This is a genomic window from Rhodanobacter sp. B05 (assembly GCF_002001085.1).
Taxonomy (GTDB): domain Bacteria; phylum Pseudomonadota; class Gammaproteobacteria; order Xanthomonadales; family Rhodanobacteraceae; genus Rhodanobacter.
In genome coordinates this window covers 1-56,716 of record NZ_MUNU01000015.1, presented here as the reverse complement: position 1 = coordinate 56,716, position 56,716 = coordinate 1, and the positions used below count along the sequence as shown (strand labels likewise).

General features: G+C 65.8%; 54 protein-coding genes and 1 tRNA gene (1 of these 55 cut by a window edge). 28 read left to right on the top strand and 27 right to left on the bottom strand.

The annotated features are described in order from the left end of the window. From secF to B0E47_RS09025, 9 genes are all read right to left on the bottom strand, one after another. Positions 1-339 carry the start of a protein translocase subunit SecF gene (gene secF / locus B0E47_RS09065; RefSeq protein WP_077513869.1) on the bottom strand. 624 nt of this gene lie to the left of the window's left edge, so the window shows 339 of its 963 coding nt (coding positions 1-339); it begins with the start codon at positions 337-339; its stop codon lies beyond the left edge, outside the window. Positions 340-348: 9 nt separating this feature from the next. Continuing rightward, positions 349-2,232 (bottom strand): protein translocase subunit SecD, encoded by a 1,884-nt coding sequence (secD, locus tag B0E47_RS09060; RefSeq protein ID WP_077513867.1) that lies wholly within the window; start codon positions 2,230-2,232, stop codon positions 349-351. A 112-nt stretch (positions 2,233-2,344) separates the two neighbouring features. Continuing rightward, a complete protein-coding gene (gene yajC / locus B0E47_RS09055) occupies positions 2,345-2,680 on the bottom strand; it encodes a preprotein translocase subunit YajC (protein ID WP_077513865.1) in 336 nt (111 codons plus the stop codon). A 210-nt stretch (positions 2,681-2,890) separates the two neighbouring features. After that, on the bottom strand, positions 2,891-4,045 hold the full coding sequence (tgt, locus tag B0E47_RS09050; RefSeq protein WP_077513864.1) for a tRNA guanosine(34) transglycosylase Tgt: 1,155 nt from the start codon (positions 4,043-4,045) through the stop codon (positions 2,891-2,893). A gap of 19 nt (positions 4,046-4,064) precedes the next feature. Next, a complete protein-coding gene (gene queA / locus B0E47_RS09045) occupies positions 4,065-5,099 on the bottom strand; it encodes a tRNA preQ1(34) S-adenosylmethionine ribosyltransferase-isomerase QueA (RefSeq protein ID WP_077513862.1) in 1,035 nt (344 codons plus the stop codon). Positions 5,100-5,165: 66 nt separating this feature from the next. Then, positions 5,166-5,768, bottom strand: a complete 603-nt coding sequence (locus B0E47_RS09040) for a response regulator transcription factor (protein ID WP_077513860.1) — start codon at positions 5,766-5,768, stop codon at positions 5,166-5,168. 55 nt (positions 5,769-5,823) lie between these two features. Further along, on the bottom strand, positions 5,824-7,032 hold the full coding sequence (locus tag B0E47_RS09035; RefSeq protein ID WP_077514230.1) for a sensor histidine kinase: 1,209 nt from the start codon (positions 7,030-7,032) through the stop codon (positions 5,824-5,826). Positions 7,033-7,074: 42 nt separating this feature from the next. Then, positions 7,075-7,857 carry an ABC transporter permease gene (locus B0E47_RS09030; RefSeq protein WP_077513858.1) on the bottom strand — a complete coding sequence of 261 codons (783 nt, stop codon included), beginning with the start codon at positions 7,855-7,857 and terminating at the stop codon, positions 7,075-7,077. 1 nt (position 7,858) lies between these two features. Continuing rightward, entirely contained in the window at positions 7,859-8,788 is a 930-nt protein-coding gene (locus tag B0E47_RS09025) for an ABC transporter ATP-binding protein (RefSeq protein ID WP_077513857.1), read from the bottom strand. 289 nt (positions 8,789-9,077) lie between these two features. Between B0E47_RS09025 and B0E47_RS09020 the strand changes: the two genes are divergently transcribed. The 3 genes from B0E47_RS09020 to upp all read left to right on the top strand — a co-directional run bounded on the left by B0E47_RS09020 (position 9,078) and on the right by upp (position 11,875). Then, positions 9,078-10,574, top strand: coding sequence for an aminotransferase class III-fold pyridoxal phosphate-dependent enzyme (locus B0E47_RS09020; protein ID WP_077513855.1), 1,497 nt, complete (start codon positions 9,078-9,080; stop codon positions 10,572-10,574). Positions 10,575-10,742: 168 nt separating this feature from the next. Then, complete coding sequence (locus B0E47_RS09015; protein ID WP_077513853.1) at positions 10,743-11,111, top strand: PsiF family protein; 369 nt, start codon at positions 10,743-10,745, stop codon at positions 11,109-11,111. A gap of 119 nt (positions 11,112-11,230) precedes the next feature. After that, a complete protein-coding gene (gene upp, locus B0E47_RS09010; protein ID WP_077513851.1) occupies positions 11,231-11,875 on the top strand; it encodes a uracil phosphoribosyltransferase in 645 nt (214 codons plus the stop codon). Between the two features lie 38 nt (positions 11,876-11,913). On the opposite strand, the gene pip is transcribed toward upp, so the two are convergent. Both pip and B0E47_RS09000 read right to left on the bottom strand, forming a co-directional pair. Continuing rightward, positions 11,914-12,873, bottom strand: a complete 960-nt coding sequence (gene pip / locus B0E47_RS09005; protein ID WP_077513849.1) for a prolyl aminopeptidase — start codon at positions 12,871-12,873, stop codon at positions 11,914-11,916. A gap of 61 nt (positions 12,874-12,934) precedes the next feature. Then, on the bottom strand, positions 12,935-14,326 hold the full coding sequence (locus B0E47_RS09000; RefSeq protein WP_077513847.1) for an FAD-binding oxidoreductase: 1,392 nt from the start codon (positions 14,324-14,326) through the stop codon (positions 12,935-12,937). A gap of 122 nt (positions 14,327-14,448) precedes the next feature. Here B0E47_RS09000 and serA point away from each other — a divergent pair, with 122 nt between their 5' ends. Next, entirely contained in the window at positions 14,449-15,681 is a 1,233-nt protein-coding gene (gene serA, locus B0E47_RS08995) for a phosphoglycerate dehydrogenase (protein ID WP_077513845.1), read from the top strand. Positions 15,682-15,735: 54 nt separating this feature from the next. Here serA and B0E47_RS08990 read toward each other — a convergent pair whose 3' ends face one another. From B0E47_RS08990 to map, 13 genes are all read right to left on the bottom strand, one after another. Then, entirely contained in the window at positions 15,736-16,455 is a 720-nt protein-coding gene (locus B0E47_RS08990) for a hypothetical protein (RefSeq protein ID WP_077513843.1), read from the bottom strand. 115 nt (positions 16,456-16,570) lie between these two features. Next, positions 16,571-16,647 (bottom strand) — tRNA-Pro (locus tag B0E47_RS08985). Positions 16,648-16,699: 52 nt separating this feature from the next. Next, positions 16,700-17,056 (bottom strand): MerR family transcriptional regulator, encoded by a 357-nt coding sequence (locus B0E47_RS08980; protein ID WP_077513841.1) that lies wholly within the window; start codon positions 17,054-17,056, stop codon positions 16,700-16,702. Further along, the gene (ihfA, locus tag B0E47_RS08975) at positions 17,037-17,336 is read right to left on the bottom strand and encodes an integration host factor subunit alpha (protein ID WP_007804491.1); all 300 of its coding nucleotides are present in this window, start codon (positions 17,334-17,336) and stop codon (positions 17,037-17,039) included. Before ihfA ends, B0E47_RS08980 begins: the two co-directional genes overlap by 20 nt. A 1-nt stretch (position 17,337) precedes the next feature. Continuing rightward, entirely contained in the window at positions 17,338-19,716 is a 2,379-nt protein-coding gene (pheT, locus tag B0E47_RS08970) for a phenylalanine--tRNA ligase subunit beta (RefSeq protein ID WP_077513839.1), read from the bottom strand. 96 nt (positions 19,717-19,812) lie between these two features. After that, on the bottom strand, positions 19,813-20,808 hold the full coding sequence (pheS, locus tag B0E47_RS08965) for a phenylalanine--tRNA ligase subunit alpha (RefSeq protein ID WP_077513837.1): 996 nt from the start codon (positions 20,806-20,808) through the stop codon (positions 19,813-19,815). 258 nt (positions 20,809-21,066) lie between these two features. Beyond that, positions 21,067-21,426 (bottom strand): 50S ribosomal protein L20, encoded by a 360-nt coding sequence (gene rplT / locus B0E47_RS08960; RefSeq protein ID WP_008437827.1) that lies wholly within the window; start codon positions 21,424-21,426, stop codon positions 21,067-21,069. 11 nt (positions 21,427-21,437) lie between these two features. Further along, complete coding sequence (gene rpmI, locus B0E47_RS08955) at positions 21,438-21,635, bottom strand: 50S ribosomal protein L35 (RefSeq protein WP_008213504.1); 198 nt, start codon at positions 21,633-21,635, stop codon at positions 21,438-21,440. A gap of 362 nt (positions 21,636-21,997) precedes the next feature. Then, positions 21,998-22,522 carry a translation initiation factor IF-3 gene (gene infC / locus B0E47_RS08950; RefSeq protein WP_077514229.1) on the bottom strand — a complete coding sequence of 175 codons (525 nt, stop codon included), beginning with the start codon at positions 22,520-22,522 and terminating at the stop codon, positions 21,998-22,000. A gap of 56 nt (positions 22,523-22,578) precedes the next feature. After that, positions 22,579-24,480 carry a threonine--tRNA ligase gene (thrS, locus tag B0E47_RS08945; RefSeq protein WP_077514228.1) on the bottom strand — a complete coding sequence of 634 codons (1,902 nt, stop codon included), beginning with the start codon at positions 24,478-24,480 and terminating at the stop codon, positions 22,579-22,581. 237 nt (positions 24,481-24,717) lie between these two features. Further along, complete coding sequence (locus B0E47_RS08940; protein ID WP_077514227.1) at positions 24,718-25,167, bottom strand: CopD family protein; 450 nt, start codon at positions 25,165-25,167, stop codon at positions 24,718-24,720. A 61-nt stretch (positions 25,168-25,228) separates the two neighbouring features. After that, positions 25,229-27,877 (bottom strand): [protein-PII] uridylyltransferase, encoded by a 2,649-nt coding sequence (gene glnD / locus B0E47_RS08935; protein WP_077513835.1) that lies wholly within the window; start codon positions 27,875-27,877, stop codon positions 25,229-25,231. A 119-nt stretch (positions 27,878-27,996) separates the two neighbouring features. Then, on the bottom strand, positions 27,997-28,761 hold the full coding sequence (gene map / locus B0E47_RS08930) for a type I methionyl aminopeptidase (protein ID WP_077513833.1): 765 nt from the start codon (positions 28,759-28,761) through the stop codon (positions 27,997-27,999). Positions 28,762-29,090: 329 nt separating this feature from the next. Between map and rpsB the strand changes: the two genes are divergently transcribed. The 17 genes from rpsB (at position 29,091) to dnaE (ending at position 48,386) form a co-directional block, all read left to right on the top strand. Next, positions 29,091-29,951, top strand: coding sequence for a 30S ribosomal protein S2 (gene rpsB / locus B0E47_RS08925; protein ID WP_077513831.1), 861 nt, complete (start codon positions 29,091-29,093; stop codon positions 29,949-29,951). A 100-nt stretch (positions 29,952-30,051) separates the two neighbouring features. Next, positions 30,052-30,933 carry a translation elongation factor Ts gene (gene tsf / locus B0E47_RS08920; protein ID WP_077513829.1) on the top strand — a complete coding sequence of 294 codons (882 nt, stop codon included), beginning with the start codon at positions 30,052-30,054 and terminating at the stop codon, positions 30,931-30,933. Between the two features lie 224 nt (positions 30,934-31,157). Then, complete coding sequence (pyrH, locus tag B0E47_RS08915; protein WP_077513827.1) at positions 31,158-31,874, top strand: UMP kinase; 717 nt, start codon at positions 31,158-31,160, stop codon at positions 31,872-31,874. Between the two features lie 77 nt (positions 31,875-31,951). Next, complete coding sequence (gene frr, locus B0E47_RS08910; protein WP_077513825.1) at positions 31,952-32,509, top strand: ribosome recycling factor; 558 nt, start codon at positions 31,952-31,954, stop codon at positions 32,507-32,509. A 17-nt stretch (positions 32,510-32,526) separates the two neighbouring features. Then, positions 32,527-33,267, top strand: coding sequence for a polyprenyl diphosphate synthase (gene uppS / locus B0E47_RS08905; protein ID WP_077513823.1), 741 nt, complete (start codon positions 32,527-32,529; stop codon positions 33,265-33,267). A gap of 9 nt (positions 33,268-33,276) precedes the next feature. Further along, a complete protein-coding gene (locus B0E47_RS08900; protein WP_077513821.1) occupies positions 33,277-34,095 on the top strand; it encodes a phosphatidate cytidylyltransferase in 819 nt (272 codons plus the stop codon). Positions 34,096-34,097: 2 nt separating this feature from the next. Next, the gene (locus B0E47_RS08895) at positions 34,098-35,273 is read left to right on the top strand and encodes a 1-deoxy-D-xylulose-5-phosphate reductoisomerase (protein WP_077513820.1); all 1,176 of its coding nucleotides are present in this window, start codon (positions 34,098-34,100) and stop codon (positions 35,271-35,273) included. Between the two features lie 36 nt (positions 35,274-35,309). Then, the gene (gene rseP / locus B0E47_RS08890) at positions 35,310-36,656 is read left to right on the top strand and encodes an RIP metalloprotease RseP (protein ID WP_077513818.1); all 1,347 of its coding nucleotides are present in this window, start codon (positions 35,310-35,312) and stop codon (positions 36,654-36,656) included. Positions 36,657-36,842: 186 nt separating this feature from the next. Beyond that, positions 36,843-39,257 (top strand): outer membrane protein assembly factor BamA, encoded by a 2,415-nt coding sequence (gene bamA / locus B0E47_RS08885; RefSeq protein ID WP_077513816.1) that lies wholly within the window; start codon positions 36,843-36,845, stop codon positions 39,255-39,257. 154 nt (positions 39,258-39,411) lie between these two features. Beyond that, the gene (gene lpxD / locus B0E47_RS08880; RefSeq protein ID WP_077513815.1) at positions 39,412-40,455 is read left to right on the top strand and encodes a UDP-3-O-(3-hydroxymyristoyl)glucosamine N-acyltransferase; all 1,044 of its coding nucleotides are present in this window, start codon (positions 39,412-39,414) and stop codon (positions 40,453-40,455) included. Beyond that, positions 40,448-40,921, top strand: coding sequence for a 3-hydroxyacyl-ACP dehydratase FabZ (fabZ, locus tag B0E47_RS08875; protein ID WP_077513813.1), 474 nt, complete (start codon positions 40,448-40,450; stop codon positions 40,919-40,921). Before lpxD ends, fabZ begins: the two co-directional genes overlap by 8 nt. After that, positions 40,918-41,706 carry an acyl-ACP--UDP-N-acetylglucosamine O-acyltransferase gene (gene lpxA, locus B0E47_RS08870; protein ID WP_077513811.1) on the top strand — a complete coding sequence of 263 codons (789 nt, stop codon included), beginning with the start codon at positions 40,918-40,920 and terminating at the stop codon, positions 41,704-41,706. The genes fabZ and lpxA overlap by 4 nt, the downstream gene beginning before the upstream one ends. Before the next feature lie 61 nt (positions 41,707-41,767). Then, positions 41,768-42,985 (top strand): lipid-A-disaccharide synthase, encoded by a 1,218-nt coding sequence (gene lpxB, locus B0E47_RS08865; protein ID WP_077513809.1) that lies wholly within the window; start codon positions 41,768-41,770, stop codon positions 42,983-42,985. Positions 42,986-43,082: 97 nt separating this feature from the next. Further along, a complete protein-coding gene (rnhB, locus tag B0E47_RS08860) occupies positions 43,083-43,661 on the top strand; it encodes a ribonuclease HII (RefSeq protein ID WP_343124531.1) in 579 nt (192 codons plus the stop codon). Positions 43,662-43,801: 140 nt separating this feature from the next. Continuing rightward, positions 43,802-43,990 (top strand): hypothetical protein, encoded by a 189-nt coding sequence (locus B0E47_RS08855; protein ID WP_077513808.1) that lies wholly within the window; start codon positions 43,802-43,804, stop codon positions 43,988-43,990. A gap of 187 nt (positions 43,991-44,177) precedes the next feature. Continuing rightward, on the top strand, positions 44,178-44,699 hold the full coding sequence (locus B0E47_RS08850) for a TlpA disulfide reductase family protein (RefSeq protein WP_254422874.1): 522 nt from the start codon (positions 44,178-44,180) through the stop codon (positions 44,697-44,699). Positions 44,700-44,810: 111 nt separating this feature from the next. Continuing rightward, positions 44,811-48,386 carry a DNA polymerase III subunit alpha gene (dnaE, locus tag B0E47_RS08845; RefSeq protein WP_077513806.1) on the top strand — a complete coding sequence of 1,192 codons (3,576 nt, stop codon included), beginning with the start codon at positions 44,811-44,813 and terminating at the stop codon, positions 48,384-48,386. Positions 48,387-48,482: 96 nt separating this feature from the next. On the opposite strand, the gene B0E47_RS08840 is transcribed toward dnaE, so the two are convergent. Then, positions 48,483-48,860 (bottom strand): YajD family HNH nuclease, encoded by a 378-nt coding sequence (locus B0E47_RS08840; RefSeq protein ID WP_077514225.1) that lies wholly within the window; start codon positions 48,858-48,860, stop codon positions 48,483-48,485. Positions 48,861-49,021: 161 nt separating this feature from the next. On the opposite strand from B0E47_RS08840, the gene B0E47_RS08835 reads away from it, so the two are divergent. From B0E47_RS08835 to B0E47_RS08815, 5 genes are all read left to right on the top strand, one after another. Further along, the gene (locus tag B0E47_RS08835) at positions 49,022-49,978 is read left to right on the top strand and encodes an acetyl-CoA carboxylase carboxyltransferase subunit alpha (protein ID WP_077513804.1); all 957 of its coding nucleotides are present in this window, start codon (positions 49,022-49,024) and stop codon (positions 49,976-49,978) included. A gap of 78 nt (positions 49,979-50,056) precedes the next feature. Continuing rightward, entirely contained in the window at positions 50,057-50,791 is a 735-nt protein-coding gene (locus tag B0E47_RS08830; protein ID WP_077513802.1) for an NYN domain-containing protein, read from the top strand. Next, positions 50,788-52,089, top strand: a complete 1,302-nt coding sequence (gene tilS / locus B0E47_RS08825; RefSeq protein WP_077513800.1) for a tRNA lysidine(34) synthetase TilS — start codon at positions 50,788-50,790, stop codon at positions 52,087-52,089. The genes B0E47_RS08830 and tilS overlap by 4 nt, the downstream gene beginning before the upstream one ends. A 75-nt stretch (positions 52,090-52,164) precedes the next feature. Further along, positions 52,165-52,422 carry an exodeoxyribonuclease VII small subunit gene (locus tag B0E47_RS08820; protein ID WP_077513798.1) on the top strand — a complete coding sequence of 86 codons (258 nt, stop codon included), beginning with the start codon at positions 52,165-52,167 and terminating at the stop codon, positions 52,420-52,422. Beyond that, a complete protein-coding gene (locus B0E47_RS08815) occupies positions 52,406-53,314 on the top strand; it encodes a farnesyl diphosphate synthase (RefSeq protein ID WP_077513797.1) in 909 nt (302 codons plus the stop codon). The genes B0E47_RS08820 and B0E47_RS08815 overlap by 17 nt, the downstream gene beginning before the upstream one ends. Positions 53,315-53,377: 63 nt before the next feature. Here the strand turns inward: B0E47_RS08815 and B0E47_RS08810 are convergent, their stop codons facing one another. Together B0E47_RS08810 and pmbA are read right to left on the bottom strand one after the other, a co-directional pair. Further along, complete coding sequence (locus B0E47_RS08810; protein WP_077513795.1) at positions 53,378-53,809, bottom strand: DUF4870 domain-containing protein; 432 nt, start codon at positions 53,807-53,809, stop codon at positions 53,378-53,380. Positions 53,810-53,935: 126 nt separating this feature from the next. Further along, positions 53,936-55,315, bottom strand: coding sequence for a metalloprotease PmbA (pmbA, locus tag B0E47_RS08805; protein ID WP_174566977.1), 1,380 nt, complete (start codon positions 55,313-55,315; stop codon positions 53,936-53,938). Positions 55,316-55,432: 117 nt separating this feature from the next. On the opposite strand from pmbA, the gene B0E47_RS08800 reads away from it, so the two are divergent. Then, on the top strand, positions 55,433-55,714 hold the full coding sequence (locus B0E47_RS08800; protein ID WP_077513791.1) for a DUF1653 domain-containing protein: 282 nt from the start codon (positions 55,433-55,435) through the stop codon (positions 55,712-55,714). Next, positions 55,711-56,262 (top strand): ribosome biogenesis factor YjgA, encoded by a 552-nt coding sequence (yjgA, locus tag B0E47_RS08795; RefSeq protein WP_077513790.1) that lies wholly within the window; start codon positions 55,711-55,713, stop codon positions 56,260-56,262. The genes B0E47_RS08800 and yjgA overlap by 4 nt, the downstream gene beginning before the upstream one ends. Positions 56,263-56,716: the final 454 nt, after the last annotated feature.

Sequence of the window (56,716 nt, the reverse complement as noted above, 5' to 3'; positions counted from 1 at the left end):
GGCGGAGACGCGGTCGAGGTTGACCGTGCCGTTGGCCTGCATCGCCGCCGGATCGTCCTTGGCCTGGAAGCGGATCGATACCTCACGGGTACCGCCCAGGCTCTGCACCACCGCGTCGGCAAAACCACCCTTGGCCAGCGCACCACGCACGTCGCCGATCTCCACCGGCTTGTCGTAGTTGACCAGCATGGAGACGCCGCCGGTGAAATCGAGCCCGTAGTTGAGGCCCTTGAAGGCGATCATGCCGATCGACGCGACCATCAGGAAAATGGCGATGGCAATGCTGTACTTGCGCATGCCGAGAAAGTTGATGTTGCTGTCGTGGTTGAAGATTTCCATGGTAATTCCTTAGACCGACAGCGTCTTGAGCTTGCGGTGGCCGTGGATCGCCGCAGTGAACGCATGGGTCAGCGTCACCGAGGTGAACAGCGAGGTCAGGATGCCGATCATCAGGGTCACGCCGAAACCCTTGATCGCACCGGTGCCCATCGTGGTCAGGGCCAGCGCGGCGATCAGGTGGGTGACGTTCGCATCCAGAATCGTCGACCAGGCCTTCTCGTAACCGGCACGGATCGAGGCGTGCGGGGTGGAGCCGTTGCGCAGTTCCTCACGCACGCGCTCGCAGATCAGCACGTTGGCGTCGATCGCCATGCCCAGGGTCAGCACGATGCCGGCGATGCCAGGCATGGTCAGGGTGACGCCGATCAGCGACATCACCGCCACCAGGATCACCAGGTTGAAGAACAGCGCGATGTCAGCGACCAGGCCGAACAGCTTGTAGTAGAACGCGGCGGCCAGCAGCACCAGGGCCAGGCCGAGCATCACCGACTTGAAGCCCTTGTCGATGTTGTCGGCACCCAGGCTGGAACCGATCACGCCTTCCTCGATGATGTCTACCGGCGCCGCGAACGCGCCGCCCTTGAGCAGCAGGGCGAGGTCGGAAGCTTCCTTCGGGCTGCCCAGGCCGGTGGTCTGGAACTGCTTGCCGAACGGGCTGGCAATGTTGGCATCGTTGATCACCGACTCGGTGATCTTCGGCGTGCGCACTTCCTTGCCGTCGACCATCTTGGTCTCGGTGACGCGCTCCACGTACACCACCGCCATCGGTTTGCCGACGTTGGCATTGGTGAAGTCGCTCATCTTGCGCGCGCCGGCGGCGTTCAGGGTGACGTCGACCTTGGGCGTGCCGCTTTGCTGATCGATGCCGGAGGAAGCATCGACCAGCTCCTTGCCGGTCACGATGACCTTCTTGCTCACCAGCACCGGCTCGCCGGTGCCGCGCATGTGGTAGAGGTTCGCATCCGGCGGAATATTGCCGCTCTTCTCCGCCGCCCGGGCGTCGGGATCGCCGGGATGGCCAACACCGGGACGGTATTCCAGCGTGGCCACGGTGCCGATCAGTTTCTTCGCCTCGGCCGGATCCTGCACGCCGGCGAGGTCGACCACGATGTGGCTCTCGCCCTGCTGCTGGATCAGTGGCTCGGAGACGCCGAGTACATTGATGCGGTTGCGCAGCGTCTGCAGGTTCTGGGTGATCGCGCCACGCGAAATGTCACGCAACTTGTCCGGCTTGATCACCGCGTTCAGCACATAGCGATCAGCGGTGTTGGGCCCGTTGGAAACGAGCAGGTCGTTGTACTCGTTGGCGATGTCGTCGGATGCCTTGGAGCGATCGTCCGCGGAGCGCAGTACCACCGTGACACCCTGCCCGCGAACGGGATTGCGAACCACCGACTCGTAATGGATCTTCTTGTCGCGCAGCAGGCTGCGGATGTCGTCCGCATAACTGCCCTCCTGCTTGTCGATCACGTCGTTCTCGTCGACCTGCATGAGGAAGTGCACGCCACCTTGCAGATCCAGGCCCAGCGGCATGGAACGGGCACCGATCGCACCCAGCCAGGCGGGTACGGTCGACTGCAGCTTGAAGGCCACCGTGTACTGGTCGCCCAGCAGGGCCTTGATTGCGTCCGAGCCGCTCTTCTGCACATCCGTGTTGGCGAAAGTGGCCAGCAGGTTCTCGCCCTGCACGTTCACCTGGCCGAACGCGATGTGTTGCTGCTGCAACGCCGTCTCGACCTTCTGGCGCAAGGTCTGGTCGACTGGCGGAGCGCCACGGTTGGCGGAGACCTGCACCGCCGGCACGGGAATGAAGGCATTCGGCAGCGCATAGAGCACGCCGAACAGCATCACCAGCGCGACCAGCGCGTACTTCCAGCGGGGAAAATCACTCATGCCATGAACCCGTCAAAGCCGCGGCAGCCTGGCCGCGGCGGTAGCAACAATCGAAAAGTATGGACGCGCAGGAGTCGTCGCCGCCAGCCACCCGGCACGCCCCCTTTCGCGATCAAACGGACTTCAGCGAACCCTTGGGCAGCACCTGCTGCACGGCACCCTTCTGCAGCTTCACCTTCACGTTGGCCGCGATTTCCACCGTGATGAAGGTCTCGCCCACTTCTTCCACGCGACCGGCCAGGCCGCCGTTGGTGACCACCTCGTCACCCTTGGCCAGGGCGGAAATCAATGCGCGGTGCTCCTTCTGGCGCTTCATCTGTGGCCGGATCATCATGAAATACATCAGGCCGAACAGCACCACCATCATGATGATCATGGACATGCCGCCACCCTGGGCACCGGCAGTCGGCGCCGCTTGGGCAAGCACGGGAGAGATCGGAAAACTCATGGGTTTGTCTCGCAAGTGATGGCGCCAGCAAGGATTTCGGCTGAACGCCTGATAAAAGATTCTCGATTATGCCATGCACCCTCACCGCGTGCACGGCAACTCACGGCACCCCGAGCCATGTGTCCGTGTCCTATTGAGGGCAGGCCGGGCCCATTGCAAGCCCGGCGAGGCCTGGTCGTGCCGGATGCGGCAGCCCCTTGCCGCAAGGCGTCAGGCCCGCGGCGGTGCCGCAGCGTCGACCCGCCGCCGCGCGTAAAACTCCGCCACGAAAGCATCCAGCGTGCGGCTGGAAATAGCCTCGCGCAGGCCGGCCATCAGGCGCTGGTAGTAGCGCAGGTTGTGCATGGTGGCGAGCTGGCTGCCCAGGATCTCGTTGCAACGGTCGAGATGCCGCAGGTAGGCGCGGCTGAAGCCATGGCTGCAGGTGTAGCAGTCGCAGCCCTCCTCGATCACTGTGGTGTCGGTGGCGTACTTCGCGTTGCGGATGCGCAGCGTGCCCTCGGCGGTGAACAGGAAGCCGTTGCGTGCGTTGCGGGTCGGCATCACGCAATCGAACATGTCGATGCCGCGGCGCACTGCCTCGACGATGTCCTCCGGCCGCCCCACGCCCATCAGGTAGCGCGGCTTGTCGACCGGCAGCAGCGGCACGGTGAAATCCAGCGCGTGGTTGCGCTCGGCCTCCGGCTCGCCGACCGCCAGGCCACCGACCGCATAGCCGTCGAAGCCGATGTTCACCAGTCCCGCCGCGGAACGCTGGCGCAGGTTCTCGTAAACGCTGCCCTGCACGATGCCGAACAGCGCGTTCGGCGGCTTTGAATCGACACGTTGCAGATCGTCGAATGCCCGACGTGAACGTTCGGCCCAGCGCAACGAAAGCTCCATCGAATCGCTGGCCACCCTCTCGGCGGCCGGATACGGCGTGCACTCGTCGAAGATCATCGCGATGTCCGAATCCAGCGTGGTCTGGATCTGCATCGACACTTCCGGCGACAGGAACACCTTCGAGCCGTCCACCGGCGAGGCGAACGTCACGCCCTCCTCGGTGATCTTGCGCTTGTGCGCCAGCGAGAACACCTGGAATCCACCCGAGTCGGTGAGGATCGGTTTGTCCCAGCCGATGAACTTGTGCAGCCCGCCGAACTTCTCGACGATCTCCAACCCCGGCCGCAGGAACAGGTGGAAGGTGTTGCCCAGGATGATCTCGGCGCCGATCTCGGTAACGTCGCGCGGCGTCATCGCCTTGACCGAGCCATAGGTGCCTACCGGCATGAACGCCGGCGTCTCGATGCTGCCGCGTGCAAGCGTGAGGCGGCCTCGACGGGCGGCGCCATCAGTGGCGTGGAGGTCGAACTGGAGGGAGGTCATCCGCCCATTATCGCGGGTTTTACCCCAGGCCGTGCGGCAGGATCAGCATGGCGTCGCCATACGAGAAGAATCGGTAACGCTGCTCCACCGCATGGCGATACGCATCGAGGATGAACTCGCGCCCGGCCAGCGCCGACACCAGCATCAACAGGGTCGACTGCGGCAGGTGGAAGTTGGTGAGCAGGCCGTCGATGCTGCTGAAGCGATAGCCGGGGAAGATGAAGATCTGCGTCTCGCCGGCGAACGGATGCAGCTCGCCGTCCTTGCTGGCGCTTTCCAGCGCGCGCACCACCGTGGTGCCGACGGCAATCACCCGTCCGCCATTGGCACGCGTGCGACGGATCTGCCCGATCAGGTGCGCACCGACATTGAGCCACTCGCGATGCATGTGGTGATCCTTCAGATCGTCCGCACGCACCGGCTGGAACGTACCGGCACCCACGTGCAGGGTGACGTAGCCGAACTCGACGCCGCGCTCGCGCAGCCGCGCCAGGGTCGCCTCGTCGAAATGCAGTCCGGCGGTCGGTGCGGCCACCGCGCCGGGTTCGCGCGCGAACACGGTCTGGTAGCGCTCCATGTCGCTGGCATCCGCATGCCGCTCGATGTACGGCGGCAACGGCATCTCGCCCAGCTTCAGCAACAGCTTTTCCAGCGGCTCCGGTGCCTCGAAGTGCAACCGGAAAAAATCCTCATCGCGCCCCAGCACCACCGCATGACTGCCATCGGCCAGTTCGATCCGGCCACCTTCCTTCGGCTTCTTGCTGACACCGAGCTGCACGGTCGCCTCGTGCGCACCGGTGAGCCGCTCGATCAGGATCTCCACCGCGCCGCCGCTTTCCTTGCGCCCGTACAGCCGCGCCGGCAGCACTCGGGTGTCGTTGAACACCAGCAGATCGCCGGGCCGCAGGAAGTCGGGCAGCTCGCGGAACATGCGGTCCTGCCGCGACGGCGCCGCCACGTCGAGCAGCAGCATGCGGCTGGCCGAGCGCTCGGGCAGCGGTGCCTGCGCGATCAGCTCGGGCGGCAGGTCAAAATCGAAATCAGATTTCTTCAAGGGGTATTCGTCCGGCGTGCGTAAACAGGCCATTATCCCGCAGCCCGCCAGGCATTGCGCGGCGAATTACAGCCAGCCTTTCTGCCGCGCCAGCCGATACGCCTCAATGCGATTGGCCACGCCGAGCTTGCCGATCGCCTCGGACAGGTAATTGCGCACGGTGCCGTGCGACAGATTCAATTGCGTGGCGATATCGCCGGCGGATTGCCCTTCGCCGGCCAGTCGCAACACCTGGCGCTCGCGGTCGTTCAACGGGTCGGCTTCGGACCATGCCTCCAGCGCCAGTTGCGGGTCGATCGCGCGGCCGCCGCGATGCACAGTGCGCAGAGCCTCGGCAAGATTCTCGGCGGGTGCGTCCTTGAGCAGGTAACCGGACACGCCGGCATCCAGCGCGCGACGAAGGAAACCGGGGCGCGCAAAGGTGGTGACGATAATCACCTTGATCGGCAACTCCTGACGCTGGATGCGCTGGGCCAGTTCGAGCCCGGTCAGGCCCGGCATCTCGATGTCGGTGACCAGCACATCGGGTTTCAACCGCTGCAGTTCGCGCCATGCGGCTTCGCCGTCGGCGGCCGAGCCGAGCACTTCGATATCGGACTCAAGCTTGAGCAGGGCCGAGAGCGCCCCTCGCACCATCGCCTGATCTTCGGCCAGCAATACGCGGATCATGCAATTACCCGTTTGTTGAAAAACCAACGGCGCCGAAGGCGCCGTGCCACGCTGGTCAAGCCGCAGGATAGCCGGGCGTGGCCTGTGCCGGCGAGGTGGCCGGCGACGGATTCCGTGAAGCTTCCACCAGGCGCAGTATCGGCACCGGTACCACCACTCGCAGACGCGTGCCGCTTCCGCGCGGCGACTCGACGCTCAGGCTGCCACCCATGGCACGCACGCGTTCGCGCATGCCGCTCAGTCCATTGCCATCGCCGGTGATGCCACCACGACCGTTGTCGCTGATCTGCATGCAGACGGTGGCATGTTCCCGCGCCAGATCGATCTGCACGCGGCTGGCCCCGGCGTGGCGGGCGATGTTGGTGGCCGCCTCGCGCAACACCAGCGACAGGCCACGCTCGATCTCGCCGGGCATGTCGAACGGCGGCGAACCATACTCCAGGTGCACGTGGGAGGATTCCAGCAACAGGCGCGCCGAGGCCAGTTCGGCCGCCAGATCGGTGGCGCGGATGCCGCTGACCGCACTGCGCACTTCGGCCAGTGCGTGACGCGCAACCTTCTCGGCCTCCTCCACTTCGCGTTTGGCCGCATCGACATCGCGATCGAACAGCTTGCGTGACAGCTCCAGCTTCAGCGTGATCAGCGACAGCGTATGCCCGAGCAGATCGTGCAGGTCGCGGCCGATCCGTTCACGCTCGGCGGTGGCCGCAAGGCGCCGGATTTCTTCATGCGAGAGGCGCAACTGGGCGTCCTTCTCCTCGCTGCTGCGCTCGGCATAAATGATGATGCCGATGATGAACGAGGTCAGCGGGATCGAGAACACCGCCTGCCACGGATAGCCCAGCAACGAGGTTTCCAGCAGCAGCGCCAGGTTGAGCGCCACCAGCCAGCCCAGGTAGGTGCGAAAACCCATCAGGCAACCGCAGAGCATCACGCAGCCATAGATGAAATAGGTCAGCCCGCCGGGATACCAGGGCAGCAGCAGCATGCTCAGCAGCACCAGGGCCATGGCGTAGGCACGAGCGCTGGATCGCGGCGCCGTGACGCACTTGTAGTAGAGCAGCACGAACACCGGGTAGGTCGCCGCGGTGATGGCGATCCAGCGCATGCTCCAGCCATCGGCGTTCCACACCGGCACGACAAAGATCCATGCCGACCAGAGCAGATGCACGGCATCGACCCATGGCGACTTGCCGCGGCGGATGCTGCGAGCGGCCAGCGAGTCGGACGCCGGGGTCAGAAAGTCGACAAGCTGCTGTTGCATGGCGCCGGGTTCCTCGGCATTGCGCGTAACCGGCATCCTACTTCAACCGTGCCGGCGCAGACGCCGTGCCGCCATCAGAAGAAATACCGCAGCAAAGCCGATCAATACCAGCACATGGCCCAGCAAGGGCCCGTCGTTCAAGCCCACCGCCGCCTGGGTCAGCTGGTTCAGGTGGTAGCTCGGCCAGATCGGCGCGACCTGCTGCAGCACGCGCGGCAGCATCGACAGCGGCAACCACAGGCCGGACAGGAATGCCATCGGCAGATAGACCAGGTTGAGCAGCCCCGGCGCGCCCTGCCCCTTGAGCAACGTGCCGACGAACATGCCCAGCGCGCAGAACGGCAGCACCCCGAACATGCCCGTCAACAACAGGGCCAGCACCTGGCCCCACGACAGCACCACCTGCGCCAGCGAGACGCCGATCAGCAACAGCAGCACCATCACGATGGTGGCCGCGATCATGGCCATCACCATCTTGCCCAGCAGGTAGGCGCCCGGCGGCATTGGCAGAGCGCGCTTGAGCGTCAGCAGGCCGCCATCGCGCTCGATCGCCAGCGAGACACCGAAACCGAACAGGCCCGGCCCCATGATGCCAAACGCGCCGTAGCTGGCCAGCAGATAGCGCGACGCCTCGCCATGGTTGAGCAGCACGCCGAACATCAGGTAGAACACCGTCGAGAACAGGGTCATCGGCAAGATGAATCCCGGCGCACGCAGGTAGCGCAGGCATTCGCTGCGCATTTCGGCCAGGTACGCGCCCAGCACGCGCCGACGCGACATCGGGGCACCCGTTCGGGACAGCGGGATCGAAACCACGGTTTCCATGTCAGGCCACCTCGCGTTGTGATGCCGGCAATGCCTGTTCGGCATCGCGGGTGAGTTCGGTGAACGCCTCGGCCAATCCAGCGCGCTGCACTTCAAGTTCACTCAGTTGCGGATCGGCGTTCAGCAAACGACGGACGACGGCTTCCGCTTCGGCAGTGGTTACGTGCAGACGACCCTGGCGCTGCTCGGCATCGCTCACCGACGGCCAGCTGCCGACCACGCCGGCATCCACCGAGCTGATGCAGCGAATGCGTTTGAGCGCCACCCGCGCACGCAAGGCATCGACCGTGCTTTCGTGGATTACCCTGCCGCGCGACATCACGCAGACCCGATCAGCCAGCGCCTCGGCCTCTTCCAGATAATGGGTGGTGAGCAACACCGAGCATCCTTCGGAGAGCAACTGGCGAATCGCTGCCCACAGCTTCTGGCGCGCCTCGATGTCCATGCCCACGGTGGGTTCGTCGAGAAACAGCAGCTCGGGCCGGCCGCACAGTGCCAGCGCAAACTGCACGCGCCGCTGCTGGCCGCCGGACAATTTCGCATAAGGTCGCTTCAGCAGGTCGATGACGCCGGCCAGCTCGGCGGTTTCCGCCAGCGTGCGGGGTGCCGGGTAATAGCTGGCGGTGAGTCGCAGCAATTCGCCCACCCGCAGCGTGGGCGGCAGCTCGGCGTTCTGCAGCATCACGCCGATGCGGCGGCGCGCGCCGAGCTGCTGCGGGTCCTGGCCGAACAACGAGACCGTACCGGCGTCGGCCCGGATCAGCCCCAGCAACAGGCCGATCGCCGTGGTCTTGCCGGCACCATTGGGACCGAGCAGGGCCAGCAGCTCACCGGGTCGCAGGCACAGCTCGACCCGATCGAGCGCGGTGAGCCGGCCATAGCGTTTGACGACGCCATCGAGGCGGGCGATCGGATCACGAAGATGTGGCATGGGAGCTCCTCCTGTGCCGTTCATCCTCGGCAAAACAGGGGCTTGCCGGCAGTCCCCGGCGTCAACCATCCGGGGTGACAGGCGTCATCCGCAGGGCCCCCCGGGGTTACGGCGGCCGTCGCGGCAAGGTATCCTGTGAAGGATAAGACGGCCGCGAATGCTCGCGAGCCGCAGCCTGAAAGAGCTGAAAACATTGAGGAAACGCCCGTCAGAGCGCGTTTTCCGCCACGCGTTCACCAGCCGCCGCGCCGACCCCACGCCGCCCGGCCGAGCTTGAGGAGGATTCACCATGGGCATCATCAATCAACTGCGCGAACTGCGCGAATTCGGCGGCAAGCCGCGCACCACCGGGCTTGACGACGCCAGCATCGAGCGCATGGCGGCGAACGATCCGCTGCTGGGCCAGGCGATTGCCGAAGCCGTGGCGCGCCACCATGAGCTGCGCGCCGAGATGTCCGACTTCCTGAAACTGGACGAAGCCGAACAGTTGGTCCAGGCGCAGTCCGGCTTCGTCAACTTCTACCCGGACGATGCCATCAATCCTTACCTGCCGGCTGCGGCGCGCGGTCCGTGGATCGTCACCCTGAAGGGCGCCGTGCTGCACGACAACGGTGGCTACGGCATGCTCGGCTTCGGCCACAACGACCAGGCCATCCTGGCCGCGCTGGCGCGCCCGCAGGTGATGGCCAACGTGATGTCGCCCAGCGTGGCTCAACTGCACTTCACCGCGGCGATGAACCGCGAACTTGGTCGCCATCGCGGCGGCAGCCCGTACCACCATTACATGTGCCTCAACTCGGGTTCCGAGTCGGTCTCGCTGGCCTGCCGCATCGCCGACGTCAATGCCAAGATCATGACCGATGCCGGCGGCCGCTACGCCGGCCGCACGATCAAGCGCCTGGTGGTCAAGGGCGCCTTCCACGGCCGCACCGACAAGCCGGCGCTGTATTCCGACTCCTCGCGCAAGGTCTACCAGCAGCATCTGGCGAGCTATCGCCACGAAGACAGCGTGATTACCGTCGCTCCATATGACGTGGCCCAGCTGGAAGCCGCGTTTGCCGATGCGGACAGGCACGGCTGGTTCATCGAAGCGATGTTCCTGGAGCCGGTGATGGGCGAAGGCGACCCCGGTCGCGCGGTCACCCCCGAGTTCTACAAGGCCGCGCGGGCGCTGACCGAATCGCACGGCAGCATGCTGCTGGTCGACTCGATCCAGGCCGGCCTGCGCGCGCATGGCGTGCTGTCGATCACCGACTACCCCGGCTTCGAGAAGCTGCCGGCGCCGGACATGGAGACTTTCTCCAAGGCGCTCAACGCCGGCCAATACCCGCTGTCCGTGCTGGCCGTCACCGAGGCCACGGCCAAGCTCTACCGCAAGGGCATCTACGGCAACACCATGACCGCCAACCCGCGCGCGCTGGACGTGGCGCTGGCCACGCTGGGCGAATTGAGCGACGAGGTGCGCAACAACATCCGCGAGCGCGGCAGGGAATTCGTCGACAAGCTCAACGCGCTGAAGTACGAAATGGGCGGCCTGATCACCAAGGTGCAAGGCACCGGCCTGCTGTTCTCCTGCGAACTGGCGCCGGAGTACAAGTGCTATGGCGCCGATTCCACCGAGGAATTCATGCGCGAGCATGGCATTGGCGTGATCCACGGCGGCACCAACTCGCTGCGCTTCACCCCCCACTTCAAGGTCACCAGCGCCGAAGTGGACCTGATCGTGTCGCACGTGCGCAAGGCGCTCCTGGAAGGCCCGCGCAAGGCCAAGGCCGAAGCCGCCTGAATTCACCGCACAGGCTCACCAAAGAGGCCACGCCAGCCCGACTGGCGTGGCCTCTTTGTTTGCGGCTGAATACTTCGTGCATGTCGGGCTTCCCCTACTCCCGGGACGACCGCGATGGGCATAGACTGATCCGGCCGGCAGCCGCCGGTCACTAGGGAGGACTCCACGATGTCGATGTCACTACGTCTGCTTGCTGTCAGCGCCGCCTTCGCTTTCGCCGGTGCCGCTTTCGCTGCCACGCCGGCGGCGACTACCGCCGCGGCGACCAAGCCGCATACCGCCCAACAGCAGCGGATGATCGACTGCAACAAGCAGGCGACCGGCAAGAAGGGTGCCGAACGCAAGACGTTCATGAGTTCGTGCCTGAAGGGTGAAAGCGCCGCGGCAGCCGCACCTTCGGCCAAGGAAACCCAGCAGGAAAAAATGAAGAGCTGCAACGCCGATGCCAAGACCAAGGCACTCAAGGGCGCCGACCGCAAGACCTTCATGAGCTCTTGCCTGAAGGGCGGGGCGGGCGAAGCCGCCGCCGCGCACTGATTCAAGACCGCTCCACCGGCTACTGCCCACCCACCCCATCCGGCGGCGTGCGTGGGCAGGGCCGCTTCGCTAAGCTTCCCGACTGTCGCGCCACGCGCCGTCATTGAAGACAGTCACCGATGAAGATCGTCGAAGTCCGCCATCCGCTGATCCAGCACAAGCTCGGCCTGATGCGTCGCGCCGGGATCAGCACCAAGGAGTTCCGCGAGCTGGCCTCCGAGGTCGCCGCGTTGCTCACCTACGAAGCCACCAAGGACCTGGAAACCGTCGAGGAGGAGATCGAGGGTTGGGCCGGCCCCTTGCGCGTGCACCGGATCAAGGGCAGGAAGATCACCATCGTGCCGATCATTCGCGCCGGCCTGGGCATGCTGCCTGGCGTACTCGACATGATTCCGTCGGCCAAGGTCAGCGTGGTCGGCCTGCAGCGCGACGAGAAGACGCTGAAACCGATTGCCTATTACGAAAAGCTCAGCGGCCGCATGGACGAACGGATAGCGCTGATCGTCGACCCCATGCTCGCCACCGCCGGCACCCTGGTCGCGACTGTCGACATGCTCAAGGCGGCAGGCTGCAAGCGCATCAAGGGGCTTTTCCTGGTCGCCGCACCGGAAGGACTGGAACGCATCACGGCAGCGCATCCCGATATCGAGATCTACACGGCATCGATCGACCAGCGGCTCAACGAGCACGGCTACATCCTGCCCGGCCTCGGCGACGCCGGCGACAAGATCTTCGGGACCAAGCAATTACCGACGCATGACTGAAAAGCAGCGGTAGGAGCCCGCTCTTTCACAGCGGGGGCTCAGCGCCCGAAGCGGTCTGTCGCTTCCACCAGCTCATGCAGGATGCCCGGCTCGAACGCCGAATGGCCGGCGTCCTGCACGATGCGCAGGTCGGCCTCCGGCCATGCCCGGTGCAGATCCCACGCGCTGCGCAGCGGGCAGACCACGTCGTAGCGGCCCTGCACGATCACCGCCGGAATGTTGCGGATGCGGTCGACGTTGCGCAGCAACTGGTCGTCATGCGCGAAGAAGCCGCCGTTGACGAAGTAGTGGCACTCGATACGGGCGAACGCCAGCGCGAATTCATCCTCACCGCTGGACTGGATGTGCGACTGATCCTGCCACAGGAAGCTGGTGGCACCCTCCCACACCGACCACGCCCGCGCGGCGTCCGTGCGCGTCTTCGCATCGGAACTGGTCAGGCGGCGGTGGTAGGCGCTCATCAAATCGCCACGCTCGACCTCGGGAATCGCCGCGAGGTAAGCCTCCCAGGCGTCCGGATACAGCGTGCTGCAGCCCTTCTGGTAGAACCATTCCAGCTCGTCCCGGCGCAGCATGAAGATGCCGCGCAGCACCAGCTCGGTCACCTTGTCGGGATGCGTCTGCGCGTAGGCCAGCGCCAGCGTCGAGCCCCACGACCCGCCAAATACCTGCCAGCGTTCGATGCCAAGATGCTCGCGCAGCCGCTCGATGTCGGCCACCAGATCCCAGGTGGTGTTGTCGCTGAGTTCCGCGTGTGGCGTGGACTGGCCGCACCCACGCTGGTCGAACAACACGATGCGGTAGAGGGCCGGATCGAAGAAACGCCGACACTTCGGAGTGGTGCCGCCACCCGGACCGCCATGCAGGAATACCACCGGCTTGCCGTGCGGGTTGCCGCTCTGCTCGTAATACAGCGTGTGCAGGGGCGAGACTGGCAGGAATCCGCTGTCGAACGGCTCGATATCGGGATACAGCGAACGCAGCGGCGGCGACGACATGACGGCTCCTCGAATCCTGCAGGCAAGCCCGAAAGACTAGCACGGGCGGGCTTTCCGGCCGTCAGTCGGCTGCGAAAAGCTTGCCCGGGTTGAGAATGCCATGCGGATCGAACACCTTGCGCACACCTCGCATCAGTGCGATCTCCGCGGCGCTGCGCGTGCTTGCAAGGTAGGCCCGCTTGACCAGACCGATGCCGTGCTCGGCCGAAATGCTGCCACCGTGGCAATGCAGGGTTACCGCCAGCAGTTTGGTCACCTGCTCGCATTGGGCGATGAAGGCATCCTCGGCAAGGTCGTCCGGCCGCAGCACGTTGATATGCAGGTTGCCGTCGCCGATGTGCCCGAACCAGACCACCTCGATGCCGGGGTATTCGTGCGCCAGCAAGGCCTGCATCTCGCACAGGAAGGCCGGCACCGCGCTGATCCGCACCGACACGTCGTTCTTGTATGGCCGCCGCGGCGCCAGGCTCTCGGTGATCCCTTCGCGCAACCGCCACAGCGCCGCCGCCTGCGCCTCGCTCTGCGCGATCACGCCATCGCTGACCCAGCCCTGTTCCAGCGCATGCCCGAACGCGGCCAATGCGGTTTCCTGCTGCTGCTCGCTTGCCGCATCGAACTCGGTAACCACGTAGTAGGGATGATCGCCCTCGATGGCATGCTGTGCGCCATGCGCCAGCACATGCTGCAGCGCGCGGTCGGTGAAGAACTCGAACGCCTGCAGGGCCAGCCGCTCGCGGAACAGCGCGAACACCTCCATCAACGCATCCATGTCCGGCAGCGCCAGCAGCATCACCTGGGACGGCGGCGGCGGGTCGGTCAACTTCAACGTGGCTTCGACCACGATGCCCAACGTGCCTTCGGACCCGATCATGAGCTGGCGGAAGTCGTAGCCGCTGGAGTTCTTGATCAGGCCGCGGTTGAGGTCCAGCAACTCGCCGTCGCCGGCAATCACTTTCAGGCCCGCGATCCACTCGCGCGTGTTGCCGTAACGGATCACCCGGATACCGCCGGCGTTGGTGGCGATATTGCCGCCGATCGAGCACGAACCTCGCGCGGCGAAATCGACCGGGTAGAGCAGGCCATGCTCGCGCGCCGCCTCGTGCACCTGCTGCAGGATCATCCCCGGCTGCACGGTAAGCGTGCGATCCACCGCATTGAACGCCAGCACCCGGTTCATCCGCTCCATGCTCAGCACCAGCTCGCCGTTCGCCGCCACTGCACCGCCGGACAGGCCGGTGCGCCCACCGGATGGCACGACCGCCACCTGCTGCTCGTTCGCCCAGCGCACGATCGCCTGCACCTCGTCCACGCTGGCCGGCAAGGCGATCGCCAGCGGCGCGGGCGTCCAGCGGCGCGTCCAGTCGCGGCCGTAGTGCTCGAGATCACCGGGTTCGGTCAGCAAACGCAGTTCGGGCAGGCGGCGACACAATTCGGCAAGGCGGGGGTCGGGCATGCGGGGCTCCGGAGTCGTCCGCACAGCCTGCCAGTCACATCACGCCGAGTCCAGTGCTGCAGTGCCGCAATTTGCCTCCGGCTCTGGCATAGTAGGGGCTCCTCCACGCCAGGGCCAACGCGATGCAGACTTCCTTTCCCCGTCAGGACATCAGGGTTTTGCTGCTGGAGGGGATCAGCGCCAGTGCAGTCGAGGTTTTCCATCGCGCCGGTTACAGCCAGGTCGAGCTGCATGCGAAATCCCTGCCGGAGGACGAACTGAAGGCGCGCATCGCCGAGGCGCATATCGTCGGCCTGCGTTCGCGCACCCAGCTGACCGACGACGTGCTGGCCCAGGCCAAGCGCCTGATCGCCGTGGGCTGCTTCTGCATCGGCACCAACCAGGTGAACCTGGGGGCGGCCCGCCAGCTTGGTGTGCCGGTGTTCAACGCACCCTATTCGAATACCCGCAGCGTGGCCGAACTGGTGATCGCCGAGGCGATCATGCTGTTGCGCGGCATTCCGCAGAAGAACGCGCAATGCCATCGCGGCGGCTGGGCCAAGTCGGCCAGCGGCAGTTACGAGACGCGCGACAAGGTGCTCGGCATCGTCGGCTACGGCCACATCGGCACCCAGGTCGGCGTGCTGGCCGAGAGCCTCGGCATGCGGGTGATCTTCCACGACATCGAGACCAAGCTGGCGCTGGGCAATGCCCGAGCCGTGTCCAGCCTGGACGAACTGCTGGAGCGCGCGGACGTGGTTACCCTGCATGTGCCGGAAACCCCGGCCACGCAGATGATGATCAAGGCCGGACAGTTGGCGAAGATGCGGGACGGCGCGATGCTGATCAACGCCTCGCGCGGCAGCGTGGTGGACATCGACGCGCTGGCCGTGGCGCTGCGCGAGCGCCATCTCGCCGGCGCGGCAGTGGACGTGTTCCCGGCCGAGCCAAAGGGCAACGACGACGCGTTCGTTTCGCCCCTGGTCGGCATGGACAACGTGATCCTGACCCCCCACATCGGCGGCAGCACGCTGGAGGCACAGGACAACATCGGCATCGAGGTGGCCAGCAAGCTGGTGCGCTACAGCGACAACGGCTCGACCCTGTCGGCGGTGAACTTCCCCGAGGTCACCCTGCCCGAACATCCGCACAGCCGTCGCCTGCTGCACATCCACCGCAACGTGCCGGGCACGCTGTCGCGCATCAACGAACTGTTCTCGGCCGGCAACATCAACATCGATGCGCAGTTCCTGCAGACCGACAGCGAAGTGGGTTATGTGGTGATCGACGTGAGTGCCGACATCCACCAGGCCAACGCACTCAGAAGCAAGCTGGCGGAAATCCCGGGAACCCTGCGCAGCCGCGTGCTGTACTGACCCGCACGCCGACCGCCCGTGCCGCATGGCACGGGTGGCACGATGTTTCGATCATCAGGCCGACTGGCGGCGCTTGCGCGGGGGCCTGACTGCGCCCGTCTTCCCTGTCCTGCCAGGGTTGTCGACCACGCCGGGGGCGACCTTTTTCCCCTGGCGTGCCGGCTTGGCCGAGGCGCGTTGCGCGTCACGATGCTGTGCGCGAAATGCGGCGGCATAGGACTTCAGCTCTTCGCGCAGTTTCGCGCTGGTGCCCGGCGCCTCGTCGATGTGCTGCACCATCCGCTGCATCAGGTCGTAATCGTGATAATCGCGATACGGCTTGAGATCGAGGTCGGCAGGTACCTTGGTCAGGCGCTCATCGCCGATCGACTTGACGTATTTCTGCATGAAGCGGTCGTACGCCTTCCAGGTGATGCGCTCGGCGTTCACTGCCGCCTCCTCAGCGCGGGTGGCGATCTGGTGCGCATGCAGATAGTGCAGGCCGAGCTGGTCGATCAGCGTCTTCTCCACTTCCTCGTGCAGGATCAGGAAACGGTCCACCTCGATCGTGCGCCCCCGGAAAGTGAAGCTCTTCGGCAGGTGTCGATCGATGTAGATGGTCTTGCCATCCTGGCTGTAGCCGGCGAGATAGGGAATGTCATGCTCGCGATCCAGCTTCTTCAGGCGGCGCAATATCGCATCGAGCGCACGATCCAGCATCAACGCCGACACATACCAGTCGGGCGCCTTCAACTTGATGTGAGGAGCATCGGGGTGACAGCTGTTCAGCGGCATGAAAGGCCTCCAGGAAATTCAACTGGATGGAGCCTAGCGCGCGGTCAACGCCGGTGTCGCGTGCCGCAAAATGACAACGGCGCCCATCGGGCGCCGTCAGCGGAATCTTGCGAATTGGTCGGGGCGGCCGGATTCGAACCGACGACCCTCTGCCCCCCAGGCAGATGCGCTACCAGGCTGCGCTACGCCCCGACATACGGCAAGCGCACAAGTCTAACAGCTCGGGCGCGTCGTCCGGAAGCCTTCAGCGACGCAGCAACGTGAGCACTTCTTCCAGTTCCATCCGCACCTGGCGCACGATCTGGTGCGACATGCTGGATTCCAGCCGCGCCTGCGGGCCTTCCAGCCGCGCGCGCGCGCCGGTGATGGTGAAACCCTCGTCGTACAGCAGCGAGCGGATCTGCCGGATCATCAACACGTCATGTCGCTGGTAATAGCGACGGTTGCCGCGGCGCTTGACCGGATTGAGCGCCGGGAACTCCTGTTCCCAGTAGCGCAGCACGTGGGGCTTCACACCGCACAATTCGCCCACTTCACCGATGGTGAAGTAGCGCTTGGCCGGAATGGCCGGCAGCTCGGTGTTATTCCCTTGATCCAGCATAGCCTTCGACTCTCACCTTGAGTTTCTGTCCCGGCCGGAACGTCACCACCCGCCGCGCGGAGATCGGGATCTCCTCGCCGGTCTTGGGGTTGCGTCCCGGTCGCTGGTTCTTCAGGCGCAGATCGAAATTGCCGAAACCGGACAACTTCACCTGCTCGCCGTTCTCCAATGCGCCGCGAACCACCTCGAAATAGGCATCCACGAATTCCTTGGCCTCACGCTTGTTGAGACCTACGTCGAGGAAAAGCCGCTCGGCCATTTCCGCCTTGGTCAGCGCCATCTCATCCTCGCAGTTTCCCCTGGCATGTCTGCTCCAACGCGTTCACCGCTTCGCGCACCCAGCGATCCGCGTCGTCGTCCGTAAGGGTGCGTGAAGCGTCCTGTAAAATCAAGCCCATAGCGAGACTTTTTCGGCCCGCTTCGACGCCTTTGCCGCTGTAACGGTCAAACAGCCGCAGCTCCCGCAGCCGCTCGCCGAGCGTGGCGCGAACGGTCCGGTCGATCTGTGACCAGCTGACGGTTTCCGGCAGATCCATGGCGATATCCCGGCGCACGGCGGGGAAACGGGGTATGCCCGCGGCCTGCGGCAGGCGGCGGGCCAACAGGGGTTCCAGCGCCATTTCCAGCACATGAACGTCGGTGCCCAGGTCCAGCGCCCTGGCCAGATGCGGGTGCAAGGCCCCGAGATAGCCGACGGTTTCGCCATCCCGCGCCACGCGTGCGCCGCGGCCCGGATGCAGCCACGCCGGCAAGCCGTCGGCGTGCACCGTCCAGCGCTGCGGCTCGCCGCCCCAACCGATCAGGGCGTCGAGATCGCCCTTGAGGTCGTGGAAGTCCAGCGTTCGTGCCGGCTCCCCCCATTGTTCGGCCCGGGCGTTCCCGCACGCCACGATGGCGAGACTGGGTGTTTCCACGGGAGGGTCGCCGGCCGCGAACACCCGTGCAAGCTCGAACAGACGCACGCGCTCCTGCTGGCGGGCGCGATTGTGTCGCAGCGCCTCGATCAGGCCCGGCAGCAACGAGGGACGCATCACCGCCAGATCCGCCGACAGCGGATTGGCCAGCGGCACCAGGTGTTCACTGAACCCCCAGCGCGCCAAAAGGTCGGCGGGGACAAACGACAGGTTCACCGCCTCGTAATAACCGCGCGCCGCCAGCTGTTCGCGCAACGCCAGTTCACCGATGCGCGCCTCCGGTTCGATCGCCAGGGTCAGGGCGCCGGCCGGCGTGGCGGTGGGAATCTTGTCGTAGCCGAAGATCCGCGCGACTTCCTCGATCAGATCCTCCTCGCGCTCGATATCGAAGCGGCTGCTCGGCGCGATCACCTGCCAGCCCTCGGCCGTCGCCACCACCTGCATGCCCAGCGCGGTGAAGATGCGGGCGACTTCGGCATCGGCCACCTCGACGCCCAGCACGCGCTGCAGGCGTGCGCGACGCAGCGCCACCGCCGTCGGCAGCGGCAGGTCGGCCAGGTTCTCCGCCGCCAGCACCGGCCCCGCCTTGCCACCGGCAATCACCAGCAGCAGTTCGGAGGCGCGCTCCAGCGCACGCCGCGGCAGCTCCGGATCGACGCCGCGCTCGAAGCGATGCGAGGCGTCGGTATGCAGGCCGAGCTTGCGCGCACGCCCCATGATCGCCGCCGGCGCGAAGTGCGCGGACTCCAGGAAGATGTTGCGCGTGGCGTCGGTGACGCGCGAGTCGAAGCCACCCATCACGCCAGCCACCGCGAGGGCCTTCTTTTCGTCGGCAATCAGCACGAAGCCTTCGTCCAGCTTCGCCTCGCTGCCGTCCAGCAGTTTCAGCGTTTCGCCGGCACCCGCGTGGCGCACCACGATGTCGCCTTCCAGCGTGTCGTTGTCGAACGCGTGCAGCGGCTGGCCCAGCTCCAGCATCACGTAATTGGTGACATCGACCACCGCACTGATCGGACGCAGGCCAGCGCGGCGCAGCCGCTCGGCTAGCCACAGCGGGCTGCGTGCAGCGGAGTCGATGCCTTCGATGATGCGGCCGAGATAGCGCGGCGCATCCTTGCCCGCTTCCAGGCGGATGCCACGGCGCGCTGCACCGGTGACCGGCGCGGACGCCTGTACCGGCACTTTCACCGCGCTGCCGAACAAGGCCGCGACGTCATGGGCCAGACCGACCAGGCCGAGGCAGTCGGGGCGGTTCGGGGTGAGTTTCAGCTCGAAGCTGGCGTCGGGCAAGCCCAGGTAATTCGCCAGCAACCGGCCGACCGGCGCATCCAGCGGCAACTCCAGCAAACCGGAAGCATCGGCATCGATGCCCAGTTCCTTCGCCGAACACAGCATGCCGGACGACTCCACGCCGCGCAGCTTGGCCGCCTTGATGGAAATGTCACCGGGCAGCTTCGCGCCGACCATCGCCAGCGGCACCTTGATGCCGGCGCGTGCATTCGGTGCGCCGCAGACGATCTGCTGCGGCGTGCCCTGCCCCGCATCTACCGTGCACACCTGCAGCCGATCGGCTTCCGGATGCTTTTCGGCGGCGACGATCTCGGCCACCACCACGCCGGCCAGATGGTCGCCCAGCGGGGTGAGTTCTTCCACTTCCAGCCCGGCCATGGTCAACGCATGGGCCAGTTGGGTGCGGTCGGCCTTGATCTCGACCAGCTCGCGCAACCAGTTCTCGGAAAATTTCATGGTTTGAAATCCGGAATTCGGGATTAATTATTCGGGATTCGGAAGTGGAATCGAGGCTCTTGCGAATCCCGAATCCCCATTCCCGAATCCCGCTCCTCAGGCGAACTGCCTGAGGAACCGCAGATCGTTCTCGAAGAACGCGCGCAGATCCGAAACGCCATAGCGCAGCATCGCGAAGCGCTCCACGCCCAGGCCGAAGGCGAAGCCGGTGTAGCGCTCCGGGTCGATGCCGCAGTTCTTCAACACGTTCGGATGGACCATGCCGCAGCCGAGCACTTCCAGCCAGCGGGTCGAACCGTCCTCCGCATCCCAGCGGATATCCACCTCGGCCGAGGGCTCGGTGAACGGGAAATAGCTGGGGCGGAAGCGCATCTCGAAATCGCGCTCGAAGAACGCGCGTATGAACTCAGCCAGGGTGCCCTTGAGGTCGGCGAAACTGGAAGTCTCGTCGATCAGCAGACCTTCGATCTGGTGGAACATCGGCGAGTGGGTCTGGTCCGAGTCGCTGCGATAGACCTTGCCCGGCGCGATGATCCGGATCGGCGGCTGGCGCCCGGCCATGGAGCGGATCTGCACCGGCGAGGTATGCGTGCGCAGCAGACGTCCATCGCCGAAGTAGAAGGTGTCATGCATGGCACGCGCAGGATGATGCGGCGGGAAATTCAGCGCCTCGAAGTTGTGCCAGTCATCCTCGATCTCGGGGCCGTCGGCACGCTGGTAACCCAGGCGCGCGAAGATTGCCGCAATGCGCTCCAGCGCGCGGGTGATCGGATGGATGCCGCCGCGTTCGCCATCACGTCCTGGCAGGCTGATGTCGAGTTTCTCGGAAGCGAGGCGGCGATCCAGCTCAGCCTGCTCCAGCACCTGCTTGCGTGCAGCCAGCGCATCGGCCAGGCGCTCCTTGACCTTGTTCACCTCGGCGCCGCGCGCCTTGCGCTCGTCCGGCGCCAGCGCGCCGAGCGTCTTCAGCGCGGCGGTGACGATGCCGCTCTTGCCGAGCAGGCCCACGCGCAGCGCATCGAGCGCCTCCAGCGCATCGGCCTTGTCGATTTCGGCCAGCGCCTGCGCGGCGCGGCTGTCCAGATCATCCATAGTGATGCGCTTCTCGCTGCTTCCCCTCTCCCCTTTGGGGAGAGGGCAGGGTGAGGGACCACTCTTGCGTCGTTGCCTGACCGAAGCACGCTTCGGTTGAAGTCCGGGCAAGCCCCGTACCCTCACCTCAATCCTCTCCCGGAGGGAGAGGAGGCAATCGCAAAAAGCCTTAATGTCCAAACAAAAACGGGGAGGAGGCGTTGGCCTCCTCCCCGCTTGCTTTACATCATATCGTGCTGACGCAGGAGCGTCCGACGATCAAGCGGCCAGACTGGCCTTCGCTTTCTCGGCAATCGCACCAAACGCCTTGATGTCGTGCACGGCGATATCGGCGAGGACCTTGCGGTCGACGGTGATACCGGCCTTGCTCAGGCCATTGATCAGGCGGCTGTAGGACAGGCCGAACATGCGCGCAGCGGCGTTGATGCGCACGATCCACAGTGCACGGAACTGGCGCTTGCGCTGCTTGCGGCCGATATAGGCGTACTGACCAGCCTTGATGACGGCCTGGTTGGCAACGCGGAAGACCTTGCGACGGGCGTTGTAGTAACCCTTTGCGCGGCCGATGATTTTCTTGTGACGACGACGGGCGGTGACGCCACGCTTTACACGAGCCATGGTCTATCTCCTCACAAGTACGGCAGCATGCGAGCCACACCCGGGGCGTCGCACGCCTTGAGGTGGTTCGGGGCACGGAGACCACGCTTGAGCTTGGTCGACTTCTTGGTCAGGATGTGCGACTTGAACGCGTGGCCGCACTTGATCTTGCCCGATGCGGTCTTGCGAAAACGCTTCGCAGCCGCCCGGTTGGTCTTGATCTTGGGCATGGAATGCTCCTTGTGTGGGACGGATCCGATGCGGACGTCCCGGTTTCTGACTGATCTGGCGGTGATCCCATTCTCGATTGAGTCTGGATCACGCTTTCCGTCCTGCCACGATCGGTGCACGACCCTTCCGGCGGGTCGAACCCGTAATCATACGGGTTCAGAAAGCTTAATACCAGCGCGAAGTGCTGACCATTACCTCCTCTCCCGGCGGCGACCTTGGGAGTCCCCTTGCGGGTGAGAGGATTGAGGTGAGGGTGCGGGGCTTGCCCGGAGTCCAGTGAAACAGCTGCTCTCAGGTGACACAGTAAAAGAGCATCGCCCGCAAGCGGGCTCCTACCCACGCAGCCAACGTCACCAGCCGCCTATTTCTTCTTCGGCCCGATCATCATGACCATCTGGCGCCCTTCGAGCCGCGGGTACGACTCGATCTGGCCGTTGTCGCCGACGTCTTCCTGGATCTTGCGGGCAAGGTTCTGCCCCAGGTCCTGATGCGACATCTCGCGACCGCGGAAACGGATGGTGACCTTGACCTTGTCGCCCTCCTCCAGGAAGCGAAGCATGTTGCGCAGCTTGATCTGGTAGTCGCCCACGTCCGTGACCGGACGGAACTTCACTTCCTTGATCTCGACCTGCTTCTGCTTCTTCTTGGCGGCTTGCGCCTTCTTCTGGGCTTCGAACTTGAACTTGCCGTAATCCATGATGCGGCAAACGGGTGGATCACCGTTCGGCTGGATCTCGACCAGGTCCATGCCAGCTTCCTGCGCCAATGCCAGCGCCTCGTCGCGGGTCAGGATGCCAAGCTGTTCGGAATCCGCGCCGATCAGGCGAACCCGCGGCACACGGATTTCCAGGTTACGACGATTGCCCTTGTTGTCGGTGGTTGCGATACCACGATCCTCCAGAAGAAGTAATGTCACTGACCGCCAAGGCTGAGCGTTTGGGCTCAGCGCCGGGTTTCGGTCTCCAGTCGCTCGACGAAGCCGGCCAGCGGCATGCTGCCCAGATCTTCACCGGAACGGGTACGCACAGAAACCGTCCCCGTCTCTTTCTCGCGGTCACCGACCACGAGCAGATACGGCACTTTCTGCATCGTATGTTCGCGGATTTTATAGCCGACTTTCTCGTTGCGCAAATCCGATTGTACCCGGAAACCTTTGTCGACAAGGGTTTGCGTCACTTGCCGGACATAATCGGCCTGCGCGTCGGTGATGCTGAACGCGACTGCCTGCACCGGGGCCAGCCAGGCCGGCAGCAGGCCGGCGTGGTGCTCGATCAGGATGCCGATGAAGCGCTCCATCGAGCCCACGATGGCCCGGTGCAGCATCACCGGGTGCTGCTTCTGCGAATGCTCGTCCACGTACTCGGCGTCGAGACGCTCGGGCATCATGAAATCGACCTGCATGGTGCCGACCTGCCAGGCGCGGCCGATCGAGTCCTTCAGGTGGTACTCGATCTTGGGGGCGTAGAACGCGCCCTCGCCCGGTAATTCCTCCCACTCCACCCCGGCGGCACGCAGCGCGCGGCGCAGCATTTCCTCGGTGCGGTCCCAGAATTCGTCGGAACCGATGCGCTTTTCCGGCCGCAGCGCGAGCTTGATCGCCAGGTCGGTGAAGCCGAAGTCGGCGTACACCTTCATCGCCTGCAGATGGAACGCGGTGACTTCGGCCTCAACCTGATCCGGCGTGCAGAAGATGTGGCCATCGTCCTGGGTGAACGCGCGCACGCGCATGATGCCGTGCAGCGCTCCGGACGGCTCGTTGCGATGGCAGCCGCCGAATTCGCCGTAGCGGATCGGCAGCTCGCGGTAGCTGTGCAGGCCGGTGTTGAACACCTGCACGTGGCCGGGACAGTTCATCGGCTTCAGCGCGAAGGTGTGCTTCTCGGACTCGGTGAAGAACATGTTCTCCTTGTAATTGTCCCAGTGACCGGACTTCTTCCACAGCGACACGTCCAGCACCATCGGGCAGCGTACTTCCTGATAGCCGCTCTTCCTGTAGACGCCGCGCATGTACTGCTCGACCTGCTGCCAGATCGCCCAGCCGTTCGGGTGCCAGAACACCATGCCCGGGCTTTCTTCCTGCTGGTGGAACAGGTCGAGCTGCTTGCCGATCTTGCGATGGTCGCGTTTCTCGGCCTCTTCCAGCTGGAACAGATATGCCTTCAGATCCTTGTCGTTGAGCCAGGCGGTACCGTAGATGCGGGTCAGCATGGTGTTGCTGGAATCGCCACGCCAATACGCACCGGCCACCTTCATCAGCTTGAACGAATGCAGCTTGCCGGTGTTCGGCACGTGCGGGCCGCGGCACAGGTCGGTGAATTCGCCCTGCGAATACAGCGACAGATCCTGATCGGCCGGAATGTCTTCGATGATCTCGGCCTTGTAGTGCTCGCCCAGGCCACGGAAGAACGCCACCGCCTCGTCGCGCGACTTCACGCTGCGCGTCACCGGCAACTGCTCGGCAATGATCTTGTGCATCTCCGCCTCGATCTTCGGCAGATCATCCGGAGTGAACGGACGCTGGTAGGCAAAGTCGTAGTAGAAGCCGTTGTCGATCACCGGGCCGATCGTCACCTGCGCGCCCGGGAACAGCCGCTGCACCGCCTGACCCATCAGGTGCGCGGTGGAGTGGCGCAGGATCTCCAGCGCCTCGGGGCTCTTCTCGGTGACGATCTGCACACTGGCGTCGTGCTCGATCGGGAAGCTGGCGTCGACCAGCCGGCCGTCGACCTTGCCGGCAAGGGTCGCCTTGGCCAGACCGGCGCCAATCGAGGCGGCCACGTCCTGCACGGTGACGGTATGGTCGAACGGCCGCTTGCTGCCGTCGGGTAGCGTGATCTCGATCATGGAAAGCATTCTCTGAAAAACAAAAAAGGGCATCCGCCCTTCTTCGATGAAACCGTAAGGCGTGATGCGGTCAGCGGTGGAGTCGGGTAGTTGCCATGTCGCACGCTCGGCCGGCAAGGAACTGCGGGCCACCTTGATCCTGGATATTCGCGAAGACCTAAGTTTAGCGCAGTTCCGGGATCAATTTGCCCGACCCTGACGCCTCGCCGACGGTCATCGAAACCAGCCGGTTCCGACTCAGAACGGCTTGGCGATCACCAGGTAGACCACCCCAAGCAAGAGCAGCACCGGCAACTCGTTGAACCAGCGCAGGACACGCCCCGAAGGCAGCGCGTCGCCCCGGAGGCTGCGCTTGAGCATGCGTCCGGCCCACACGAAGTAGACCAGCAGCAGGGCCACCAGGGTGAGCTTGGCGTCGATCCAGTGCATGCCGGCCGTGACATTCGGCAACGCGGCGGGGAAGACGCGCCAACCCTGCCACAGGGTCAGTCCGAACAGGAACGCGATGCCGAACATGTTGTGGCCGAACTTGTACAGGCGCCGCCCCATCAACTGCAGGCGCGCCTGTACTGCCGGTTCGCCCGCGGTCTCGGCCAGGTTCACCAGGATCCGCGGCAGGTAGAACACGGTGGCCATCCAGGCGATCACGAAGACGAGATGCAGCGACTTGATCAGCAGGTAGGTCATGACGAAGACGGGTGGCCGCTGCAGCATGCAGCAACTGGAATGATAACGCGGGCGGCGGACATCAATCCCGCGCAGGACCGATGCGCGCCAGCAGGGCCTGCAGCAACCGCTCCTGCCGCGACGCATCGAGTGGCGCATCATGCCGGTCGGTCAACTGGAAGAAATCCTCGACGCGCTCGCCGAACGTGGCGATGCGTGCATCGTGCACACGTACGTCCTCGCCCAGCATCACCTGCGCCACCGCCGCCAGCAGCCCCGGCCGATCCGTTCCCACCAGCGCCAACTGGGTGCGGCCGCCCGCGGCGTGGAAGCTGATCTTCGGCGTCATCTGGAAATGCTTCAGATGGCGCGACATGCCGCGCTTGCTCGGCTGCACACCGACCGATTGGGCAAGGGCACGGTGCAGGCGCTGCTGCAGCTCGTCGGCGCGAGCCGCGCTGGCCGGCTGCTGGCTGTCGGCCTCGAGCAGCAGGAAGGTGTCCAGCGCCATGCCGGTCGATGAACTCAGGATGCGCGATTCCATCACCGAAAAGCGCAAGCGGTCCAGCACCGCCGTCACCGTGGCGAACAGGCCGTCTCGATCCGGCGTGTAGACGAACAGCTCGGTGCTGCCGCGCACCGACAAGGGCTGCACCGCCACCAGCGGCAGCGCGCCTTGCGCACGCAGAATCGCCGCGGTCTGCCAGGCGATCTGTTCGGGCCGGTGACGCAGGAAGCTGAGTTGCGGGAAATCCGCCCAGACCCGCGCGATATCCGTTTCGGCAAAGCCGTCGTTCATCAACCGGGCCAGCGCGTGGTCGCAGCATTCGCGCACCCGCACGCCCGCATCGCGCGGCAGTTCCACGTCGCTGCGCAGGGCATAGCGGGTGCTGGTGTAGAGATCCGCCAGCAGCCGATCCTTCCAGCCATTCCACAACCGCGGGCTGGTGCCGATGATGTCGGCGATGGTCAGCAGGTACAGCTGGCCGAGTTGTTCGCGGTCGCCGACCACGTCGGCAAACCGATGCACCACGTCCGGATCGGTGATGTCCTGGCGTTGTGCCGTCGTGCTCATCAGCAGATGGTGTCGCACCAGCCAGGCGATCCGCTCGACATCGCCAGGCGGCAAACCCAGCCGCGTGCAGAACTCGCGCGCGTCCTGCTCGCCCAGCACCGAGTGGTCGCCGCCGCGGCCCTTGGCGATATCGTGGAACAACGCCGCCAGCAGCAGTACCTCGGGCTTGGGCAGCTTGGCCCATATCTCGCACCCCAGCGGAAACTCCCCGCGTGCGGCGGGATCGGCGAAGCGCGCCACGTTGCGCAGCACGCGCAAGGTGTGTTCGTCGACCGTGTAGACATGGAACAGGTCGTATTGCATGCGCCCGAACACCTTGCCGAACGCGGGCAAGATCGCCGCCAGCAGTCCGTGCCGGTTCATTCGCCACAACGCCTCCACGGCCGGTGCGCCGCGGCGCAACAGGCGCAGGAACGCCGCCAGCACCTCGTCATCCCGCGCCAGCGCCTCGCCATGGGCATCCGTGGCCTGGTGGATGCGTCGCATGGTGTCGGCGCCGAACCCCAGTACGCCAGGCTGATCCAGCCGCGCGATGAAAATCTCCACCAGGGCAGCCGGCCGCCGCACGAACAACTGCGGATCGCGCGCCGCAAGGCGCGGGCCGACGCGCTCGAATTCATCGCCCACGGGTTGTCGCTCGCCCACCGGCTCCAGCATCTCCTCGAAGCGTTCGGCGACCTGCACGCCCAGCCGGTCGACCTGGCTGGCCGCCCGGTAGTAGCCCTGCATGAATTGCTCGACGCCGAGATTCTTTGCGTGCTCGTCTTCGAATCCCAGTCGGGTCGCCAGGCCGCGCTGATAGTCGAACAGCAACCGTTCCTCGGCCCGGCCGGCCTCCAGATGCAAGGCATAGCGATAGCGACGCAAGGTTGCCTCGGACTGTTCCAGTTGGGCCTGCTCGGCCGGATCGAGCAGGCCTTCGGCGACCATTTCGGAAAGGTCATCCGCATGCGCCAGACGCCGCCCCATCCAGCGCAGCGAATCAAGCGTGCGCAGCCCGCCGGGGCCGTCCTTCAAATTCGGTTCGAGGTTGTAGGCGGTATCGTCGTAGCGGGCATGCCGCGCATCGCGTTCTGCCAGGCGCGCCGCCAGATATTCGTGCGGTGGCCACAACGCCGGGTCATCGACGATGGCGCGCAACTGCGCATCGAAGGCCGGGTCGCCAGCCAGCCGACGCGCGTCCAGCAGGCTCGTGAACACACTGGCATCGCGGGCGGCCAGCTCCCGGCATTGCGCCGGCTCGCGCACGGCGTGGCCGACCTTCAGGCCGACATCCCACAACGTGGCGAAGAACTGCTCCAGCGCGCGCAGCCGCGCCGGCTGCGGCGCCGTCACCAGCGCCAGCAGGTCGACATCCGAATACGGAAACAACAGGCCGCGACCGAAACCGCCCACAGCGAACAGGGCCGTGCCGGCGACCTCGCCGAGACAGGCCATCCATACATGCGCGACGAGCGAAACGACCGAATCGCCGCGTCGCCGCGCCAGCGCGCTGGCGTCGGCGCCATCACGAAATGCGGTGGCCAGGGCCCGGTCGATGTCACCCAGCAGCTGGCGCAGGGCACGTCGCGCCTCGATCGACACACCCGACCGGGGGACGGCTACCGGCAGGCGCGGCAAGGGCGGCAGGGCAAGGGTGCCTGGTGCTGGCGACATGTCGTCAGAGGCCTGTGTCGGTAGGAGCCCGCTGGCGGGCGATGCTGTTGATTTGATCTGCTTCGCGCATCAGAGCAAGGGCGTCGCCCGCAAGCGGGCTCCTACGCGCATGTATTCACTCAAACATCGGGCCAGGGAGTCAGGATCTCGAAGCCATCGTCGGTCACCGCGAGCGTGTGTTCCCACTGAGCCGACAGCGAATGATCCTTGGTCACCACGGTCCAGCCGTCGGGCAACTGACGGGTCTGCGGCTTGCCCGCATTGATCATCGGCTCGATGGTGAAGGTCATGCCCTTCTTCAGTTCGACGCCGGTGCCGGGCTTGCCGTAGTGCAATACCTGCGGCTCGTCGTGATAGACCTTGCCGATGCCGTGGCCGCAGTATTCCTTGACCACGCTGAAACCGGCCGCCTCGGCGTGCTGCTGGATCGCATGGCCGATATCGCCCAGGGTGGCGCCCGGGCGCACCGCCTGGATGCCGCGCATCATCGCCTCGAACGTGGTGTCGACCAGCCGCCTGGCCAGCACCGACGGGGTGCCGGCGATATACATGCGGCTGGTGTCGCCGTGCCAGCCGTCTTTGATCACGGTGACGTCGAGGTTGACGATGTCGCCATCCTTGAGAACCTTGCCCTCGTTCGGAATGCCGTGGCATATCACGTGGTTGACCGAGGTGCACAGGGTCTTGGGAAAGCCGTGGTAGCCGACGTTGGCGGGGATCGCCTTCTGCACGTTGACGATGTGCTCGTAGGCGCGCCGATCCAGCTCTTCGGTGGTGATGCCGGGCTTGACGTAGTCCTTGAGCATCGCCAGCACTTCGGCCGCCAGCTTGCCGGCGACGCGCATGCCTTCGAGGTCTTGCGGGGATTTCAGGGTAATGGCCATCGGTTCCACTCATGTGGCGGCAGAAGCCCCTGGACTCAAGTCATTGAATCCGCAGCGACTTGCCGCGCTGCCGGCGTACCGGCTATAATTTCGGAGTTTTGCTGATCCGACGTGGTCGTTTCGACGGTCGGCCCTTGCAAAGCGAACCGGGATTGTAACCCTCCGCGGTACAACACCCAACGCCAACGCCACACACGCATCGGCACCGCCTTCGGGGTGCTGCGTCTCGCCCACCATCAAAATCGGGCGAGCCGCGGTCGAAGCCGGGGATGCGTGGAGGTCCCAACCCCCAGGTTCCTTTCAAGGAACCGACAATCGGAGCGACACCCATGGCACAAGTCACCATGCGTCAGATGCTGGAAGCCGGCGTCCATTTCGGTCACCAGACCCGTTACTGGAACCCCAAGATGGCCCCGTACATCTTCGGCGCCCGCGGCAAGATCCACATCATCAATCTCGAAAAGACCCTGCCGCTGTTCACCGACGCGATGAATTTCCTGTCGGGCCTGGCGCAGAAGCGCGGCACCATCCTGTTCGTCGGCACCAAGCGTTCGGCCCGCGAGCCGTTGGCTGAAGAGGCCGCACGCGCCGGCATGCCGTTCGTCACCTCGCGCTGGCTCGGCGGCATGCTGACCAACTTCCGCACCGTGAAGCAGTCCGTGTCGCGCCTGAAGGAGCTGGAAGCGGCCGAGACCGATGGCAGCTTCGAGAAGCTGGTCAAGCACGAGGTGCTGGCCCGGCGCCGCGAGCGCGACAAGCTGCAGGCGTCGCTGGGCGGCATCAAGGACATGAACCGTCTGCCCGACGCGCTGTTCGTGATCGACATCGGCCACGAAGACATCGCCGTGCAGGAAGCCAAGAAGCTCGGCATCCCGGTGATCGCCGTGGTCGACACCAACTACAACCCGGAACTGGTCGACTACGCCATCCCGGGCAATGACGACGCGATCCGCGCGATCCAGCTGTATGCCCGCGCCGCCGCCGACTCGATCCTCGAAGGCAAGGCTGCTGCGCCGGCTGCTGCCCAGGGCGACGCCAACGATTTCGTCGAACTGGACGAGGAAGGCAACCCGGTGGCCAAGGTCGATCGCCCGCGCCGCGAGGCTGCCCCGCGCAAGCCCGGCCCGCGCCGTGACGGCGGTCGTGATGGCGGCCGTGGCTCGCGCAACGACGGCGCACCCGCCAAGTAAGCGCTGCGGCGGCGGTCGCTGACCGCCGCCAGGCCTGCCGAGATCAACGCGCGATGGCGTTCGTTCGCTGTCGCGCCATCCAAGCATTGGAGAACTACCGATGAGCAATATTTCCGCCCAAATGGTGAAGGAACTGCGTGAGCGTTCCGGCGCCGGCATGATGGAATGCAAGAAAGCGCTGGTCGAGAACAACGGCGACCTCGACGCCGCAATGGAGTGGCTGCGCAAGTCCGGCCTGGCCAAGGCTGACAAGAAGGCCAGCCGCATCGCTGCCGAAGGCCGCATCGTGGCCGCCCAGGCCGGCGGCAAGGCCGTGCTGGTCGAGATCAACTGCGAAACCGACTTCGTCGGCAAGGACGCCAGCTTCCTGAAGTTCAGCGACGCCGTCGCCGACGTCGCACTGAACTCCGGCGCCGCCAATATCGACGCCCTGAAGGCTGCCGCCTACCCGGGCGGCGGTAGCGTCGAGGACGCCGCCAAGGCCCTGATCGCCACCATCGGCGAGAAGATCGACGTGCGCCGCATGGCCCGCGTCGAGAGCGAGAGCGTGATCGGCAGCTACATCCACGGCGGCCGCATCGGCGTGCTGGTGGCGCTCAAGGGCGGTTCCGAGGAGCTGGCCAAGGGCATCGCGATGCACGTCGCCGCCATGAACCCGGCGCATATCCGCGCCGAAGACGTGCCGGCCGAGTTCGTCGCCAAGGAAAAGGAAATCGCGCTGAGCCTGATGACCGAAAAGGACAAGGCCAAGCCGGCCGAGATCCTCGAGAAAATCATCAGCGGCAAGATCCACAAGATCGTGTCCGAAGTGACCCTGCTCGGCCAGGCCTACGTGCTGGACACCAACATGACCGTGGCTGACGCGCTTAAGAAGGAAGGCGCCGATGTGGTTTCGGTGGTGCGCCTGGCCGTCGGCGAAGGCATCGAGAAGGTGGAAGAGGATTTCGCCGCCGAAGTGATGAAGCAGGCCGGCCTGAGGTAAAAGTCATCCCTGACCGGCAGACCGGTCATCGGTGGCCGGACTGTTCAGTCAGAAAGAGCAACGCTTCGAATCGAAGGTCACGGAATACCGTGGCCTTCTTCGTTTCCCATGCGGAAACCCGGCGGCGCACACCCTCGCTCCTCACTCCTCTCCACTCGCTCCTCGTTCCCACCCCCGCTCTCCGCTACAATGCGCCGGTTTGCCACACACAATCCGGAGATCCCATGAGCGACCAGCCGAAGTACCGCCGCATCCTGCTCAAGCTCTCCGGTGAGGCGCTGATGGGAGATGCCGATTACGGCATCGATCCGAAGGTGATCGGTCGACTGGCCCACGAGATCATCGAGGTACAGCGCACCGGCGTGCAGATCGGCATCGTGATCGGCGGCGGCAACATCTTCCGTGGCGCCGGTCTGGCCGCCGCCGGCATGGATCGGGTCACCGGCGACCACATGGGCATGCTGGCCACCGTGATGAATGCGCTGGCGATGGCCGACGCGATCGAGAAGAGTGGTGGCTACGCGCGCGTGATGAGCGCGATCCAGATCCACGACGTGGCCGAGGACTACATCCGGCGGCGCGCGATCCGGCACATCGAGAAGGGCCGCATCGTGCTGTTCGCAGCCGGTACCGGCAACCCGTTCTTCACCACCGACTCGGCCGCGGCCCTGCGTGCGGTGGAGATCGGCGCCAACCTGGTGTTGAAGGCCACCAAGGTCGATGGCGTGTACACCGCCGACCCGGCGCGCCATGCCGATGCCACCCGTTACCAGCAGCTCACCTACGACGACGTGATCCAGCGCAACCTGCAGGTGATGGATACCGCCGCCATTGCGCTGTGCCGCGATCACGGCATGCCGCTGCGCATCTACGACATGACGGTGGCGGGCAACCTGATGCGGATCATGCGTGGCGAGTCGATCGGCACCCTGGTCAGCTGAGCCGGACGCGGGATCAGCCGGCGCTGCAGCCGTCACTGCTATAATCGAACGTTGCCAGATCCATCGGGAAACGACACATGCTCAACGACGTCAAGACCGATGCCCAGACCCGCATGGGCAAGAGCATCGAATCGCTCAGGCACGACCTCACGCGCATCCGCACCGGTCGCGCCAGCACGACCCTGGTGGACCACATCAAGGTGCCCTACTACGGCTCCGACATGCCGCTGTCGCAGGTCGCGTCGGTGTCGCTGGCCGACTCGCGCACGATCATCATCACGCCATGGGAAAAGACCATGGTGGCACCGATCGAGAAGGCCCTGATGGCCTCCGACATCGGCATCACGCCGACCACCGCCGGCACCGTGATCCGCCTCAACATGCCGGCGCTCACCGAAGAGCGGCGCAAGGAACTGGCCAAGCACGTCGGCCACGAGGGTGAGAACGCCAAGATCGCGATCCGCAACGTGCGCCGCGACGCTCTGCAGCAGATGAAGGACCTGCTCAAGGAAAAGCTGATCACCGAGGACGACGACCGCCGCTTCGACGACGAGATCCAGAAGCTGACCGATCGCGCGGTCAAGGATGTCGATGCGGTCGTCAAGGCCAAGGAAGAGGAGTTGATGGCGCTCTGAGCGCCATCGCGCCGCCCATGCCAGGCGTCGAAGCTGCCCGGGTTCCCCGGCACATCGCGATCGTGATGGACGGTAACGGGCGCTGGGCCAGGGCCCGCCATCGCCCGCGCAGTTTCGGCCACAATGCCGGCCGCAAGGCGGTGCGAGAGGTGGTCGAGGCCTGCCTGCGCGAGGGCGTGCAGGTACTGACCCTGTTTGCCTTCTCCAGCGAAAACTGGCAACGGCCGAAGGACGAGGTCGGTGCGCTGATGGGATTGTTCCTGCGCGCGCTGGACAAGGAGGTGGACGAACTGCACGGCCATGGCGTGCGCCTGCGCTTCATCGGCGACCTGGCCGCCTTCGACGAGGCTTTGCTCCAGCGCATGCACTCGGCGATGGCGCAGACCGTCGGCAACGACGCGTTGCACATGAACGTGGCAGTGAGCTATGGCGGCCGCTGGGACATCGTGCAGGCCAGCCGCCAGGCCGCCGCCGCCGTGGCTCGCGGCGAGCTGCGTGTGGACGAAATCGACGAAGCGCGGCTGGGTCAGTGGCTGAGCCTGGCCGAGCTGCCGCCGCCGGACCTGTTCATCCGTACTGGTGGCGAACGCCGCATCAGCAACTTCCTGCTGTGGCAGGTCGCTTACGCCGAACTGTACTTTACCGACACCTTGTGGCCCGACTTCGACCAGGCTTGCCTGCGCGAAGCCATCGAAGACTATGCCCGCCGGGAGCGCCGCTTTGGCCGCACCAGTGAGCAGATCGTCCCTGTTCCCTAGAGGATTCCCATGCTGCTTCAGCGCATTCTCACCGCCCTGGTGCTCGCGCCGCTGGCGATCCTGATCATCCTGCTGCCGGACACCGGCCTCTTTGGCGCCATCGTCGCCCTGGCGTTCCTGGCCGCGTGGTGGGAGTGGGCCCGGCTGGGTGGCCTGAAAAATCCTGTCGGGCGCATCGCGCTGCTGGCCGCGGCCGCAGGCGGGTTTGTCCTGCTCTGGCTTGCCCAGGGCAGCGCGTGGACGCCGTGGCTGCTGGCGGCCGGCGTGGCCTGGTGGCTGGTGGCCTGCCTGTGGCTGCGCCATTTCGCGTTCGCCGCCGCCCCGACGCGCGAGAATGTTGCATTGAAACTGATCGCCGGCGCGTTCGTGATCTTCCCGGCCTGGGTCGCACTGACCAGCATCCATGCCCGCATTCCGCACGGCCACTGGTGGACCTTGCTGGCACTGGTGATCGTGTGGGCATCGGACATCGGCGCGTATGCCAGTGGTCGCGCGTTCGGCAAGCGCAAACTGGCACCGCAAGTCAGCCCGGGCAAGACCTGGGCCGGCGCCTACGGCGCGATGGTGGCCGGCGTGCTGGTCGCCGAAACGGGCGGTTGGCTGCTCGGCGTACGCGGCACCGCGATGCTCGGCCTGGCCTTGCTGGCAGCGATCACGGTGGCGGTGTCCATCGTTGGCGACCTGCTTGAGAGCCTGATGAAACGGCATGCCCAGGTGAAGGATTCGGGCAGCATCTTTCCCGGCCACGGCGGCCTGATGGATCGACTCGACAGCGTGTTCGCCGCGCTGCCGATCTTCGCCGCCGGCCTGCTGTTGCTGGGCATCTGACGATGCATACGGTCGCCGTCCTCGGCGCCACCGGTTCGATCGGTGGCAATACGCTCGACGTGATCGCGCGTCACCCGCAGCGTTTCCGCGCCACGGTGCTGACCGCGCACCGCCAGGTCGAGGCATTGGTGGCGCTGTGCGTGCAGCATCGCCCGGAGCTGGCGGTGATCGCCGATCCAGCGCTGGAGGCGGAGCTCGCACGCCGGCTGGCTGCCGCCGGGGTGCGCTGCGAGGTCGCCAGCGGCCCGGCCGCACTCACCGCGGCCGCCGCCGGCAACCTTTGCGACACCGTGGTCGCCGCCATCGTCGGCGCCGCCGGGCTGGAATCCACCCTGGCCGCGGCGCGCAGCGGCAAACGCCTGCTGCTGGCAAACAAGGAATCCATCGTGATGGCCGGCTCGCTGCTGCTGCAGGCCGTCGCCGCTGGCGGTGGCACGCTGATCCCGGTGGACTCCGAGCACAACGCCATCTTCCAGTGCCTGCCGGGCGGCCGTCCCGACTTGGACAGGAGCGGCGTGCGCCGGCTGATCCTCACCGCCTCGGGCGGCCCGTTCCGTGGTCGCTCGCGTGCCGAGCTGGCCGAGATCACGCCGGAGCAGGCGTGCAAGCACCCGAACTGGGTGATGGGGCGCAAGATCTCGGTCGATTCGGCCACGCTGATGAACAAGGGGCTCGAAGTCATCGAGGCGCACCACCTGTTCGGCGCGCCGGCCGAAGCCATCGAGGTGGTGGTGCACGCGCAGAGCCTGATCCACTCGATGGTCGAATATGCCGACGGCTCCGTACTGGCGCAGCTGGGCAACCCGGACATGCGCACGGCGATTGCCCACGCGCTGGCGTGGCCGCAACGGATCGAATCCGGCGTGCCGTCGCTGGACCTGACCGCCTGCGCCCCGCTGCAGTTCGAACCACCGGATCTGGCCACCTTCCGCTGCCTGGCGCTGGCCTACCAGGCACTGCGAGCCGGAGGGGATGCCCCGGCCGTGCTGAATGCCGCCAACGAAGTCGCCGTGGAGGCCTTCCTCGCCGGCGTGCTGCCGTTCCTGTCGATTGCCGACGTGGTCGAGGCCGTGCTTGCGGAACTGCCGCCTCAGGTCGTGGTCGATATCCCGACCCTGCTGGCCCGTGACCAGGAGGCCCGCGGGGTCGCCCGGCGCGTGTTGCGCGATGCTTGCTGATATTCTTGTCCAGATGACTTTCCACCCCGGTACTTGATGACTTCCTTTTTCGGCTCGGTGTTCTGGCTGCTGGTCACGCTCGGCGTGCTGGTGACCTTCCATGAATTTGGCCACTACTGGGTCGCGCGCCGCTGTGGGGTCAAGGTGCTGCGCTTCTCGATCGGCTTCGGCAGCGCGATCTGGAAGCGCATCGGCCGCGACGGCACGGAATACTGCATCGCCGCGATTCCGCTGGGCGGCTACGTGAAGATGCTCGACGCACGCGAGGGCGAAGTCGACCCGGCGCTGCGCGACCAGGAGTTCACCGGCAAGTCGGTCTGGAAACGCATCGCCATCGTGGCCGCCGGCCCGGGCTTCAATGTGATCTTCACGATCGCGGCGCTGTGGCTGATGTTCATGCTGGGGCGCAGTGACTTCGCACCGATCGTGACCGCCACGCCGCACAGCATCGCCGCCGAAGCCGGTGTCCAGCCAGGCGATCGCATCCTCAGCGTGAACGGCCAGAACGTCTCCACCTGGAGCGATTCGCTCGACGCCATGGGCAACGCCCTGCTGACCTTGTCGCCGATGCCGCTGACCGTACGCCAGCCCGGTGGCCAGATCCGCCAGCTGACGCTGCCACTGAATCAGCTGCCCGCGGGCAAACCGATCGATCAGTATTTCGACCGGCTCGGGCTCAGCCTGGCACCGCCGCCGGCGATCGCCGACAGGGTGAAGCCCGGCCAGCCCGCCGCGCTGGCCGGCATCCAGGGTGGCGACCGGATCGTCAGCGTGAACGGTCAGCCGGTGGCGGATTTCGACGGCCTCAACAAACTGGTGCAGGCCGATGCCGCCAAATCGCCGCACCTGACCATCGCGCTGAACCGACACGGTCAGCCGCTTGCCCTCGACGTCACCGCCAGGTGGGAATCGCTTGGCGGAGAACCCGCGAAGTGGATGCTGGGGATTGCCTCGCCGAGGCCGGAACCCGCGACCGTCCAGTACGGCCCGGTCAGGGCGTTTTCGGCCGCGCTCGCCACCACCTGGCGCAATACGCGGCAGACCTTCGGCATGATCGGCAGCATGCTCGATGGCCACGCATCGACCAAGAACATCTCCAGCGTGATCGGGATCGCCCAGTACGCCAATGCCTCCGCGCAAATGGGCCTGGCTTGGTTTCTGCAGTTCCTGGCGATGGTCTCGCTCAGCCTGGCGATCCTGAACCTGCTGCCGATCCCGGTTCTGGATGGCGGACACCTGCTGTATTATCTGATCGAACTGGTCAAGGGCAGCCCGGTCAGCGAGCAGGTGATGGTCGTTGGCCAGTACATCGGGCTGGTTTTGCTGTTCAGCCTGGTCGGGTGGACGCTTTACAACGACATCCACCGTACCCTGTTGTCGTGATCCAGTCCGCCATCGACCCGGCTATCCGCCAGCCCGCGCCGGCCGCGCCAAAATGCGCCGGGGCGGGCAGTCTCGTATTCCCGTGGAATACGACCTCTCACTCGCGGCAGGGCTGGTTCCTGCCGCACGTATTGATCGGAGCGGCCGCGCTGGCCGTTCCATCGAAATAACCCAACGGAACCGACGATGAAGCGTATCGCCGCGCTGATCCTGCTTGCCTCCCTCTCCGCCAGTGCGTTTGCGTTCGAGCCCTTCGTGGTCTCGGACATCCGCATCGACGGACTCAGCCGCATCTCGGCTGGCACGGTATTCAACTACCTGCCGGTGAACAAGGGGGATCGGCTCACCAACGACGAGGCCCAGCGGGCGATCCGGGCGTTGTACCAGACGAAATTCTTCAGCGACGTCGAACTTGATCGCGACGGCAGCATCCTGGTGATCAAGGTGGTGGAACGGCCGTCGATCGCCAAGCTGACGATCCGCGGCAACCACGACATCAAGACCGACGACCTCAAGAAAGGGCTGAAGAGCACCGGCATCGCCGAAGGCGAGACTTTCGACCGGCTGGCCATCGACAACGTGCAGCAGGAGTTGATCCGGCAGTACTACAACCGCGGCAAGTACAACGTATCGGTTGATCCGCACGTGACCCGACTCGATCGCAACCGCGTCGCGGTCGACATCGAGATCCGCGAAGGCAAGGCGGCGAAGATTCAGGAAATCAACATCCTCGGCAATCATGCCTTCACCGACAAGGCGATCCGCGGCGACTTCGAGTCGGGTACGCCGAACCTGATGTCCTGGTACTCCAAGAACGACCAGTATTCCCGCGAGAAGCTCTCCGGCGACCTGGAAAAACTGCAGTCGTATTACATGAACCGCGGTTACGCGGATTTCGGCGTCGATTCCACCCAGGTCACGATCTCGCCGGACAAGCGCAACATGTACGTCGACGCCAGCGTCAAGGAGGGCGACGTCTACAAGGTCAGCGGCGTGCATCTGCTCGGCGACCTGATCCTGCCCGAGGCGGCCATGCGCAAGCTGGTGTTCGTCAAGGATGGCGACACCTTCAACCGTGCGGCCATCGAAGACAGCAGCAAGACGATCAAGGCGGTGCTCTCCAATATCGGCTATGCCTACGCCAAGGTCACCCCGATCCCGAAACTGGACAAGGACAAGCACACGGTCGACCTGACCATGTACGTCGAGCCCGGCAAGCGCGTGTACGTGCGCCGGGTGATCTTCCAGGGCAACACCAAGACCGAAGACAACGTGTTGCGCCGTGAAATGCGCCAGCTGGAAGGTTCGATGTACTCGCAGGCCGCGATCGATCGCTCCAAGATCCGCCTGCAGCGACTGGGCTACTTCAAGAAGGTCGATGTCGACAAGAAGCTGGTGCCCGGCACCCAGGACAAGGTGGATGTCACCGTCAAGGTCGAGGAGCAGTCTTCCGGCAGCGTGCAGTTCGGCGTCGGCTATTCGCAATATGCGGGCATCATCCTGAACGCGTCGCTGAGCCAGAACAACCTGTTCGGCAGCGGCGACAGTTTCTCGGTGAGCGGCTCGCGCAGCACCTACCAGACCAGCTTCGGGGTCAACTACTACAACCCGTACCTGACCGACAACGGCATCGGCATCGGTTACACGGCCGGCTATTCGAAAACCGATTACGGCAACACCGATTTCGCCAACTACAGCACCAGCGCGAAGTCGTTCTCGAGCTATCTCGGCATTCCGATCACGGAAACCGACGGGGTGCGTGTCGGCCTCGGCATCAGCAGCAACAAGGTGAACCTGATTCCGGGCTTCAGCCCGCAGGTGCTCATCGATTATCAGAACGAAATCGGCCACCAGACCATCCATTCGTGGACCGGCACCCTGGGCTGGAACCACGACACCCGCAACGGCTACTGGGCACCGACCCGCGGTGGCCTGATCTCGGCGCAAGCCGACGTCACCCTGCCCGGTTCGACCGTGCAGTACTGGAAGCTGACCGCCGAGGCGAACCACTACTGGCCTGTCGGCAAGGGCTTCGTGCTGTACCTCGATGGCCAGGTCGGCTACGGCAAGACTTACGGCGGCAATGGCATCAACGACCAGGCATTCGACGCGCTGAAGGCCACGTATGCGGCTGCCGGCCTGCCCGCGCCGGCCGACATGCGCCAGGATTTCCCGTTCTTCGCCAACTTCTACTCCGGCGGCGTGCGCGACGTACGCGGCTTCCAGGACAACACGCTGGGCCCGCGGGTCTGCGTCGACGGCAGCACACCGGCAGCCAATGGCCTGTGCACATTGGGCAATTATGCGCAGCCCATCGGCGGTGCGTTCAAGGTGCTCGGCACCGCCGAACTCTACCTGCCGCTACCGTTCCTGAAGGACGTCAACACCGCGCGCGTATCCCTGTTCACCGATGTCGGCAACGCCTACAAGGACTACCAGAGCTTCGACGCCAGCGCCCTGCGCGCCTCGGCCGGTGTCTCGTTGCACTGGCAGGCACCGATCGGCCCGCTGATCATCAGCCTGGCGGTGCCGTTCCGCTCGCAGCCGTCGGACAGCCACTACGAGGAACGGATCCAGTTCACCTTCGGCAGCCAGTTCTGAACCCAGCCGACCTGGGATGCTCCGAGCCACTGGGGGCATCTCCCGTCCGATCCGGAAAGCGCGGCCACGGCCGCGTTTTCCGTTTCCGGGCCGGCCGACACGCTGCGCCACGCGGCGTCACGCCCTACAATGACCCGCACTGTCCGGAGCAGGCATGAATCCAATCCACTATTCCGTGGCCGAGCTGGCCGAGCGGTTCGGCCTGGGCATCCAGGGCGATGCCGCACGCATGGTGAACGGCGTCGGCACCCTCGCCGGTGCCGGCGACACCGAACTCAGCTTCCTGTCCAACGGCAAATACACCGCGCAATTGCTCTCCACCCGCGCCGGTGTGGTGATCCTGCGCCAGGAAGACCTTGCCGGCTGCCCGACGACCGCCCTGATAGCGAAGGACCCGTACGTGGCCTACGCGCGAATCGCAGCGCTGTTCGAACATCTGCCTGCGGCACCCGCCGGCGTGCACCCCAGCGCCGTGGTCGCGGCTGGCGCGCGGGTGAGCGCCAGCGCCAGCGTCGGCCCTTGCTGCGTGATCGAAGCCGGTGCGGTGATCGGGGATGGCGCCATCCTGGGGGCCCACTGCATCATCGGGGAGGGCTGCATTGTCGGCGCGCAATCGCGCCTGGTGGCCCGGGTGACGCTGGTTGCCCGGGTGACCCTGGGTCGGCGCGTGCTCGTGCACCCCGGTGCCGTGATCGGCTCGGACGGTTTCGGCCTCGCTTTCGATCACGAAGCCTCCACCCATGGCGGCTGGATCAAGCTGCCGCAGCTTGGCGGCGTGCGCATCGGCGACGATTGCGAAATCGGCGCCAATACCACGATCGACCGCGGCGCGCTGGACGATACCGTGCTGGAAGAGGATGTGCGGCTGGACAACCAGATCCAGATCGCACACAACGTGCATGTCGGCGCACATACCGCGATGGCTGGCTGCGCCGCGGTGGCGGGCAGCGCGAAGATCGGCCGCTACTGCATGATCGGCGGCAACGCCGGCGTGCTGGGTCATCTCGAACTGGCCGACCGGGTTACCATTACAGCCAAGAGCCTGGTGACCCACTCGATCCGCGAAGCGGGCGAATATTCATCCGGCACCCCGTTGCAGGAAAACCGGCTGTGGCGCAAGAACGCGGCACGCTTCAAGCACCTGGACGAGTACGCGCGCCGATTGTCGGCGCTGGAAAAGGACAGCAACCATGAATGAAAAAGTCGGCGCCATGACCCTGCCGATCAACGTCGAGCAGATCCAGCAGCTGCTGCCGCACCGCTATCCATTCCTGCTGGTGGATCGCGTCATCGAGATTGTCCCCGACGTCAGCGTGGTCGCGATCAAGAACGCCACCATCAACGAGCCGTTCTTCCAGGGCCACTTCCCCGGCCATCCGGTGATGCCCGGCGTGCTGATCGTCGAGGCGATGGCACAGACCGCCGGCCTGCTGACCCAGCTCAGCCGACGCATCAAGGGCGACACGGGCAACCCGCTGTTCTATCTGGTCAAGGTCGACAACGCACGCTTCAATGCGCCGGTGGTGCCGGGAGACCAGTTGCGGCTGGAGGTAAGCCAGAAACGGCTGGTGCGCGGCATGGGGCTGTTCATCGCGCGCACCGTGGTCGACGACAAGGAAGTGGCCAGCTGCGAACTGATGTGTGCCGCGAGATCCGAAAAATGACCCGTGCCAGCCCGATCCATCCCACCGCCGTGATCGACCCGTCCGCCATCATCGGCGCCAACGTCAGCGTCGGCGCGTACAGCGTGATCGGCGCCGAGGTGGAAATCGGCGACGGCACGGTGATCGGCCCGCACGTGGTGATCGAAGGCCCGACCCGGATCGGACGCGACAATCGGATTGCGCAGTTCGCCTCGCTGGGCGGCGATCCGCAGGACAAGAAGTTCGCCGGCGAGCGCACCGAGCTGGTGATCGGCGACCGCAACCTGATCCGCGAGTTCGCCACCATCAATCGGGGCACCGGCGACGGCGGCGGCATCACCCGCATCGGCAACGACAACTGGGTGCTGGGCTACGTGCACGTCGCCCACGACTGCCAGATCGGCAACAACGTGGTGTTCTCCAATTACTCGGCACTGGCCGGGCACGTGGAGATCGGCGACTGGACCATCCTCTCCGGCTATTCCGGCGTGCACCAGTTCTGCAAGGTTGGCGCGCATGCCTTCATCGGCATGGGTTGCCTGGTCGGCCACGACGTACCCCCGTTCGTGATGATGGCGAACGAACAGCAAGGCCGGCCACGCGGCATCAACAGCGAGGGCCTGAAACGCCGCGGCTTCGATGCCACGCGCATCGCCGCGATCAAGCGCGCCTACCGCACACTGTACATGGCCGGCCTGTCGCTGCCCGAAGCACGCGAAAAGCTGGCCGAACAGGCCTGCGAGAGCGAAGATGTGCGCGCCATGCTGGAGTTCCTCGACCACAGCGAGCGGGCGCTCGCGCGATAAGCGCATCGCGCTTATCGCGAAATCAAACAGCGTTCTTGCTCCGGTTTCCGCAGGAGGCGACATGCAAAGCACTGACGTCTCCGAATCTCCGCTCATCGCCATCCTCGCCGGCGAAGACTCCGGCGACCAGCTGGGCGCCGACCTGATCGTCGCCCTGCGCCTGCGCTACCCGCAGGCCCGATTCGTCGGCATCGGTGGTGCGCGCATGCAGCGCGAGGGCTTCGAATCCTGGTACGACATCCGCGAACTCTCGCTGTTCGGTTTCAGTGAGGTGATCAGCCATCTGCCGCGATTGCTGCGGTTGCGCCGCTCACTGGTCGCGCGACTGCTGCAGGCCAGGCCCGCCGTCGTGATCGGTATCGACGCGCCCGATTTCAACCTCGGCGTGGAGCAGCGCCTCAAGCAGGCGGGCTTGCGCACCGTGCACTACGTCAGTCCGTCGGTCTGGGCCTGGCGCGAAAAGCGTACCGAGAAGATCGGGCGCAGCGCCCATCGCGTGCTCTGCCTGTTCCCGATGGAACCGCCGATCTATGCCAAGCACGGCATCGACGCGCGCTTCGTCGGCCACCCGCTGGCCGACCGGTTTGCCCTGGTCGCCGATCGCGTCGGCGCCCGGGACCTGCTGCAGCTGCCGCAGCAGGCGCCCGTGCTGGCGGTGTTGCCGGGAAGCCGGCTGTCCGAGGTGAATCGGCTGGGGCAGATTTTTCTGCAGGCGGCCAGCCGGGTTGCCGCCGCCCTGCCGGGGCTGCGCATCGTGGTTCCCGCGGCCAACCCGCGAGTACACGCACGGCTGCAGGAGTTGCTCGCCACGACACCAGCCAGTGAGTCGGCGCCACGGCTGCTTGACGGTCAGGCGCACGAAGCGATGCTGGCTGCCGACGTGGTGCTGCTGGCCTCCGGCACCGCCACGCTTGAAGCGATGCTGGCGAAGCGGCCGATGGTGGTGGGCTACCGCGTCTCGCCTACCAGCTATCGCATCGCCCGTGCGCTGAAGATGCTCAAGACCGACGTGTATTCGCTGCCCAATATCCTGGCGCGTGCCGGCGGCCTCGGTAATGGCCTGCTGGTACCCGAACTGATGCAGGACGACTGCACCGCGGGCAACCTGGCCACCGCCACGCTGGATCTGTTCAAGGACAGCGAGCGGCGTGGCGCGATCGTCGCGGCATTCGAGCAACTGCATCGGGACTTGCGCAGCGGCGTGGACGGCCACGCAGGCAATCGCGCCGCGGCCGCCATTGCCGAACTGATCGACGATCACGAGCAGGCCGGTGGCTGAGTTTTTCGCGAACACCCGCCCCCCACCTCAATCCTCTCACCCACAAGGGGACTCCCTGAAGGTCGCCTGGAGGGGAGAGGAGGCAAACGCAAAAAGCATCCTCATTGCCGGCGTCGACGAGGCAGGCCGCGGCCCGCTGGCGGGCCCGTTGGCGGTGGCCGCGGTGATCCTCGATCCGGCGCGACCGGTCGCCGGGCTCAACGACTCGAAGAAGCTCAGCGAGGCACGCCGCGAGGCGCTCTTTCCGCAGATCATCGAACGCGCGCTGGCGTACTGCATCGTGCTGGTCGAGCCGGACGAGATCGACCGGCTGAACATTTTCCAGGCCACCATGGCCGGCATGAGCCGCGCCGTCGCCGGCCTGGTTCCGGCCGCCGCGGAAGCATTGATCGACGGTAACAAGCTGCCGAAGGATCTGCCCTGCCATGGCCGCGCGATCGTCGGCGGCGATGCGCTGGAACCCGCGATCAGCGCCGCCTCGATCCTGGCCAAGGTCACCCGCGATCGACTGATGGTGAAACTCGACGGCGTGCATCCGGGCTACGGTTTTGCCATCCACAAGGGCTATCCGACCCCGGCGCACCTGGCCTCGCTGCAACAGCTGGGGCCATGCGTGCAACACCGGCGCAGCTTTGCGCCGGTACGCGTGTTGCTGGATCAGACCCGCCTGTTCTGACTTCCCGTTGATCGCCGCTGGCGACGACGGCGGGCGACCGCATGACCCATTCGTCATGGCAACCCTTTCCGTCACCCAGGCATCCCTTGTAACGGGGAATCCGCCATCGGCACGGACGCCAGCTTGCGAGGAACCGGGCCATGATCCTGAAAAAACAGCACGCAACCGCAACAACGGCACCTGCCGCCACCTGCCTGACCGGGGAGCAAGTTGCCGAAGTCGGCGATCCGGAAGCCACGCACACCGACTACGACCTGCAGTCCCTGCGGGTGCAGGGTCTCGACCACTATCTCCAATATCCCGGCGACGAGCGCTTTCACGTTCGTTGAACGGCATGGCGAATCGCCCGCCCGGGCTCGGTCACCCCGGACCTGCCCGGCGACGCTTGGGAAGCACCTGACGCCAGCGCCGCCGGAGCTGCCCATCTGTTGCAGATCGTCGGCTATCAGGCACACTGATACCCCGACCAGCGATGCAATTCAGGGGAATGACATGCGCCGGACAGGTTTCGCCCTCATGGCACTGCTCTGCTGTTTCGCCGCCCACGCCGGCCTCAACCTCAAGCCCGGCGATACCCCGCCGGATGCGCTGGGCACGACCTTGGGCGGGCAGGCGGTGAGCCTGGCGTCGCTGCATGGCAAGGTGGTGGTGATCAGTTTCTGGGCGACCTGGTGCGGCTACTGCATGAAGGAAATGCCGGTGCTGGCCGGCCTGCAATCGCTGGCCACCGAACGCAAGCTGCCGTTGCAAGTCGTGGCGGTGGACTACCGCGAAGATCACGACACCTTCCGGCACAGCGTGCGCGTCCTGCGCAAGCGCCTGCCCAACCTGCTGATCAGCTGGGATCGCGATGGCAAGGTCGGCGCCCCCTACGGTACCGCCGGCGGCATTCCGGTGATGGTGATGCTGCATCGGGATGGCACGGTGGCGAACATCCACGTCGGTTACGGCGAGGACATGCTGGACAGCCTGGTCGCCGAGATCAACGGCCTGCTCAACGAACCGGCACCGGAATCCAGGGTGCTCGCCGCCCACTGATCGGCCGCGGCGAATGGGGCCGCCACGCGCTTCGCGCAAACCTCGCACAAGTCAATCTTGCCGCTGCGTGCAGCGCCGGGTAGCCTGCGGGAATACCGCGCGTAGATCCGCATGACCGTCAGCTTCACCCATCTGCACCTGCACAGCGAATACTCGCTGGTCGATTCGACCATCCGCATCAAGGCGCTGGTCGCCGCCTGCGTGCGCGACGGCATCCCGGCGGTGGCGCTGACCGACGAATGCAACATGTTCGCCCTGGTCAAGTTCTACAAGGCCTGCCACGCCGCCGGCATCAAGCCGATCTGCGGCTGCGACCTGCAGATTGCGGCGCCCGACGATCCGCGGCCGTGGCGACTCACCCTGCTGTGCCAGAACCACGACGGCTATCTCAACCTGTCGCGACTGGTCTCGCGTGCCTGGCAGGAAGGCCAGCATGGCGGGCGGCCACTGGTCGACGCCGGCTGGCTGCAGGGCGCTGCCTGCAGCGGCCTGATCGCCTTGCTGGGGCGCGATAGCGAGATCGCGCGGGTGGCGCTGCACCAAGGCAGCGACGCCGCGCTGGCAAGACTGCGCCCGCTGGCGCGACTGTTCCCGGACCGGCTCTACCTGGAACTCAGCCGCTGCGGCCGCGACGGCGAGGAAAACTGGAACAGCGCCGCGCTGTTGCTGGCCGCCGAACTCGGCCTGCCGGTGCTGGCCAGCAACGATGTGCGCTTCCTCACGCAGGACGATTTCGATGCACACGAGGCGCGTGTATGCATCAACCAGGGCCGTGTCCTGGCCGATCCGAAACGCCCGCGCGACTACAGCGACCAGCAATACCTGAAGACACCCGGGGAGATGGCGACGCTGTTCGCCGACCTGCCCGAGGCGCTGGAAAATACCGTCGAACTGGCGCGGCGCTGCAATCTCGAATTGAAGTTCGGCACCTACTACCTGCCTGATTTTCCGGTGCCCGCCGGTCACGACCTGAACAGCCACATCCGCGAACTCTCGCGCCAGGGATTGCGCGAGCGCCTGGCCAGCGCGCCGCTGGCTGCCGAGCACACCCTGGCCGACTACGAGGCGCGGCTGGAGCGCGAGCTCGACGTCATCATCGAGATGGGCTTCCCCGGCTACTTCCTGATCGTCGCGGACTTCATCAACTGGGGCAAACAGCATGGCATTCCGGTCGGTCCCGGCCGCGGCTCGGGCGCCGGCTCGCTGGTCGCCTGGGCGCTGAAGATCACCGACCTCGATCCGCTGCAGTTCAACCTGCTGTTCGAGCGCTTCCTCAATCCCGAACGCGTGTCGATGCCCGACTTCGACATCGACTTCTGCATGGACCGCCGCGACGAGGTGATCGACTACGTCGCGCGGAAATACGGTCGCGACAAGGTCAGCCAGATCATCACCTACGGCTCGATGGCGGCGAAAGCCGTGCTGCGCGATTCCGGCCGCGTGCTCAGCATGCCCTACGGCCAGGTCGACCGGCTGGCCAAGATGGTGCCGCCGCGGCCGCTCGACCTCACCCTGTCCGATGCGCTGGGCCGCTCGGAAAAGTCGAAGAAGGAAACCGATCGCGTCGTCAGGGAATTCTGCGAGGCCTACGAGCAGGATGAGGAGGCCCGCGCGCTGATCGACCTCGCCCTGAAACTGGAAAACCTCACCCGCAACGCCGGCAAACATGCGGGCGGCGTGGTCATCGCCCCCACCCCCCTCACCAATTTCTCGCCGCTGTACTGCGAAGCCGGCGGCGGCGGTGTGGTGACCCAGTACGACAAGGACGATGTCGAAGCAGTCGGCCTGGTCAAGTTCGACTTCCTCGGCCTGCGCACGCTCACCATCATCGACTGGGCGGTGAAGGCGATCAACGCACGTCGCGCCGCCGCTGGCGAGCCGCCGCTGGACATCGCGACGCTGCCGCTGGACGACGCGCGCACCTATAGCGAAGTCTTCGCCAAGGCGCGGACGGTGGCGATCTTCCAGTTCGAGTCCGCCGGCATGCAGCGCATGCTGAAAGACGCGAAACCCGACCGCTTCGAGGACATCATCGCCCTGGGCGCGCTGTACCGCCCCGGGCCGATGGACCTGATCCCCAGCTTCGTGGCGCGCAAGCACGGCCGCGAGGAGGTGGAGTATCCCGACCCGCGCGTCGAGCCGATCCTGCAAGAGACCTACGGCATCATGGTCTACCAGGAGCAGGTGATGCAGATGGCGCAGATCGTCGGCGGCTACTCGCTGGGCGGCGCCGACCTGCTGCGCCGCGCGATGGGCAAGAAAGACGTCGAGAAGATGGCCAAGGAGCGCGCCAAGTTCCGCGAAGGTGCGGCGAAGGACGGCCTCACCAGCGACAAGGCCGACTCGATCTTCGACCTGATGGAGAAGTTCGCCGGCTACGGCTTCAACAAGTCGCACGCGGCCGCCTATGCGCTGGTGTCGTACCAAACCGCCTGGCTGAAGGCGCACTATCCCGCCGAGTTCATGGCCGCGACGATTTCCGCCGACATGGACAACACCGACAAGGTGGTGACCTTCCTGAATGAGGCGCGTGTACTCGGCATCGTCGTGCAGCCACCCGACGTCAACGCCTCCGAATACATGTTCGTCGCGGTCGAACCGGACACTTTGTCCGCCGCGTCGCGCCAAGGCGCTCGCACGATCCAGTACGGCCTGGGCGCGATCAAGGGTGCCGGCCATGGCGCCTGCGAGGCCATCGTCGCCGAACGCGCCAACGGCGCCTATACCGACTTGGCCGATTTCTGCCGCCGCGTCGATCCGAACAGGCTCAACCGCCGCATGCTGGAAGCGCTGATCCTGTCCGGCGCGCTGGATTCCCTGGCTGCCAACCGCGCCAGCCTGATGCTGCAATTGCCGAACGCGATCAAGGCCGCCGAGCAGCACCTGCGCGACCGGCAGTCCGGCCAGAACGACATGTTCGGCGCGGCGATGGGCGCCGCCACGCCGGTGCTCAAGATCGATCTGCCCAGCGCACCGGAATGGCCGTTGGAGCAGAAGCTGCAGGGCGAGCGCGACACGCTGGGCCATTACCTGTCCGGCCATCCCACCGATCCGTGGAAGGACGAGCTGGCGCAGCTGTCGACCTGCCCGCTCGGCGAGATCGTCGACCGCTATCAACCGCCGAAACCGCGCCGTAGCGACGACGGCGACAACAATCGCTTCCGCCGTGGCCCGGATACGCCGTGGACGGTCGCCGGCATGGTCGCCGCCATGCGCAAGCGTGGCGACAGCGAGGCGTTCGTGCGGCTGGAGGACGGTGGCGGCAGTATCGAGGTGAGCTTCTTCGGCGAGCTCTACCAGCAGGTCGCGCCTTTGCTCACCCGCGGCGAGATCCTGATCGTCGACGGCGGCCTGCGCATCGACGAGTTCTCCGGCGGCGGCTTCCAGGTGCGCGCGCGCAGCGTCTGTTCGATGGCCGATGCCTGCCGCAAGCACGCGCGGTTGCTGCAGTTGAAATTGAACGGCATCCGCCCGGATTTCGTCGCACAGCTGCAACACGCGCTGGCCGGCTATCGGGGCGGCCGCGCCAGCGTCACCTTGCACGGTTATCGCAACGGCAGCGCCCAGGCCGATCTCGAGCTCGGCGAGGACTGGCGCGTCGACGCGATCCCCGACCTGCTGCGCGCCGTGCGCGCACTCCCCGGCGTGCAAGCCGCACGACTGCGCATCGTCAAACAGCAGGACTGAAGCCACACGCCCCACGTAGGAGCCCGCTCGCGGGCGATGCTTTTGATTTGACCTTCGTCGTGCATCAGGGCAGGAGCATCGCCCGCGAGCGGGCTTCTACCGTTTACCGCGCTCCATCATCGCCTTCAGATCCGCAAACGGATTGCCGGTGGCCGGCGGCGCTTCTTCCACCGCCATCACCCCGCCGCGCACATGATCGATATGCCGCGAGTGCTCGTTGTCGTGGCAGTACACGCACAGCAACTCCCAGTTGCTGCCATCGGGCGGATTGAAGTCGTGATCGTGGTTGCGGTGGTGCACGGTCAGTTCCTGCAGATTCGCGCGGGTGAACTCGCGCGCGCAGCGGCCACACACCCACGGGTACATCTTCAACGCCCGCTCGCGATAACCCAGTTCGCGCTGCTCGGCATTGCGCCGCGCCTCGGCCACGATACGGTCGAGTTTGGCGTTGTCGATGGGCGGTGTGGCAGGCATGGTCGATTCCGTGGGCAGCGGGGCCGGATGGCGTGCAAGATAGCGCAACCGGAGCGCCCCACCCAGCCGGATGTCGAGTCCGTCACAGCCATACGGCGCCGTTCTCGCGTTTTGCCGCAGGACGGTATACTGACGCGCTTCTGTGCCACGAAATGCCGCGAATGAACCCAAACTTCCTCGATTTCGAACAACCCATCGCCGAACTGGATGCGAAGATCGAAGAGCTTCGTCATGCCGGCGCCGGCCAGGCGTTCAATATCGACGAGGAAGTGGGCCGCCTGCGCCAGAAGGTGAAGGTGAAGACCGCCGACATCTTCCGCAACCTCAATTCCTGGCAAACCACCCAGCTCTCGCGCCATCCGGCGCGGCCGTACACGCTCGACTACATCGGGGTGATCTGCGAGGAATTCCACGAGCTGGCCGGCGACCGCATGTATGCCGAAGACGCCGCCATCGTCGGTGGTCTCGGCCGCATCAACGGCCGGCCGGTGGTGATCATCGGCCACCAGAAGGGCCGCAACACCAAGGACAAGGTGCGCCGCAACTTCGGCATGCCGCGCCCGGAGGGCTACCGCAAGGCGCTGCGCCTGATGAAGATGGCCGAACGCTTCGAGCTGCCGCTGCTGACCCTGATCGACACCCCCGGCGCCTATCCCGGCGTCGGTGCCGAGGAACGCGGCCAGAGCGAGGCGATCGCGCGCAACCTGCTGGAGATGGCCGAACTGAAGGTGCCGATCGTGTGCACCGTGATCGGCGAAGGCGGCTCCGGCGGTGCGCTGGCGATCGGCGTCGGCGACCGTACCAACATGCTGCAGTACTCCACCTATTCGGTGATCTCGCCGGAGGGCTGCGCCTCGATCCTGTGGAAGAGTCCGGACAAGGTGAAAGACGCTGCCGAGGCCTTGGGCATGACTGCCCCGCGCCTGCTCGAACTGGGCCTGATCGACAAGCTGGTACGCGAGCCGCTCGGCGGCGCCCACCGCAACCCGCGTTCGATGGCCATCCGCCTGAAGGCCGTGCTGCTGAACCAGCTCGACGAGCTGGAAGCGATGCCGCTGCCCGACCTGCTCGAACAGCGCTACAAGCGCCTGCGCAGCTACGGCGCGTATCAGGAATAAGCAAGGCCCCGCCTGCACCGCGGCGACCCTGCACTTGGCGCTACCATCGGCATCTTCCCAACGCTGCCGGAACCCGCCATGGCCCACGACAAGCTTGCCGTTCTGATCGACGCCGACAACGCCCGCCCGGCGATCGTGGAAGGGCTGATGGCCGAGGTGGCCAAGTACGGCACGGCGCACGTCAAGCGCATCTACGGCGACTGGACCAAGCCCGACCTCAACGGCTGGAAGGATGTGCTGCTGCGCCACTCGATCCAGCCGATCCAGCAGTTCCGCTACACGGTAGGCAAGAACGCCACCGACTCGGCGATGATCATCGACGCGATGGACCTGCTCTACTCGGCGCGCTTCGACGGCTTCTGCATCGTCTCCAGCGACAGCGACTTCACCCGGCTCGCCTCGCGCATCCGCGAGTCCGGCCAGACCGTCTACGGCTTCGGCGAGAAGAAGACGCCCGAACCGTTCCGCACCGCCTGCGACAAATTCATCTATACCGAGGTACTGGTGCAGGCCACCGAAGCCGAGCCCAGCGCCGGCGTGAAGCGGCGCAGCGCGAAGGAGTTGCGCGGCGACAGCCAGCTGATGAACCTGCTGCGCAACGCGATCGAGGCCGCTTCCGACGACTCCGGTTGGGCCGGCCTGGGCGCCGTGGGCAGCATCATCAACAAGCAGTCGCCCGACTTCGACCCGCGCAATTACGGTTACGCCAAGCTCAGCGGCCTGATCAACGGCATCGGCCTGTTCGAGACCGACGAGCGCCAGATCGGCAACGGCAAGCACCTGTACGTGCGCCCCCGCAGCGGCGGGAAGTGAACGACCCGCTGCAGCACCATCTGGACGCCGCGCTGGCGAGCATGCCGCCGGCGCCGCTGGCGGTGGCGTTCAGCGGCGGCCCCGATTCCACTGCCCTGCTGCATGCGCTGGCGCAACTTCCCGAAGCGCGCGCGCGCGGCCTGCGTGCGCTGCATGTCGATCACGGCCTGCATGCCGACAGCGCCGCATGGGCCGAACATTGCCGCCACTTCTGCGACGCCCTCGACGTGGCGTGCACGCTGCTGCGCGTGCAGGTGGCGCAAGGCGGCGGCAAGGGGCTGGAAGCCGCCGCACGCGATGCGCGCCACGCCGCCCTGGTCGAGCAGTTGCACGCGGGCGAATACCTGCTGTTCGCCCATCACCGCGACGACCAGGTCGAGACCGTGTTGCTGAAGCTGCTGCGTGGCGCCGGCCCGGATGGGCTAGGCGGCATGCGTGCACTGCGCCCGTTCGGCCGTGGCCAGCTGTGGCGGCCCGTGCTCGATCTCGCGCGGCAGCACCTGCGCGACTACGTGGACAGGCACCGGCTCGATGCCATCGACGACCCTTCCAACGCCGACACCCGGCTGGCGCGCAATCACCTGCGCCACGAGATCCTGCCGCGCTTGCACTCGCACTGGCCGCAGGCGACGGACTCGATCCTGCACAGCGCCACCCTCAGCCGAGCCGCCGCCGATGCACTGTGCAAGCAATGGCTGCTCGCCTTCGACGCCTTGCACGATGCCGCCAGCAGCAGCCTGGACGCGCGTGGCTGGCTGGCGCTGATGCCTGCATTGCGCGAGCCGTTGCTCGACCACTGGCTGCACGCGCGCGGGCTGCCAGCGCCGACCACCGCGCAGCGACGGCAGATCGAACGGCAGTGCGACGCACGCGCGGGCCAGCTGCCGTGCATCCGCTGGGCGGGCGTCGAATTGCACATCTGGAAGCAGCGCCTGTGGGCACTCCCGGCCCGACCGCCACTGCCCAACGACTGGCAGCACGCGTGGCACGGCGAACCGCTGCCCCTGCCCGATGGCGGCGAATTGACGCTGGACAACCCGGGCACGCGCCTCGCCGCGCCGCTGCAGGTGCGCCTGCGCCGCGGCGGCGAGTGCATCAAGCCGGCCGGCGACGCGCACACCCGCGAACTGCGCGACCTGTTCCAGCAGGCGCAACTGCCGCCGTGGCAACGCCATGCCTGCCCCTTGCTGTATCTCGACCATGAACTGGTGGCGGTGGCCGATCGCTGGGCCAGCGCACGCGGCGCAGCCATGTTCGAGCTGGCCGGCGCGCGAGCACGCTGGCGACCGGGGCGCTGATCCAGATCAAGCCAACCACGATTGGCCGACCCCGCGGATTGATTCCGGACGTCCGCTGCGCTAGCTTGGCGGCCCATGGCCAAGACCGCTCCCGCACCCGCCGCAACCGCCCCCGCCGCCGACTTCGAACACTCCCTCGACGAGCTGGAACAACTGGTCGCGAAGATGGAAGGCGGCGAGCTGAGCCTCGACGAATCGCTCGCCTCGTTCGAGCGCGGCATCGGCCTGTTCCGCCACTGCCAGCAATCGCTGCAACAGGCCGAACTGCGCGTGCGGCTGCTGCTCGACCCCGAAGCCCCCGACAGCGCCGAACCGTTTGAACCCGAACTCTGAGTCCGCCGAGCTTGGCCCTGCCCTGCAGTCACTGATCCGGCGTGCCGAACAGGCGCTGGAACATTGCCTGCCATCGGCCGATCACTCCCCCGCCGAACTGCATCTGGCCATGCGCTACGCCGTGCTCGGCGGCGGCAAGCGGCTGCGTCCGCTGCTGGTCTATGCCGCTGCGCACGCGCTGGGCGAGGATGGCCCGGCGCTGGATGCGGCAGCCTGCGCGGTGGAGCTGATCCACGCCTACTCGCTGGTGCACGACGACCTGCCCGCGATGGACGACGACGCGCTGCGCCGCGGCCGGCCCACCTGCCATGTCCAGTTCGGCGAGGCGATGGCGATACTCGCCGGCGACGCGCTGCAGGCGCTGGCGTTCGAGCTGCTCGCCGATGATGGCGCCGGTACCGTGGCACCGGCCGTGCGCATCGCGATGCTGCACACGCTGGGCCGCGCCTGCGGCGCCGAAGGCATGGCCGGCGGCCAGGCGCTGGATCTGGCCGCGGTGGGGCGCCCGCTGAGCCTGCTCGAACTGGAACACATGCATGCGTGCAAGACCGGCGCGCTGATCCGTGCGTCGGTGCAACTCGGCGCGCTCGCCGCGGGTGCCGGCGATGGCCGGCTCAAGGCGCTCGACGACTACGCCAGCGCCGTGGGGCTGGCCTTCCAGGTGCGCGACGACATCCTCGACGTGGAAGGCGAATCGGCGGTGATCGGCAAGACGTCCGGCAAGGATGCCGCCGCGTCCAAACCCACCTTCCCGTCGATCATCGGGCTCGATGCCTCGCGCGCACGGCTCGCCGAACTGACCGACGCCGCGCTGGACGCGCTCGCGCCATGGGACGCACGCGCCGGATTGCTGCGCGAGCTGGCCCGCTATTCGGCCAACCGTCGCAGCTGAGCTGGCTGAAACAGGACGACGGCCGCCGTGGCCGTCGCCCTGTCGCCATCCCGGCCGGCGCCGCTACTTGATCAGCCGCAGGGTGAACGGGTAGCGGTACAGCACGCCCTCGTTCGCCTTGATCGCCGCGATGATGGTGAACACCAGCCAGCTGATGCCGATGATGATCCACAGCGGGATCGCGATGATCAGGCCAATGCCGAAGGTCATCACCGACAACAGGAACAGCACCACGAACGCGATCGCCACTGTGATGTTGAAGTTCAGCGCTTCCTTGCCCTGGTCGTTGACGAACGGCATCGTGTCCTTCTTGACCAGCCAGATCACCAGCGGGCCGATGAAGCAGCCCCAGCCGCCGCCCCAGACACCGGTGAGCAGCGCGCCCAGCAGCGCCGACAGATGGGCGAACATCGCCCATTGCCGCTCCTCGGCTGATGGGGCACCTGCCATGGGTTCGTTCGGCGGCGGGGTCACGGATTCAGGTGGAACGCTCATGCGCATCTCCTTCGAAGTCGGAACGTGCGTCAACGGTTCGCCGGTCGATCGCCGGTGTGTCGATCCTAGCAAGCATCGGCATGGCTTGCCGAGTGAACTTGCGGCATAGACGCAAGCCGCTGCGGCCTACTCGCCCGCCACGGTCATCCGCTGCAGCAGGATCGAGCCGGTGAGAATGTGCGAACGCGGGTCGACGTCGGTGCCGACCGCGACGATCCCGGCGAACATCTCGCGCAGGTTGGCGGCGATCGTGATCCCTTCCACCGGAAACGCGATCCGGCCGTTCTCCACCCAGAAGCCCGCCGCACCGCGCGAGTAGTCGCCGGTGACGGTGGACACGCCCTGGCCCATCACCTCGGTCAGCAGCAGGCCGGTGCCCAGGCGCTGCAGCATGCCGTCGAACCCGGAGCGCTCGCCGTCGGCGCTGCCCGGCTCCACCAGCAGGTTGTGGATGCCGCCGGCGTTGCCGGTCGATTCCAGCCCCAGCTTGCGCGCCGAATAGCTGCCCAGCACGTAGCGCGCCAGCACGCCCGCTTCGACCAGGGCGCTGTCGCGCGTCGCCACGCCTTCGGCGTCGAAGTTGCCCGAACCCTGCCCGCGGGCGAGGTGCGGCCGCTCGTTGATGTTCAGCCATGCCGGCATCACCGGCTTGCCCACCTGATCGAGCAGGAAGCTGGCGCGGCGATACAGCGAGCCGCCGCTGACGGCGCCGAGCAGATGGCCGATCAGCCCGCGCGCCAACTCCGGCGCAAACAGCACCGGGCACTGCCGCGTCGACAGGCTGCGCGCGCCCAGCCGCGCCAGCGTGCGTTCGGCGGCCTTGTCTCCGAGCGTCTGCGCACTGATGAAATCGCCCGCCGCGCGCACGCTGTCGTACCAGTAGTCGCGCTGCATGCCGTCTTCGCCACCGGCAATCAGGGCCAGTGACAACGAGTGGTTGGTGCCGCGCTCGCGCCCCACGAAACCATGCGAATTCGCATACACCGACAGCCCCTGACCGGCCTGCACGCCGGCGCCGTCGGAATTGCTGATGCCGGCATGCGCGCGACCGGCCTCCTCGATCGCTATGCCCAGCTCGATCGCCCCCGCGGTGTCGATCTCCCACGGATGCCACAGGTCGAGGTCGGGAAAGGACGTCGCCATGCGCGCCGCATCGGCCAGCCCCGCGGCCGGGTCGGCCTCGGTGTAGCGCGCGATCGCGCAGGCCTGGTCCAGCGTGGCCTGGATCGAATCGGGGTGCAGATCGGCAGTGCTGGCCGAACCCTTGCGCTGGCCGAAATACACGGTGAGCCCGAAACCGCGGTCGCGGGTGTGCTCCACCGTCTCCACCTCGCCCAGGCGCACGTTCACGCTGAGCCCACTGTTGATGCTGGCGGCCACCTCGGCCTGGCTGGCACCGGCGGCGCGCGCGCGGCGGATCACGTCCTCGGCCAGTTCGGCCAGCCGGTCGAGATCGGCCTCGCTGCGATCCAGCGTGCTGTCCTGCGGGCGATCCTGGCTGATCACAACATTGCTCACGTCGGGCTTTCCTGATGATTAGACGGGTAGAATAAGCGGTTCGCGACCGCGAGCTCCGGATCTGGGGGCGCGGCCGCGAAATGAAAAGAGCTGCGGAGCACGCCCATGCAACCCACCGCCGGCATCTATCGTCACTACAAGGGCCAGCGCTACCGCGTGCTGGGCACCGCGCGGCACAGCGAGACGCTGGAGCCGATGGTGGTCTATCAGGCGCTCTACGGCGAACACGGCCTGTGGGTGCGCCCGGCGGCGATGTTCTGTGAAACGATCGAACTGGACGGCGAGCCGATCGCCCGTTTCGCGCTGGAACAGGCGGATGACGAGGCATCCGGCGCCACGTCGTCCGCACCCGCTGACGCAACACCCACCTGGAATCGAACACCGTGAGCCCGAGCCGCAGCCGCAACCAGCACGAACTCGACGACGAGGACTACGGCCCCAGCCGCACCCAGCAGCGCCGCGAAGCGCTGGCCGTCCTGGTGCTGGCGCAGCAACTGGTCGACCTGCAGCCGAGCCGACTGGCCAAGCTGTCGCTGCCCGAAGACGTGCGCCGCGAGATCGACATCACCCGCCGCACCACCTCCCACGGCGCGAAGAAACGCCAGCTCGCCTTCCTCGCCAAGGTGATGCGCCGCTTCGGTGACGAGGACTTCGCCGCGGTGCGTGCCGAACTCGGCGAGAACCGCGAGAAGCAACGCCAGGAAACCGCCGCCATGCATCGCCTCGAAGCGATGCGCGATCGGCTGATCGCCGAGGACGAGGCCGCCCTGTCCGAACTGATCGCCGAGCATCCGCAGGTCGATCGGCAGCATCTGCGTTCGCTGGTGCGACAGGCGCGCGTCGAGAAGGACACGCCGGGCAAGCCGCCGAAGGCGTATCGGGAGATCTTTCAATTGTTGAAGGACCTGCAGGCGGGCGAGTCGACCGAGGGCTGATCTGGTTGGCGGCAGCCAACTCGGCGACCTCAAACACCACCACGCCTTGCCGTCATGCCCGCGAACTCGGGCATCCATTTTTGCTCACGCCGGCACTCAGAGCGAAAAGCTTTCGCCCTGCGCCGGCAGCCGACGCACTTCATGATCTTCGACTCGCAGGAGCCCGCTCGCGGGCGATGCTCCTGCCTGTCCCCACATCATCAAAGCCAAGAGCTTTCACCCTCCTTCGGAGGGCGAGGCACTTCTCTTTTGCTTGTCCACGTGCACGCAGAAGCGTGCACGAACAGCGAAGCTGGCCCGAAGGGCGTAGGGCAGGATGCCCGGAGTTGTTTAGACCGGAGACATAGGTAACAAGTGTGCCAGGACATGGGTTACACCTCGACGCTGGTTCATAGCCTGCTCGAGGTGCCATTTCATGCCGTGGAAGGAAACCACATCCATGTCCCTGCGTAAT

What these genes read in the sequence shown, in the direction of transcription:
- secD (WP_077513867.1), bottom strand. Translation starts at nt 2,232, where the DNA reads ATGAGTGATTTTCCCCGCTGGAAGTACGCGCTGGTCGCGCTGGTGATG.
- yajC (WP_077513865.1), bottom strand. Translation starts at nt 2,680, where the DNA reads ATGAGTTTTCCGATCTCTCCCGTGCTTGCCCAAGCGGCGCCGACTGCC.
- tgt (WP_077513864.1), bottom strand. Translation starts at nt 4,045, where the DNA reads ATGACCTCCCTCCAGTTCGACCTCCACGCCACTGATGGCGCCGCCCGT.
- B0E47_RS09040 (WP_077513860.1), bottom strand. Translation starts at nt 5,768, where the DNA reads ATGATCCGCGTATTGCTGGCCGAAGATCAGGCGATGGTGCGAGGGGCG.
- B0E47_RS09035 (WP_077514230.1), bottom strand. Translation starts at nt 7,032, where the DNA reads ATGCAACAGCAGCTTGTCGACTTTCTGACCCCGGCGTCCGACTCGCTG.
- B0E47_RS09030 (WP_077513858.1), bottom strand. Translation starts at nt 7,857, where the DNA reads ATGGAAACCGTGGTTTCGATCCCGCTGTCCCGAACGGGTGCCCCGATG.
- B0E47_RS09025 (WP_077513857.1), bottom strand. Translation starts at nt 8,788, where the DNA reads ATGCCACATCTTCGTGATCCGATCGCCCGCCTCGATGGCGTCGTCAAA.
- B0E47_RS09020 (WP_077513855.1), top strand. Translation starts at nt 9,078, where the DNA reads ATGGGCATCATCAATCAACTGCGCGAACTGCGCGAATTCGGCGGCAAG.
- B0E47_RS09015 (WP_077513853.1), top strand. Translation starts at nt 10,743, where the DNA reads ATGTCGATGTCACTACGTCTGCTTGCTGTCAGCGCCGCCTTCGCTTTC.
- upp (WP_077513851.1), top strand. Translation starts at nt 11,231, where the DNA reads ATGAAGATCGTCGAAGTCCGCCATCCGCTGATCCAGCACAAGCTCGGC.
- pip (WP_077513849.1), bottom strand. Translation starts at nt 12,873, where the DNA reads ATGTCGTCGCCGCCGCTGCGTTCGCTGTATCCCGATATCGAGCCGTTC.
- B0E47_RS09000 (WP_077513847.1), bottom strand. Translation starts at nt 14,326, where the DNA reads ATGCCCGACCCCCGCCTTGCCGAATTGTGTCGCCGCCTGCCCGAACTG.
- serA (WP_077513845.1), top strand. Translation starts at nt 14,449, where the DNA reads ATGCAGACTTCCTTTCCCCGTCAGGACATCAGGGTTTTGCTGCTGGAG.
- B0E47_RS08990 (WP_077513843.1), bottom strand. Translation starts at nt 16,455, where the DNA reads ATGCCGCTGAACAGCTGTCACCCCGATGCTCCTCACATCAAGTTGAAG.
- B0E47_RS08980 (WP_077513841.1), bottom strand. Translation starts at nt 17,056, where the DNA reads ATGCTGGATCAAGGGAATAACACCGAGCTGCCGGCCATTCCGGCCAAG.
- ihfA (WP_007804491.1), bottom strand. Translation starts at nt 17,336, where the DNA reads ATGGCGCTGACCAAGGCGGAAATGGCCGAGCGGCTTTTCCTCGACGTA.
- pheT (WP_077513839.1), bottom strand. Translation starts at nt 19,716, where the DNA reads ATGAAATTTTCCGAGAACTGGTTGCGCGAGCTGGTCGAGATCAAGGCC.
- pheS (WP_077513837.1), bottom strand. Translation starts at nt 20,808, where the DNA reads ATGGATGATCTGGACAGCCGCGCCGCGCAGGCGCTGGCCGAAATCGAC.
- rplT (WP_008437827.1), bottom strand. Translation starts at nt 21,426, where the DNA reads ATGGCTCGTGTAAAGCGTGGCGTCACCGCCCGTCGTCGTCACAAGAAA.
- rpmI (WP_008213504.1), bottom strand. Translation starts at nt 21,635, where the DNA reads ATGCCCAAGATCAAGACCAACCGGGCGGCTGCGAAGCGTTTTCGCAAG.
- thrS (WP_077514228.1), bottom strand. Translation starts at nt 24,480, where the DNA reads ATGATCGAGATCACGCTACCCGACGGCAGCAAGCGGCCGTTCGACCAT.
- B0E47_RS08940 (WP_077514227.1), bottom strand. Translation starts at nt 25,167, where the DNA reads ATGACCTACCTGCTGATCAAGTCGCTGCATCTCGTCTTCGTGATCGCC.
- glnD (WP_077513835.1), bottom strand. Translation starts at nt 27,877, where the DNA reads ATGTCGCCAGCACCAGGCACCCTTGCCCTGCCGCCCTTGCCGCGCCTG.
- map (WP_077513833.1), bottom strand. Translation starts at nt 28,761, where the DNA reads ATGGCCATTACCCTGAAATCCCCGCAAGACCTCGAAGGCATGCGCGTC.
- rpsB (WP_077513831.1), top strand. Translation starts at nt 29,091, where the DNA reads ATGGCACAAGTCACCATGCGTCAGATGCTGGAAGCCGGCGTCCATTTC.
- tsf (WP_077513829.1), top strand. Translation starts at nt 30,052, where the DNA reads ATGAGCAATATTTCCGCCCAAATGGTGAAGGAACTGCGTGAGCGTTCC.
- pyrH (WP_077513827.1), top strand. Translation starts at nt 31,158, where the DNA reads ATGAGCGACCAGCCGAAGTACCGCCGCATCCTGCTCAAGCTCTCCGGT.
- frr (WP_077513825.1), top strand. Translation starts at nt 31,952, where the DNA reads ATGCTCAACGACGTCAAGACCGATGCCCAGACCCGCATGGGCAAGAGC.
- uppS (WP_077513823.1), top strand. Translation starts at nt 32,527, where the DNA reads ATGCCAGGCGTCGAAGCTGCCCGGGTTCCCCGGCACATCGCGATCGTG.
- B0E47_RS08900 (WP_077513821.1), top strand. Translation starts at nt 33,277, where the DNA reads ATGCTGCTTCAGCGCATTCTCACCGCCCTGGTGCTCGCGCCGCTGGCG.
- B0E47_RS08895 (WP_077513820.1), top strand. Translation starts at nt 34,098, where the DNA reads ATGCATACGGTCGCCGTCCTCGGCGCCACCGGTTCGATCGGTGGCAAT.
- rseP (WP_077513818.1), top strand. Translation starts at nt 35,310, where the DNA reads ATGACTTCCTTTTTCGGCTCGGTGTTCTGGCTGCTGGTCACGCTCGGC.
- bamA (WP_077513816.1), top strand. Translation starts at nt 36,843, where the DNA reads ATGAAGCGTATCGCCGCGCTGATCCTGCTTGCCTCCCTCTCCGCCAGT.
- lpxD (WP_077513815.1), top strand. Translation starts at nt 39,412, where the DNA reads ATGAATCCAATCCACTATTCCGTGGCCGAGCTGGCCGAGCGGTTCGGC.
- fabZ (WP_077513813.1), top strand. Translation starts at nt 40,448, where the DNA reads ATGAATGAAAAAGTCGGCGCCATGACCCTGCCGATCAACGTCGAGCAG.
- lpxA (WP_077513811.1), top strand. Translation starts at nt 40,918, where the DNA reads ATGACCCGTGCCAGCCCGATCCATCCCACCGCCGTGATCGACCCGTCC.
- lpxB (WP_077513809.1), top strand. Translation starts at nt 41,768, where the DNA reads ATGCAAAGCACTGACGTCTCCGAATCTCCGCTCATCGCCATCCTCGCC.
- B0E47_RS08855 (WP_077513808.1), top strand. Translation starts at nt 43,802, where the DNA reads ATGATCCTGAAAAAACAGCACGCAACCGCAACAACGGCACCTGCCGCC.
- B0E47_RS08850 (WP_254422874.1), top strand. Translation starts at nt 44,178, where the DNA reads ATGGCACTGCTCTGCTGTTTCGCCGCCCACGCCGGCCTCAACCTCAAG.
- dnaE (WP_077513806.1), top strand. Translation starts at nt 44,811, where the DNA reads ATGACCGTCAGCTTCACCCATCTGCACCTGCACAGCGAATACTCGCTG.
- B0E47_RS08840 (WP_077514225.1), bottom strand. Translation starts at nt 48,860, where the DNA reads ATGCCTGCCACACCGCCCATCGACAACGCCAAACTCGACCGTATCGTG.
- B0E47_RS08835 (WP_077513804.1), top strand. Translation starts at nt 49,022, where the DNA reads ATGAACCCAAACTTCCTCGATTTCGAACAACCCATCGCCGAACTGGAT.
- B0E47_RS08830 (WP_077513802.1), top strand. Translation starts at nt 50,057, where the DNA reads ATGGCCCACGACAAGCTTGCCGTTCTGATCGACGCCGACAACGCCCGC.
- B0E47_RS08820 (WP_077513798.1), top strand. Translation starts at nt 52,165, where the DNA reads ATGGCCAAGACCGCTCCCGCACCCGCCGCAACCGCCCCCGCCGCCGAC.
- B0E47_RS08810 (WP_077513795.1), bottom strand. Translation starts at nt 53,809, where the DNA reads ATGAGCGTTCCACCTGAATCCGTGACCCCGCCGCCGAACGAACCCATG.
- B0E47_RS08800 (WP_077513791.1), top strand. Translation starts at nt 55,433, where the DNA reads ATGCAACCCACCGCCGGCATCTATCGTCACTACAAGGGCCAGCGCTAC.